28 protein-coding genes, 14 pseudogenes and 1 riboswitch are annotated in these 43378 nt (G+C 44.2%); of the genes and pseudogenes, 32 read left to right on the forward strand and 10 right to left on the reverse strand.

The annotated features are described in order from the left end of the window. Positions 1 to 162: 162 nt before the first annotated feature. The 4 genes from JCM21738_RS09275 to JCM21738_RS24745 form a co-directional block, all read right to left on the reverse strand. The gene (locus tag JCM21738_RS09275) at positions 163 to 1077 is read right to left on the reverse strand and encodes a nuclease-related domain-containing protein (RefSeq protein ID WP_023626360.1); all 915 of its coding nucleotides are present in this window, start codon (positions 1075 to 1077) and stop codon (positions 163 to 165) included. Between the two features lie 93 nt (positions 1078 to 1170). Then, positions 1171 to 2964, reverse strand: coding sequence for a CocE/NonD family hydrolase (locus tag JCM21738_RS09280; RefSeq protein WP_023626359.1), 1794 nt, complete (start codon positions 2962 to 2964; stop codon positions 1171 to 1173). A 135-nt stretch (positions 2965 to 3099) separates the two neighbouring features. Continuing rightward, the gene (locus JCM21738_RS09285; protein WP_023626358.1) at positions 3100 to 4164 is read right to left on the reverse strand and encodes a M14 family zinc carboxypeptidase; all 1065 of its coding nucleotides are present in this window, start codon (positions 4162 to 4164) and stop codon (positions 3100 to 3102) included. A gap of 357 nt (positions 4165 to 4521) precedes the next feature. Then, positions 4522 to 4695 carry a hypothetical protein gene (locus JCM21738_RS24745; protein ID WP_023626357.1) on the reverse strand — a complete coding sequence of 58 codons (174 nt, stop codon included), beginning with the start codon at positions 4693 to 4695 and terminating at the stop codon, positions 4522 to 4524. A 272-nt stretch (positions 4696 to 4967) separates the two neighbouring features. Here JCM21738_RS24745 and JCM21738_RS09290 point away from each other — a divergent pair. The 4 genes and pseudogenes from JCM21738_RS09290 (at position 4968) to JCM21738_RS09305 (ending at position 9003) form a co-directional block, all read left to right on the forward strand. Next, positions 4968 to 5167, forward strand: a pseudogene (locus JCM21738_RS09290) (cold-shock protein). Positions 5168 to 6007: 840 nt separating this feature from the next. Then, positions 6008 to 6802, forward strand: coding sequence for an ATP-binding protein (locus JCM21738_RS09295; protein ID WP_052019640.1), 795 nt, complete (start codon positions 6008 to 6010; stop codon positions 6800 to 6802). 293 nt (positions 6803 to 7095) lie between these two features. Continuing rightward, the gene (gene mtnK, locus JCM21738_RS09300) at positions 7096 to 8316 is read left to right on the forward strand and encodes an S-methyl-5-thioribose kinase (protein WP_023626354.1); all 1221 of its coding nucleotides are present in this window, start codon (positions 7096 to 7098) and stop codon (positions 8314 to 8316) included. Positions 8317 to 8362: 46 nt separating this feature from the next. Continuing rightward, positions 8363 to 9003 (forward strand): annotated as a pseudogene (locus JCM21738_RS09305) (L-fuculose-phosphate aldolase). Positions 9004 to 9388: 385 nt separating this feature from the next. On the opposite strand, the gene JCM21738_RS09310 reads toward JCM21738_RS09305, so the two are convergent. From JCM21738_RS09310 to JCM21738_RS27285, 3 genes are all read right to left on the reverse strand, one after another. Then, complete coding sequence (locus JCM21738_RS09310) at positions 9389 to 11152, reverse strand: mechanosensitive ion channel (protein WP_023626351.1); 1764 nt, start codon at positions 11150 to 11152, stop codon at positions 9389 to 9391. 453 nt (positions 11153 to 11605) lie between these two features. Next, positions 11606 to 12001: a YqaA family protein gene (locus JCM21738_RS09315; protein WP_369385696.1), complete on the reverse strand. Its 396-nt coding sequence runs from the start codon at positions 11999 to 12001 to the stop codon at positions 11606 to 11608. Continuing rightward, positions 11932 to 12183 carry a hypothetical protein gene (locus JCM21738_RS27285; protein ID WP_369385697.1) on the reverse strand — a complete coding sequence of 84 codons (252 nt, stop codon included), beginning with the start codon at positions 12181 to 12183 and terminating at the stop codon, positions 11932 to 11934. The genes JCM21738_RS09315 and JCM21738_RS27285 overlap by 70 nt, the downstream gene beginning before the upstream one ends. A 226-nt stretch (positions 12184 to 12409) precedes the next feature. On the opposite strand from JCM21738_RS27285, the gene JCM21738_RS09320 reads away from it, so the two are divergent. Next, a complete protein-coding gene (locus JCM21738_RS09320; RefSeq protein WP_023626349.1) occupies positions 12410 to 13264 on the forward strand; it encodes a sulfite exporter TauE/SafE family protein in 855 nt (284 codons plus the stop codon). A 41-nt stretch (positions 13265 to 13305) separates the two neighbouring features. Here the strand turns inward: JCM21738_RS09320 and JCM21738_RS09325 are convergent. Beyond that, a pseudogene (locus tag JCM21738_RS09325) lies at positions 13306 to 14490 on the reverse strand (FtsW/RodA/SpoVE family cell cycle protein). A gap of 235 nt (positions 14491 to 14725) precedes the next feature. Between JCM21738_RS09325 and JCM21738_RS09330 the strand changes: the two are divergent. The 5 genes and pseudogenes from JCM21738_RS09330 (at position 14726) to JCM21738_RS09350 (ending at position 19984) form a co-directional block, all read left to right on the forward strand. Then, positions 14726 to 15565 (forward strand): hypothetical protein, encoded by an 840-nt coding sequence (locus JCM21738_RS09330; protein WP_023626347.1) that lies wholly within the window; start codon positions 14726 to 14728, stop codon positions 15563 to 15565. A 257-nt stretch (positions 15566 to 15822) separates the two neighbouring features. Further along, positions 15823 to 16003: riboswitch (cobalamin riboswitch) on the forward strand. 172 nt (positions 16004 to 16175) lie between these two features. Continuing rightward, a pseudogene (locus JCM21738_RS09335) lies at positions 16176 to 17086 on the forward strand (ABC transporter substrate-binding protein); the annotation flags it as partial. Between the two features lie 46 nt (positions 17087 to 17132). After that, positions 17133 to 18112: pseudogene (locus JCM21738_RS09340) on the forward strand (FecCD family ABC transporter permease). Further along, positions 18109 to 19554, forward strand: a complete 1446-nt coding sequence (locus JCM21738_RS09345) for a heme ABC transporter ATP-binding protein (RefSeq protein ID WP_023626343.1) — start codon at positions 18109 to 18111, stop codon at positions 19552 to 19554. The pseudogene JCM21738_RS09340 and the gene JCM21738_RS09345 overlap by 4 nt, the downstream one beginning before the upstream one ends. A gap of 47 nt (positions 19555 to 19601) precedes the next feature. Further along, a pseudogene (locus JCM21738_RS09350) lies at positions 19602 to 19984 on the forward strand (VOC family protein). Between the two features lie 157 nt (positions 19985 to 20141). On the opposite strand, the gene JCM21738_RS09355 reads toward JCM21738_RS09350, so the two are convergent. Continuing rightward, the gene (locus JCM21738_RS09355; protein WP_023626341.1) at positions 20142 to 21419 is read right to left on the reverse strand and encodes an MFS transporter; all 1278 of its coding nucleotides are present in this window, start codon (positions 21417 to 21419) and stop codon (positions 20142 to 20144) included. Positions 21420 to 21687: 268 nt separating this feature from the next. Between JCM21738_RS09355 and JCM21738_RS09360 the strand changes: the two are divergent. From JCM21738_RS09360 to JCM21738_RS09400, 9 genes and pseudogenes are all read left to right on the forward strand, one after another. Further along, positions 21688 to 23159, forward strand: a pseudogene (locus JCM21738_RS09360) (SulP family inorganic anion transporter). A gap of 87 nt (positions 23160 to 23246) precedes the next feature. Then, positions 23247 to 23665: pseudogene (locus JCM21738_RS09365) on the forward strand (universal stress protein). A 564-nt stretch (positions 23666 to 24229) separates the two neighbouring features. Beyond that, positions 24230 to 25312 (forward strand): D-alanine--D-alanine ligase, encoded by a 1083-nt coding sequence (locus JCM21738_RS09370; RefSeq protein ID WP_023626338.1) that lies wholly within the window; start codon positions 24230 to 24232, stop codon positions 25310 to 25312. Positions 25313 to 25383: 71 nt separating this feature from the next. Then, positions 25384 to 26762 (forward strand): annotated as a pseudogene (locus JCM21738_RS09375) (UDP-N-acetylmuramoyl-tripeptide--D-alanyl-D-alanine ligase). Between the two features lie 410 nt (positions 26763 to 27172). Then, entirely contained in the window at positions 27173 to 27883 is a 711-nt protein-coding gene (locus tag JCM21738_RS09380; RefSeq protein WP_023626336.1) for an alpha/beta hydrolase, read from the forward strand. Positions 27884 to 28208: 325 nt separating this feature from the next. Further along, positions 28209 to 29689 (forward strand): annotated as a pseudogene (gene cshA, locus JCM21738_RS09385) (degradosome RNA helicase CshA). Positions 29690 to 30096: 407 nt separating this feature from the next. Beyond that, complete coding sequence (gene uvsE, locus JCM21738_RS09390) at positions 30097 to 31062, forward strand: UV DNA damage repair endonuclease UvsE (RefSeq protein ID WP_023626334.1); 966 nt, start codon at positions 30097 to 30099, stop codon at positions 31060 to 31062. A 101-nt stretch (positions 31063 to 31163) separates the two neighbouring features. Next, positions 31164 to 31646, forward strand: coding sequence for a PH domain-containing protein (locus tag JCM21738_RS09395; protein ID WP_023626333.1), 483 nt, complete (start codon positions 31164 to 31166; stop codon positions 31644 to 31646). 146 nt (positions 31647 to 31792) lie between these two features. Beyond that, positions 31793 to 33049 (forward strand): PH domain-containing protein, encoded by a 1257-nt coding sequence (locus JCM21738_RS09400; protein WP_369385698.1) that lies wholly within the window; start codon positions 31793 to 31795, stop codon positions 33047 to 33049. A 125-nt stretch (positions 33050 to 33174) separates the two neighbouring features. Here the strand turns inward: JCM21738_RS09400 and JCM21738_RS09405 are convergent, their stop codons facing one another. Further along, positions 33175 to 33732: a rhomboid family intramembrane serine protease gene (locus JCM21738_RS09405; RefSeq protein ID WP_035209258.1), complete on the reverse strand. Its 558-nt coding sequence runs from the start codon at positions 33730 to 33732 to the stop codon at positions 33175 to 33177. 158 nt (positions 33733 to 33890) lie between these two features. Between JCM21738_RS09405 and acpS the strand changes: the two genes are divergently transcribed. From acpS to JCM21738_RS09470, 13 genes and pseudogenes are all read left to right on the forward strand, one after another. Further along, complete coding sequence (acpS, locus tag JCM21738_RS09410) at positions 33891 to 34244, forward strand: holo-ACP synthase (protein ID WP_023626330.1); 354 nt, start codon at positions 33891 to 33893, stop codon at positions 34242 to 34244. 192 nt (positions 34245 to 34436) lie between these two features. Next, a pseudogene (locus JCM21738_RS09415) lies at positions 34437 to 35449 on the forward strand (LolA family protein). Between the two features lie 284 nt (positions 35450 to 35733). Then, the gene (alr, locus tag JCM21738_RS09420; RefSeq protein WP_023626328.1) at positions 35734 to 36891 is read left to right on the forward strand and encodes an alanine racemase; all 1158 of its coding nucleotides are present in this window, start codon (positions 35734 to 35736) and stop codon (positions 36889 to 36891) included. Between the two features lie 193 nt (positions 36892 to 37084). Beyond that, positions 37085 to 37366 carry a CopG family ribbon-helix-helix protein gene (locus JCM21738_RS09425; protein ID WP_031308192.1) on the forward strand — a complete coding sequence of 94 codons (282 nt, stop codon included), beginning with the start codon at positions 37085 to 37087 and terminating at the stop codon, positions 37364 to 37366. Positions 37367 to 37370: 4 nt separating this feature from the next. Next, positions 37371 to 37720: pseudogene (locus tag JCM21738_RS09430) on the forward strand (type II toxin-antitoxin system PemK/MazF family toxin). Between the two features lie 688 nt (positions 37721 to 38408). After that, positions 38409 to 39241 (forward strand): annotated as a pseudogene (gene rsbRA / locus JCM21738_RS09435) (RsbT co-antagonist protein RsbRA). Next, complete coding sequence (locus tag JCM21738_RS09440; protein WP_035209261.1) at positions 39238 to 39594, forward strand: STAS domain-containing protein; 357 nt, start codon at positions 39238 to 39240, stop codon at positions 39592 to 39594. Before rsbRA ends, JCM21738_RS09440 begins: the two are co-directional and overlap by 4 nt. 4 nt (positions 39595 to 39598) lie before the next feature. Continuing rightward, positions 39599 to 40000 carry an anti-sigma regulatory factor gene (locus JCM21738_RS09445; RefSeq protein ID WP_023626323.1) on the forward strand — a complete coding sequence of 134 codons (402 nt, stop codon included), beginning with the start codon at positions 39599 to 39601 and terminating at the stop codon, positions 39998 to 40000. An 11-nt stretch (positions 40001 to 40011) separates the two neighbouring features. Continuing rightward, positions 40012 to 41022 carry a PP2C family protein-serine/threonine phosphatase gene (locus tag JCM21738_RS09450; RefSeq protein ID WP_023626322.1) on the forward strand — a complete coding sequence of 337 codons (1011 nt, stop codon included), beginning with the start codon at positions 40012 to 40014 and terminating at the stop codon, positions 41020 to 41022. Positions 41023 to 41080: 58 nt separating this feature from the next. Then, the gene (locus JCM21738_RS09455; RefSeq protein WP_023626321.1) at positions 41081 to 41413 is read left to right on the forward strand and encodes an anti-sigma factor antagonist; all 333 of its coding nucleotides are present in this window, start codon (positions 41081 to 41083) and stop codon (positions 41411 to 41413) included. After that, a complete protein-coding gene (gene rsbW, locus JCM21738_RS09460; protein ID WP_023626320.1) occupies positions 41410 to 41883 on the forward strand; it encodes an anti-sigma B factor RsbW in 474 nt (157 codons plus the stop codon). The genes JCM21738_RS09455 and rsbW overlap by 4 nt, the downstream gene beginning before the upstream one ends. Beyond that, on the forward strand, positions 41861 to 42655 hold the full coding sequence (sigB, locus tag JCM21738_RS09465) for an RNA polymerase sigma factor SigB (RefSeq protein ID WP_023626319.1): 795 nt from the start codon (positions 41861 to 41863) through the stop codon (positions 42653 to 42655). Before rsbW ends, sigB begins: the two co-directional genes overlap by 23 nt. Further along, positions 42652 to 43250 (forward strand): annotated as a pseudogene (locus JCM21738_RS09470) (PP2C family serine/threonine-protein phosphatase). The gene sigB and the pseudogene JCM21738_RS09470 overlap by 4 nt, the downstream one beginning before the upstream one ends. Positions 43251 to 43378 lie beyond the last annotated feature (128 nt).

Genomic DNA, 43378 nt, shown 5'->3' on the forward strand with positions numbered 1-43378 from the left:
GCTTATAGAGAAAGTCTATAAGCCCAAAAAGATGCTGAAGCTGCTAAAAGGTCTTATAGAAAGAATCTATAAGCCCAAAAAGATGCCGAAGCCGCAAAAAGGGCTTATAGACAGAATGTTTAACATGAAAATGAGTTTACAGCCATCAGAATTCAACATGTCCTACTCAAAAAACTGATGCCTTCTTGTCCCAACTACAATAAAGTGATTTTTTAAGATATGTCTGATTGTCTTTCGTGACAGTAAACCATTGGACCAGATATAAATTTCGGTGCTCGTTAACTTCCTCTCCGGAAAAAGTAACTTAATTTCCTCGATACTTCGCATAACTGCGGCTTCAATCCCTTCATGTGTTCCACAGTGGCTGCATACGAATTCCTTTTTTTCAATTATATCTATAAGCTGATGGCATTCTTCACACATAAGCCCTTTCTTCAGTTTTTCATAATCATACTTTGGAGCTCGTTTATAAGGGGAGTCAGTTTGGTGCAATTGTAAAAGCTTCTCTGCAATTTTTCTGTGAAGGTTTGTCAATTTGGAATGTTTCTTGTTTAGATTTTTCATATAACGATTTAATTGGCTTGGAAAAATAATAGGTGCATCCTTAGGGGACTGATATAGAGTGAATTCAGGGTTGTTGAAGACGACGGAGGACTCAATCACAAGGCGAAAGCCTAAGCTTTCAAATAGTTGTCGAAGCAGGGAGATACTCCGTTTTAATTGGAGCAGGGGATCTTTGATTTCACTTCCGTTGATTTTTTTGAGGCGTTCACCTTCGTAGTAGTAGTCACCTTCATAGTACTTAATCTCGAAAACAAGGATTGCATCTTGAATAATGACAAGAGAATCAATCTGGAAGGTGGTGCCTCCTACTTCTAGGAGCAGGTCATTCAGTATCAGATGTTCGATTTCAAGGCTTTCCATCCAAATATCAAACTTGATTTCTCCTTCAAAACCTTTCCTGAGGCTAAAGTGACGTTGTTTCTCTTTCTCAGTGAATTCCATCCGAGGCGCTAGCCAATCTAACATTTTTAACTCATTTGATTTGACTCGTTTTTTTAATATCATACTCCACATCCTTTCTCCTCCATTTTTAAGCAAAAGAGAATAAATAGCCAGTGAACATTTTAAGGCAAAAAAGCTGCCGAAAACTAGGCAGGCTAATCCCAATTATTCTTCCACCACCGGCAGTACAATCGATGACGGATATTTTGAGTTCGTCAAAATTGTTGCAATCCCACCGAGCTGATCGAGCAGCTGCGGTGCTGGTGACATCGAGTGCGGGAAATCGCTTGGACCGATGGCAACGCGGAGTCTGTGACCTTCTTTGATGACGAAGTTGCTAGGGAAGATCTCGACATCCAGCTCCATCACTTCATATGGCTTGACTTCCTGGACCGTGGTCCTCGTAAATGGGTGCCATGGCTGGATGTTCTCTCCATCGAGGAAGCGGCTCTTGCTTTCGTCGACTGCCCGGTGAGAGGCGGCAAGCCAGCCGGCAGTAATTTCGCGGGAAGTCCCGTCTGGTGCGACATCGGTTACTCGCACAGACAATACAAGTTCACGAGCGGTTGTTTTAGCGAAAATCTTAGCGGCAATCGGCCCGGATACGCGAAGATCACCATTCACCGGTGCTGTCGTATAGGTGAGCTCGCCCAATTCTGTCAGGCGATTATCCTTCGAACATGGCAGGGCATCCGGAATTCCGGCCATCCACTGATTCGTGCTGCCTGAGCAGATGCCGTTCAGCGGCTGCTGGAGCATAGTGCGTGACGGCTCTAAAGAGGAAGGAGTCTCCTTCGTCAGCTGCTTACCGCTGCGCAGGTAAAACTTTTCAGCATTCACATTCATATGAGGCCATCCTGGCTGGACCTCGAAACGATCCTCTCCCAGCACATATTGAGTGACATCAGGTATTTTGTTGATGTTCGTGTTTATTCCCATCAAATATTGGTCAAACCATCGTAACGCAAGCTGATCAAGTGCAGGGACATTATCAGCAGGCAAGCCGCTGCCATAGTTTCCGTGCGTCCAGTTGCCCATCAGCAGCTTCGTTTTAACGCCATTCGCCTTTAATTTTTCATAAAGAAGCGGAGTGCCGCGCTGAAAAAGGTCATGAAGTCCGCCGGTGAAAAATGCGGGAACTTCAATTTGATCGGCAACCGCCAGTGGGGAGCGCAGCTGTGCGGCTGGTCCATCATAGGCGAAGTCGCCACCTGTAGTAATCGCAGAGCTCAGAGTGCTGACTGGAAAGCCGAGCAATTGTCCTGTATGGTTTAACAAAACGGTCGTGCCCATGATTGGTTCCGACAGAGTGTAGGAAGGCGGGAGCAGGCCGCTGCCTGTTACAAGTCCGAGCCAGAGCGGGATGAATCCTGTGTTCACCATTCCTCCAGACATGAGAATGTCGCGGTACATATCACCCATCGGCACGATTGGAAAAATGACTTCCAGTCCTTCTGGCTGCTGTGCTGCGGTTAATAGCTGGTTGATGGCCCGGTAGGAGGAGCCGTATAAACCAACCTTGCCATTGCTCCACGGCTGGCTTGCTGCCCATTCGACGAGCTCCTTGCCATCGCGCTGTTCTGCTTCGCCAAATGAATCCCATGCACCCTGTGAGGCGCCTGTCCCGCGGACATCGACTGCAACATGGGCGTAGCCGCGCTTAATAAAGTACTCATTAAGATTTTCAGTGCTTCTTACGTTCTTGTTATACGGTGTTTGTGTAAGGATGACAGGAAACGGTCCCTGGCCATCAGGCAGGTGCACATCGGCTGCTAAAATCACACCATCCCTCATTGTGATGAAAACATCTTTTTCCGTAGTAAAGTTTGAATACTGTTCTGGACGGTCATAGATCGTGTCTTCCCATTCATGACCTGAAGCGGAAGCCTGGTTAGAACCAAGCCCCGAGAACAGGCTGAAGATGAGAAAAAAAGCAAGTGAAATATTGAATGATTTCATCAGCAAGCCTCCTGTAAGGGTTTTTAATTTAATCTTACGAAAATCACCAGGACACTTATATACGATAAATGTCGGGTTCTCAGAATCACAAAATAAAACAGTGTGATCCGCCAGGGAATCACACTGCTGCAAGTCTTATTCGTCGGCTTCTTCGTTCTGTCTGTTCGTCTGGTAAGGAAGGGTATCCCAGAAGCTGGTATCCATTGTTTCAATAGAGTCATCAGCAATCGCTCTTACTGCAGCATCCAAAGTGGTGATGGTCTGCTTGATCAGGTAACCGTTGCTCTTCTGTCCAAGTGCATAGGATTCGATGAAATGGTCGGACATGCCGCGCATTTCGAATAATAAAGTTGAAATGTCATAGCGGACAGCAGCACCGTTACGGCCGATGTTCGCACCTTCACCGCCGCGGTATTTACCGATATGGCCCCATCCCTTTTCCTCAAGCGCATTGTATACAACTGCACCAAGCTTCTTGGAGCCTTCTAGTACCTCTGGCTTCACATCAGGATTCGTTGGGTAAAGAATCGATCCAGAAACCAGTTCACCTTCTGTTTCGCTCAGTGTGCCCTGATGGTGAAGGTCGATCATGTAATCGATATCATATTTAGCAAAAACATTCTCATGAAGCGCGCGTGCTTCTGGTTCCATATCGCTCGTTTCTTTTGCGTGCTCACGGTTCAAATCCACGTAGTTTGCATTATAGCGGGTAAGGTGGCGGTCGCCATCAGCGTGGTAATCTACAAGTGAAAAGTCGACATCGCCCATTGCTCCGTCCGCATTCAGCATCGGAATCACAAGGATGTTCACATTATCGAGGACTCCACTTGTTTTACCAGTGCCTAAGTGCTTGATGAATTCAAGCGCACCTTCAGTTGTCAGCTGTTCGTTTCCATGCTGCTGAGTCAGGAATAATATTGTTGGATTTTCCGGGTTGGAAATATACTTTGCCATGTGAATATCGCGGCCCTTGACGGTCTGGCCGATCACTTCCAGTTCCATTGCCTCCTGTTTGGCATCTTGAGTCTTCAGGTAATCTACTAAGCTTTGATATGTATGCAAAATCGATGTTTGTACGGATCCATTTCCGGCACTCGGTCCATTCCCTACTGCACCCGCAGGAAGGGCCACCGCAGTCACCGCGCCAAGAGCCATCATGCTTGATAAAGAAACGGATAGAACCTTCTTTTTCAAATTCATCGTCATTCCTCCTATAAACTAGATTCATTCTCAATGTTACTGAATTTTTAAAAAAATAATTAATAGAGTATGTTGCCTATTTTTCAGACAAATTTCGAGCTTCGAAATAAGTAAAAATGATAGAGTTTAAAAGTGTGAAAACGGGATTTGATAGGTAAAAAGTAATTAGTTAGGATGATTTTGCAGAAATCGCTGTAATAAGAGTAACTAGGACTGAGTAAGGAGACACAGTGACGGCAGCGTCTTAACTTTCAGATGGGAACGTTCAGCGATTATCGATTACAGCCTTTAGCCGCAAAAAGTAAAATAAAAACAAAAAAAGCGTGCTCAGCTGTGGCACGCTTTTTAGTGGGTTCATTAATTTCTCTCTAGTTCTTCCTCAAAGTAAAATGTGCTTGGGTATTCCTTCACAGTGTATGAATATCTTTTCATGTTTTTCACATATTGGGATTTCATGATTGTCACTGTTTCGCCGGTTTCCTTGATATTGACCGATTGACCTGTTTTATAAATGTTGCTTGCGCTTTTCAATTAGCCACGCCCTTTCATGTTCTTTTAATTATACCACATTTTCTGATTCACTTTTATTAATCCATTATGGTCTTTTGAAGGAATATTTATAAAACCCTGTTTTTGGAAAAAGCCCTTTGTGCTTGCACTAACCTTTCAATTCTGTTATTCTTAAGAAGAATTATTTTTGTTCGGTATGCAAGGAAAGAACATGCACTGCTTGATTCGCCTGGATATCACTGAGACAAGAATAGTAACAAATTGTGTGGATATCACACTAGGAGGCAACAAAAATGGAAAACGGTAAAGTAAAATGGTTTAACGCAGAAAAAGGTTTCGGATTCATCGAACGTGAAGGTGGAGAAGACGTATTTGTACACTTCTCAGCTATCCAAGCGAAGGCTTCAAGACTCTTGAAGAAGGCCAAGAAGTTTCTTTCGACGTTGAGCAAGGTGCTCGTGGACCACAAGCAGCTAACGTTACAAAATTATAATAACGGATTAGCCCATACAAACAAGCTCTGAGTCATCAGAGCTTGTTTTTTTATGTTCATCTAAATTTGAATAATAAAAAACCCCACTCCGATTGAGTGGGGTTTAATGCGGTAAAGCAATGGTTGTTCTTATTATAGCATAAGTTTTACAGACACTGTTAAAAAGTTTTTCGGATTACAAACTTTGTTGGTTACATCCACAACATATCGCCCCATATCGTTCCTCCTAAATACCTGTGATCAGGAAGCTATACTTCCAATACGACAGCAAACCTTTGGAATAGACAAAATTATGCAATTTTATTAAAAATATCTGAATTTTCCATTGAAGTATCCATAAGGTGAGTAGATAATAATTATGTAGGAATATATTCATAATCTGGAGTACCCTGGGGGATAAAATGGTAGAGTTTATAAAAGATTTGATCCTGCATTTTTCAATTATACTATCGCTCAGCTTCATGTATAACTTTCTATGGATGCAGAAGCGGTCGGTATATAAGAAACAAGTCTTTAAAATGGCCATTTTAGCGGCGCTAATGATGACAATGGCATTTCCTGTAAGATTCGATGGCGGCTTGGAATTCGACTTGAAACTGATTCCAGTCTTCATTGCCTTTTTTTATCTGAGCAGGCTGATAGCTTTTTGCTTGTGGCTGTCCTGTTGTTATTGCAGGGCTTCGTGGGGATTGACAAGCTCCCGGTCACGGCCGTCAATTATCTGGTCATATTGATTTTATTTTTTTCGATTGAAAATTATATAAGAATACAACTGTTAACAGGAAAATTGCACTCGGCCTTTTTGTATATGGCCTGATCACAACGACAAGGCTTGCGGCAATGATCAACGCCGGCAAAGCGGAGGATTATCTTTATTTGCTAGTATTTTCCCTTGTCTCTTTCGTTGCGCTATCGGTAACCATTTATATCATTGAAATGACCAACTTGCAGCTGAAGTTGATGCATGAGCTCCACAAAGCTGAGAAGTTTTCAGCAATCAGCCAGCTTGCAGCATCGGTTGCCCACGAAATCCGCAATCCGATGACAACGATCAGAGGCTTCATGCAGGTTCTCCAGGGAGAAAGGAATTTAAATGATAACCAGAATCTCTTCATCACAATATCCCTTCAGGAGCTAGACCGTACCCAGACAATCATTGATAATTTTCTCTCGCTGGCAAAACCAACTACAGGCACCATGGCAAAAATTGATTTGAGCGAACTTTTAAAGGAAACGATTGACTTCATGAGATCCTATTCGCATCTCGCCAATACGGAATTAGTAGAGGCGATTGACAAGAAACTTTGCATCAAAGGTGATGCCCATGAAGTCAGGCAGGTCTTCATCAATATATTGAAAAACGGCATTGAAGCTATGCCATCGGGCGGTAGTATCTACATCATCGCCAAGGTCGACAGGGACAATGTAAGGATTAAGTTCCGCGATGAAGGCGTCGGCATGAATAAAGAACAGCTCGACAGACTCGGTCATCCTTATTATTCTACGAAGGAAAAAGGCACAGGCCTCGGAATGATGATTTCCTTTGATATTATCCAAAGGATGAGAGGCAGAATCAATGTCGAAAGTCAAGAGGGAAAAGGCACGACATTTACGATTCTGCTGCCATGTGAGTAATAGGAGATATAACCGAAATTCGTCGAGTGGCTCTATCGGCCAAACAGAAGACGAAAGTGCGGGAAAGTGTCCGATAGAAGAACCCGCCGTACAAACGGAAGCCTGAAAACGAGATTGTAAATGAAAGAGATAGCAGATAACGGTCTTCTTTTTTATAGATAAAAGAATGATAGCCATTCGCCTCCGAATTTCTGGTTTGGAAGTATTTTTTACTGCGTCGAAATACAACTTTAAGTTATAATAATTTTTAAAAGATTTTTATAATTGTTTTTACGGGAAAGGGGAAGGTCGCCATGGCTGATTTTAATACTTATTTTTTGATGAACGCCGATGAGGTCATTTCATATGTGGAAAAAAAGACCGATTTTTTTGATAAAGATGCTGAATTGAGCTGTGCCGAAATTGGGGATGGCAATTTGAATTATGTTTTCCGGGTGATTGATGAGCAAACGGGAAGTTCATTGATTGTTAAACAGGCTGGTGATACAGCGAGGATTTCCGATGAGTTTAAGCTTTCTACAAACCGGATCAGGATTGAGTCCAATGTACTTAAGCTTGAGGGTGAGCTGGCGCCAGGTTTGGTCCCGGATGTATACCTGTTTGATGATGTGATGAATTGCTGCATGATGGAGGATCTATCTGATCACACAATCCTCCGTACTGCGCTTAATGAAGGCCGTATTTTTCCGAAGCTTGCGGATGACCTGACAACATTCCTGGTCAATACTCTCCTGCTCACTTCTGATGTGGTCATGGAGCATAAAGCGAAGAAGGCACTTGTCCAGGATTATATCAACCCTGAATTGTGCGAAATTTCCGAGGACTTAGTATACTCTGAACCTTTCACGGACCATAACAACCGAAATGACCTGTTCCCAGCTAACAAGGAATGGATAGAAGAAAATATATATGGTGATGACAAATTGCGCTTTGAAGCCGCGAAGCTGAAGTTTGCTTTCATGACCAATGCCCAGGCGCTTGTCCATGGTGATTTGCATTCAGGTTCTGTTTTTGTAAAAGAAGATTCGACAAAAGTGATCGATCCTGAATTCGCGTTTTATGGTCCGATGGGCTATGACGTTGGCAACGTGGTTGCGAACCTGATGTTCGCATGGTCACGCGCATATGTAACAAATGCTGATGAGAAATATGTTTCCTGGCTTGAGGAGATGATCAAAGATACTGTAAATCTTTTTGCGGAAAAATTCCTGGCAAGCTGGAACGAAAATGTCACTGATATCATGGCGAAGGAGCGGGGCTTCGACTGCTGGTATCTGGACTCTGTTCTTCAGGATACCGCCTCGGTAACCGGCATGGAAATGATTCGCCGTATTGCCGGCCTGGCGAAGGTCAAGGATTTGACAACAATTGCGGATGACGAGCAACGCGTTATGGCAGAGAGGATTTGCCTGTCAGCAGCGAAGCAGTTCATCTTGGAATCAGGCAGCTATAAAACGGGCGAACAATTTTTAAAAGTATTAAAGGATTCAGCTTCAAGCCATAATATGCGATAATAGGACGTTCCCTATCTAGATTTTTAGAGAAAGAGAGGCGCATCATATGTTGCTTCTGGAAGAACGGATGAAAGTCGTAGAATACGGCAAGAAAATCATTTCAAGCGGCCTAACTAAGGGGACGGGTGGAAATATCAGCATTTACAATCGAGAGAAGCAGCTGGTTGCCATCAGTCCGAGCGGGATCGATTATTTCGAGACGAAGCCTGAGGATGTTGTGATCATTAATTTGGATGGTGAAATTGTCGATGGCAGCAAGAAGCCGTCGAGCGAGCTTGACATGCATTTGATTTTTTACCAGCGCCGCGACGATCTAAACGCGCTTGTCCACACGCACTCGCCCTATGCAAAAACGATCGCGACACTTGGTTGGGACATTCCGCCGATCACTTATTTGGTGGCGTTTGCCGGTCCGAATGTAAGGTGCGCTCCCTATGCAACATTCGGGACGAAGGAGCTTGCAGAAAAGGCATTTGAAGGCATGGTGGATAGAAGAGCTGTGCTGTTGGCAAATCACGGTATGATTGCCGGAGCCCATAACATCGAAACAGCATTTATGGTCGCTGAGGAAATAGAGTTCAGCGCTCAGATTTACTACCAGGCGAAAGCGATTGGCGAGCTACAGAGCTTACTGAAGAAGAAATGGCTCGCTTGTCAAAGAAATTTGAAAGTTATGGCCAGAGATGACCCTCTATTAGGAGGGTTTTTCTTTTTTTGCGTACTTATATAGTAGATAGTATTAAACCAAACATATAAACCTATCGATTCAACCTTTCAGCTATATTTCATGAAAGTGAATCACAAAATCACTAGATTATGCTATGATTATTAAAAGAAAAAAATGGGCCTAATGGATAGTTTTACTAGAGGGGGACACGCTGGCTATGAGAGCAAGGACAAGGAAGAGTGAACCTTTTTCATTTGATAAACTGAAGGATTTTTTCACTACTGTGATTCTGCATCTTAGTTTTTATGCCTTCATCGTGTTTCTCGTGATTTTTTTCATTGATAATTTTAGTTAAATCCATACATAAAAACACAGCTGCCGTGATTGGCAGCTGTGTTTTGTTTCCTAAGGATTCATCGGGTTGTTATCGTTATTAGGGTCCATAGGGTTATTGTTTCTGTTCTGGTTCTGGTTGTTCAGGTTTGAGCCAGTTCCAGGGTCCTGGTTCGAATTGTTCAGGTTTGGCTGAGTTCCAGGATTTTGGTTTGGAATGTTCAAGTTTGGACCAGTTACAGGATTCTGGTTCAGGTTATTCAAATTTGGTGGTGCAGCAGGGTTCGGATTGACAGGGTTGTTCTTTTTCATTTTCTGCTGTTGAACCGCCGCTTGATCAATGCTGGTTTTTTCGATTTTTTCATTGAATTTGGTCAAGTATTTCGAAGCGAAGTTCTTGCCGCCGAGACCGAATGCCAAGCCGAATGCGAGCGCCAGTCCTCCAAGTGTCAGGATGAACGCTGCGTTCACGATTGCTGGTGCTACTCCAAGCTGGTCAAGGGCCATGAAGACAGCAATTGTGATGATCGCATACTTTGCGACCGTTGCCAGTACATTGGAAGAATCCCCTTGCAGTATGCTGCTGAGTACTTTCTTTGCAAGGCCGCCGAGCCATAGGCCGACACCAAGAATGACTATCGCCGCAATCACATGAGGCAGATAAGCAATCACGCCTCGCGCCAGGTCGACGAAGAAATCAAGATTTACGACGTTTAATGCTTCTGCCACAAATAGCAAGACAACGATGACTTGGACGATATAGCCGACAATTTCCGATAAGCTTAATGAGTTAGGACGTTTGGCAGCGCCGCCTACACTTACTCCTTTAAAATAAGAGTCAAAACCAATTCTTCTTAATAAATCAGTTGTGAATTTCTTCAGCCATTTACCAAGCCACAGTCCGATCATGACAAGAATGATGGCAACGATGATATTTGGAATCATCGTCAGGATGTCGTTCAGCATCGCAATGGCTGGTTCAGATATTCCTTCGACATCAAGGCGCTCAAGAGCAGCGATGACCGTCGGGATCAAAATCAATACGAAAGCAATCGTGCCGATCACTCGTGAAAGGCTTGTGCCTTCGAATAAGCGGGAAAGTCCGAAACGCTGGACTAATTTTTCAGTGCCGATACCTTGTAAGAAGTTCGTCAGGATATCGCGGACGATTTTAGCAACAAAGTACCCGACTAAAAGAATCAGCGCAGCTGCGAATAGTTTAGGAATGAAGGAAAGGATTCCCGCAATCATGTTTTCGAAAGGCTCCGAAACGCCGTGCAGGTTCAATGCGGACAATACAGCCGGCAATGCCATCAGCAAGACAAGATAGAAGACGATGTTAGCAACCTTATCCACTGCATTTGTAGTCTGCTTGTTGTCATCGGCAAGCTTATATTTGCTTAACTTTTCATGGACACCGAGCGTCTTGCCGCCTTTCTGGATCAGGAATTTCAAGCCTGAAGCGATCAGCCAGGCAAATAAGAGAATCAATCCTGCTTTCAAAATGTTAGGAATCGCTGCAGCAATCGTGGAGAACATTCCGATGAGCGGCTCCGTCAAAACATATAAATCCAAGATATTCAGGAACATGATGAAGACGAATACTAGAATTAAAATATAGACAATTTTGCTGATGATTTTCTCAGCTGAGTACTTCTTATTATTGACGTTTGAAAAAAGCTTGTTATCAAGACTTGTTTTCCGAAGTCCCTTGTAAACGGCTTTTTCTATTAACTTTGCGACAAGCCATCCGACAAGCAGGACTGCAAGCGCGATCAGCACATTTGGCAGTTTGCCAAGAATGCTGTCCCATCCATTGTGAAAATTATTATTCAAACTTCTCACTCCTTATTTTAATTGGTCTTTTGAGGCAAGCTGCGGACGCGTATGGATAAGAACAAGAACTACTGCAGCTTCAACCTGTGAAAAAAGTCCTAAGTTAGCTAGCTAGCAAGCATACTTTAATCTACCCAAATATTGTCTATGTAAACAAAGTGGGGAACATCGTCTTATGCGGATGAGGAGTTTAAAAACTATTGATATAAAGAGAAAGTAGAGGAGATGGTTGCTTAGATTTTCAGAGGATCTATAAACAATAAAAACCGGGCAATCAGCCCGGTTTTTCATCGCTGGATAAGATAGTATAAATTCATCCACTTAGATTAGTGTCTAGCTCCAGCGCCTAGCCCCTCGAGACGTTTCGGACCGCCCGATGAAGTCAAAGAGCGACTTCACCGGTAGGCCCTCCAACGCTTGTCGGGGCTGACCAAGCGCTTGCGCTTTTCTTAATTATGCTTTCTTCGATCTTTTTAAATAGGCGTAAATTAGGTATCCGAAAATCACGACGACACCTAAAATGATCGTGAGCATCGCGAAATTTTCTTCGATGAATGGCATTGCTTTATCACCTAGAGCAACGATGATCGCTGCTTCAAGGAAGAAGCGCAGGCCTCGTCCAATGATGGACCAAATGATAAGTGTTGGAATCTTCACATTGGAGATCCCGGAAAAAATCGTGAACACTTTGTATGGGATTGGAGTGAATCCAGCTATTAAAATCGCCATCGCGCCGTACTTTTCGAAGTACCCTTCTACTAGGGCGATTTTTTCTTCTTTTATAAAATAACGCAGGATTGGACGGCCAACTTTTTTACCGATGTACCAGCCCAGCAGTGCTCCGAGCACAGATCCGGCTGTTGTGATGAATGCGTACCACAATGCCCGGTCAGGTCCGCGATTCCCATTGGGATCATCAAGACGTCAGGCGGAATCGGGAAAAAGGAAGATTCCAGGAAAGACACGAAGAATAGTCCCCAGGAACCAAATTCAAGCAGCCATTCTTCAAACGCATGTATCCATTCAGACATGAAACAGTATCTCCTTTAAGTTGTTATAGGAAGGACGCAAAATGAGCCTAGTAAAAAGTATACCATTTTTACTTCCCCCAGAGCCAACTATTTCAGCAATGGGAGAATCTCGCATTCCACGATCTGACTATAAGCGGCCGCAGGTAAAAGAACAGTCAGCGTTTCTTTATTTCTTTGCTAAAAGTGGTACTCTATAAAGGAACTCGATTAAAAGAGGGAGTTGTCTATGGAATACACAATCTATTTGCTGCTCGGCGGCTTGATCAGTGTCCTCTCTGGATTTTTCGGGGTAGGCGGCGGCTTTATCCTGACGCCCATTTTACTGTTGATCGGCTTTTCACCGCTTGAGGCAATCACGACAAGTTTGTTTTTCACAGTGGGTACGTCCATTTCGGGAATTACAGCGCATATTCGCATGAAAAACATCCTCTGGAAGGAGGGCCTGGTCATGGGGTTGAGCGGAATTGCCGCAACGCAGCTGGCAAGGCCGCTTGTTTATGCACTTGAAGCGCGAGGGTGGGATGAAGTCGTCATTCCGTTCCTATATATTGTATTGCTTACTTATTTTGCGATTAAAATGATTCGTCAGGGCAGAAAGAAAGACGACGGGAACCCTGCACCAACTTCTTTTTCGAAAACAAAGCTATTGGCCGTTGGTTTCCTCGGTGGCTTCGTTTCGGCAACACTCGGGGTGGGCGGCGGTTTTATCATCGTTCCGCTTATCATTACAACGCTGGGCTTCGATTCGAGAAAGGCAGTCGGGACAAGCTTATTTACTGTACTGTTGATCGTCTCAATAGGGTTCATCTCCTATGCGATCAATACGGATATCAATTATTTCATAGGTCTGATGCTGATTGCCGGTACGCTATTCGGCTCCCAATTCGGCGCAAGAATGACTGGTTATTTTGAAAACAGGGAAATGAACGGAATGCTGGGCCTGCTTTATCTAGCGACCCTGGCAGGAGCTTTGCTGAAGTTGTTTGACCTGAATAAAATTGGCCTTTGGAACATGGGTGTATTCATCGTTTATTTTTTTGTAAAATCAATTCTTAAAACCAGGGTAATGAAAAAAGGCTGAGCTCAGCCTTTTTTCATTCTTACGATAATCGCTTACTAGCTTCATATATCAAAACTCCTGTCTTTCGAGGCAAACATATATGTTTTATGATGGAACCGGATACCGTAAATCAATCCCATTGCCAGCATATTGCCCATAAGCGAGCTGCCGCCGTAACTGATGAATGGCAGCGGGATGCCGGTAATCGGCAGCAGCTGGATCGTCATCCCGATATTCTGGAAGACGTGGAAGGTGATCATGCTGATGACGCCCGCGCTGATGTAGGTATTGAATGGATCATTTGTATCCAGTGCGGTTTTTGTTAGATGGTAGATTAACAGGAAGTACAGGCCGATGACAAAGCTGCCGCCCACAAAGCCAAATTCCTCGCCGATCACACTGAAAATGAAGTCTGTATGGCTTTCGTATATAGACTTCGCTCCTGTTCAAGCCTTTTCCGGCCAACATTCCGGAACCAATTGCGCTTAAGGATTTTAATAGGTGGTATCCATATTCGGGATAGCTCTCAGGGTCAAGCCACGCATAAATGCGCCCGAACTGATATGTTTTTACACCCAGGTATTCTTTTAGGATTTCCGGCTTCCAAATCACGAGATACAATATGCCTGCTCCTAGTGCCGCACCTCCGCCATAAAGCGGCAAGATGATTTTCCAGGTGACACCTGAAACAAGGATGATTCCGGAGAAAATCGCAAGCACGACGAGAGAGGTTCCCAGGTCAGGCTGCAGCATGATCATTCCAAGTGGCAAGGCGGTGATGAAGCCAAGCTTGATGAAAAGCAGGAAGTCAGATTGAAGTGTCTTTACCGTATGCTTTTTATGGTGGGAATAGATCGTGCTGCTAAGGGCAAGAATCAGAAAGACTTTCATGAATTCTGAAGGCTGGATGGAACCGAATGGCTCGATGAAAAACCAGCTTTTGGCACCATTTATTTCCTCGGCTATGCTGGCAGGAGCGAAAAACAAGAAGATGAGCAGGAAGACTCCGAAGCCGTACAAATACCAGCTGAGCTTGCGGTACTGTTCGCTGTCGAACATCATCACGACGCAATAATCCCCGACCCAACGACGTACCAAAAGATTTGTTTGTATAAAAAGTTCTGTCCAACATATTGTCCTGTTCTCTGGGCGCTGTAAATCGCAAAGCAGCTTGTCAGAAAGAACAGTAATAAAAGGAGCGTCAATGTCCAATCAAACCGGTCAAATTTTTTAATAGGCTTCTCCATTTGCTACACCCTGTCTCAATCCGTTTTCACAATTTTATGCTAGCAGAGTTAAATTATCCTTACAATCCCCGTTCAGGTAACATTTTCCTATGCAAATAATAGACGAATGAAAAGGGAGAATAGTTTCTTCTGTAATAGGGATTCTTTTAACGTGTTAGTACGATAATAATTATGTTTTTGAAGAGTCAGAATAAGATATTTTCATGTGTTTTTGATAAAATGGAAGGAGTGTTATTTGTACGGAGTCAGAGTGTCGCTGGCAATCAAGCAGCTGAGAATTTTCCGGGAGGTTGTGACTTTGAAAAAAAAACATCCTTATAGCAGGGATTTACTATATGTTCATTTGAACGAGCGAGACCAGTACGTGCTCTCGCATGGTATGGAATTCCATGAATTTGCGCGGGTCTTGTCTGATTCGCTTAACCATCTGCTGCTGTTGAAGCATCGCTATGAGGATGGTGAGTTCAATAGACATACATTATTTGAATATGTACCTGAAGACAGCGTCGAGAAACTGGTCGCCGCAAATGTCCATGAATACGGGGATTTTTGCTGGATCGATTTTGAGGAAGTTGAAGCACTAAATGTGCTGACGGCACAGGAGATTGCCGAACTTCTTTATCTAGGCCATATTAAGCACCATTTGAAGCAGCCATTTTATAACCAGCTCGATAATCGCTTTGTTTATCTTTCCCATGAGGATGGCTGGTTCAACAAAATATATTACCGCAACTTCAATGATTTTTACCGTATGCTCGGAACGGTACTTTCTGGCAAGCTAGGGGAAATGAAACCAGAAAAAACACTGCTGGGAATCAGGAAAAAGAAGTCCTATCCAGCTGTCAGCAAGGAGATTCTGAAATCGTTGACGCCTGCATTAAAAGAAGGGGCGGTTTTTTCGCTGAAAAACATCCAGCAAAACCGCAATAGAATTGAAATGCCGTTTTGGATCATCGGAGATTTTGCCAACATGGATGACATGCATGATGAATATAAAGAAGCAAGCCGCAGCAATCCGGATGGCAGGCTTGTCTTTGATAAAAAAGTGAAAGAATGGAGTCTGCTTGCCCAATAAAGCTGTTTGTAAAGATTGTTGTTAAAATCCTAAAGCCGATTTTAACGTGATAAAATTCATTTTGTAAGTCGGTACTAAGTTTGCAAGCTCTTTTCTCATAAAAAGCGTTAATTTTGTAAAGAAACTTAGGTTATACAATCCTATTTTGTAGTCAATAGCAACAAAATTTGAGAAAAGAGCCCCCCAATAAAGTCGAAAAAACAAAATTTTTGGAGCAATTTTTGGCAAAACGTGTATAATTGGATTTAGCGGAAAATTACATATCGAAATGAACAGGTGTCTTTTTAAACAAGACTTAATAGGGAAGTTGGTGAAAATCCAACGCGGTCCCGCCACTGTAAATGGGAGCAAGCTGCAACGGCCACTGTACAAATGTATGGGAAGGCGCAGCGAGCAATGACCATGAGCCAGGAGACCTGCCTGTCCATTGCACCAACAAACCTACGAGGATAGGGAGGTGCCGACAGGCTCTATGTCTTTTATGTTTAAAAAACATTTGCTTACTCGGACATCTCCCCTTCAGGTGGAGATGTTTTTATTTTTCACGAAAAAAATTGGAGGAAGCAAATGAAAAAAATATTATTATTGATGATGCAGCTGCCATGATCCTGGTTGCTGTGGTACTGAAGCACAGCCTGAAAAGAATGAAGCAAACAAACCGCGCAGGAGCAAAAGGCGGGTTTCCCGGTCACTGTAAAAGATGCGATTGGTGAAGAAATTGTCATTGAAGAAAAGCCTGAAAAAATCATTTCCCTGATTCCGAGCAACACGGAGATCGTTTACGCGCTCGACAGCGGTGATGCAATTGTCGGTGTCACGGATTTTGACAATTATCCAGAGGAAGCCATGTCGAAGGAAAAAATCGGCGGCATAGAATTCAATATTGAAAAAATGATTTCACTGAAACCAGACCTTGTACTTGCGCCCGGATCAACTGCGGACACTGTAAAAGAAGGTCTTCAGCAATTGAAGGACGCAGGAATTACTGTTGTTGTTGTAAACGATGCGCAGTCATTTGAAGAGGTGTATCAATCGATTGAGATGATTGGCCAGGCAATTGGCGAGCCGGAAAAGGCGGATGAGCTTGTAGATTCAATGAAAAACAGTTTTGCAGAACTGAAGAAGAAAGCGGAGGCAATTAAACCAGAAGAGCAGAAGTCAGTATTTGTCGAGGTCTCTCCTGCGCCGGAAATCTACACAGCCGGCAAAAATACTTTCATTAATGAAATGCTTGAGTTGATTGGGGCAAAGAATGCAGCTGGAGATATGGATGGCTGGCCGAAGGTTGACCCTGAGGCAATCGTCGAGCGTAATCCCGAGGTTATTGTGACAACCTATGGTTACTACACAGAAAAGCCAATTGAACAGGTTCTTGCCCGATCTGGCTGGAATAATGTAAAAGCAGTCAAGGACCAGCAGGTATTCGATCTTCACTCTGATCTTGTTACCCGCTCAGGCCCAAGGCTGGCTGAAGGGGCAGAGGAGCTTGCAAAAGCCATTTATCCGGACGTTTTTAAATAATAAAGGATTGGCATATATCATTTCGACAGCATTTTTGATCATTTCGATGCTGTTGGGCATATCGATCGGAACGGTTTCCATCCCTGTACCCGCTATTATTGAAATTATTGGTGCTGAGATTTTCCGCTTTCAGGGAGAGGGAATCGATTCGATGCATGAAAGCATTGTTATGGATATCAGGCTGCCGCGCGTTTTGCTGGCAGGCCTCGTCGGCGCGTCCCTGGCAATTGCCGGTGCGGCGTTCCAGGGACTGCTCCGTAACCCGCTGGCAGATCCATATACACTGGGAATTTCCTCAGGGGCCTCAATCGGTGCGGTCATCACGTTGTTTTTTGGAATCTCATTGCCGTTAGTTGGGGCATTCACGTTGCCGGTGCTGAGCATTCTGTTCGCATTTGCAACCGTGTTGTTTGTGCTGTTTTTTGCCCGGAGAGTCGACAGGCTGCTCAGGTTGAGACGATTATATTGACTGGAATCATTTTAAGTTCCTTTCTTGGATCATTCATTTCTTTGATGATCGCCCTATCTGGCGAGGAGCTGCGGCAAATCATCGGCTGGCTGCTTGGCAGCGTTTCGATGCGCGGCTGGGAATACATTAAAATTATTTTTCCTTTCTTTATTATTGGTTTGGTGATCCTGCTTGCAAATACCAGGGAGTTAAATGCAATGTCCTTCGGTGAGGAACGGGCACAGCACCTTGGTGTAAATGTCGAGCGCCGCAAGCTGCTGATTCTATTGTCTGGTTCTCTTTTAACAGGCTCAGCAGTTGCGGTATCAGGGACGATCGGCTTTGTCGGTCTCGTCATCCCGCATCTGACAAGGACTGTCTGGGGACCGGATCATCGTCATTTGCTGCCGCTATCCATTTTGATCGGCAGCGGCTTTCTGATTCTTGCCGACCTTGTATCGAGGATAATCATCGCACCATCAGAATTACCAATCGGTGTGATCACAGCCTTGATCGGAGCTCCGGTTTTTGCGTTGATTTTGATGAGAAATCGTAAGGAAAGAAGTGCTGGCCGATGATTGCAGTGGAGAATTTGACAGGCGGATATGCAGGCGGCGAGGTGTTGAAGGAGATTTCCTTTGAGGTTGGCAAAGGGGAGTTGTTTGGAATCCTTGGCCCCAATGGCAGCGGAAAAACAACGCTTTTAAAAATGATCAGCGGAGCCCTTGAATTCAGCTTAGGTTCCATCGACGTGGATGGGCGTCCGTTGACACATTACACGCCAAAGCAGCTTGCAAGGATGATGGCCGTCCTGCCCCAGCACGGTGAACAGAACTTTCCGTATTCGGTAAAAGAAACCGTTTCGCTCGGGCGCTATGCGCACCAGAAAGGCTGGTTCAATAGCTGGCGTGAAGAGGATGAACAGATTGTCCAGAAGGTGATGAAACAGACAGGGATAAATCGCCTTCAGGATAAATCGATCGTGGAATTGTCCGGCGGTGAAAAGCAACGGGTATTTCTCGCACAGGCGCTGGCTCAGCAGCCGAGGATCCTCCTGCTTGATGAGCCGACAAACCACCTCGACCTCAGCTTCCAAAAGGAACTGCTCGACTTGCTGAAAAAGTGGGCGGCGGAAGAGGAATTGACGGTAGTCTCGATTTTTCATGACTTGAATCTGGCTTCATTATATTGTGACAGGCTGCTGTTGATGGAAAATGGTGAAGTTTTAATAGTTGACACCCCTGCAGAGGTTTTAAAGGAAGAAACAATTAAAAGAGTCTATAAAACCCAGATTAAAAACCATCCGCACCCGGAAATTGCCAAGCCGCAATTGCTGCTGGTTCCCGAAGAGGATGGAGGTCATGAGGTTGATTTTAAAATAGACGCCAGGTTTCTTGATGTAGGACAGGACAGGATTGTCCTGAACTCACCGGTGAAATTGAGGACGATGTCATCCGGAATTACCGGTGCCGGGATCGGCTGGCACAGTTCATTCGTACACCGGATTGTCCCGATGGAATATGACTGCAGCGATCATAAGGCGGAAATGGCTAAGTATTTGCAGGTGAACGGTTTTCTGCCAAGCGAGACGGTGGGGATGATGACGGCTGTACCCGCAGAGACAGCATCATACCAACTGTTTGAGGCTGACGGCCTTTCCATTTTCATCATTGTCTCTGCCGGGAATACTCAGCGTGACAGACCGCGGAATATCAATACATGGCTGTTCATTAATGGCAGGATTTCCGAGGAGGCCTTTATCCAGAGTGCAATGACTGCGGCGGAAGCGAAGATAAGCGTGTTGAATGAGCTTGAGGGAAGCGGAGCTGGCATTACTGGCCAGTCAGCTGGCATCTCGACAGACAGCATGTGCATCGCCGCAACCAAGCAGGGGGAGTCGATTGCCTATGCAGGGACTGCTACCCCGCTCGGGAAGCTGATCAGCGAAGGGATTTATACTTGCACGAAGGAAGCGATATTGAAGTACAGAGCCAGTAAACCCGCGTTTGGATATAAATGAAGGAAACTCGACAGTCCATCTCGAAATATCTTTAAGAGGTGATGATGATGGATTTAAAAATGGGTTATGTTATTTTATACGTTTCCGATTTGGAAAAAACAAAGCATTTTACGGTGAATTGCTTGGCCTGAAACTTCACAATGAATTTGGGACCTATATCGAGTACGAAACCGGGAGCACAGTGCTGTCGATGAATACAAGAGAAAGCGGCCGCGAAATCACAAACCTGCCGATTCCAGATGGAGCCAGGAATGAACAAACCTTTGAGCTCGGATTCGTAACAGAAGATGTTGCGGGCACAGTGGAAAAGCAGAGGTCAGCAGGAGTCCCGATCCTGCTCGAGCCAACTGAAAAACCATGGGGCCAGGTCGTTGCCTATGCAGCCGATCCAGGTGGTCACTATATCGAAATTTGCACCTCTATTGGGTAAAACAAAGTCCTGCAGCTTATTGAACTGCAGGACTTTGTCTGTACATGGATGGAATTATATGTGCTTAAAATGTTTTACATAGAAAGATTCTATAAGCCCAAAATGAGTTGGAATCCGCAAAAAGGTCACATAGCTAATATGAGCCAATCCTCAAATCCTAATGAACTTCCTTCAAGGGTTTTTTAGCAAGTAGTGATGCTGCTATGCCTAAAAGAGGCAGTATAATCGAAATCAGCAAAATTTCCTCATAGCCTCTGAAATAATCGTAGGCTAGTCCGAATGGCAAGGGCCCCAACGCTGAACCGAGCACGGTGACGGTCATTGCAGAACCTTTGATACTGCCAAGGGATTTGCGTCCGAAAAAGCTCGGCCAGACATAGTTCAGTGTAATTCGCTCGAATCCCCCGCTGACTCCCCATAATACCCCGAAAGCGATTGCGATGGCGGTTTTATCAGCTGCCAGCAAAACGAGGATGAAAATGATCTCTCCTGCAAAAATGCCTGCAAGTACATACTGCACTTTTACCCGGTCGAGAAGAGGGCCAGCTATCAATGTGACCGGAAAACCAATTAAAGCCATTAAGCTTAATACAAGAGCGGCTATTACCGGTGAGATCCCATTCGTCTTAAGGATGGAGATTAGGTGAAACGTCAGTCCAGTGTTGATGAGAGACGGAATACCCACGCAAAAAAGCAAAAGCCAGTATGCGCGTGTTTTGGCCGCTTCCTGGACCGTCCAGTTCACCTCTTCAAAAGGCTTGATTGTTCTGGTAGGGTCAGCAGGATCATTTATCCAATCAGGCTTGATTCCATCTGGATGTTCGCCGATATCCTCAGGCTTGTTTCTGATCAAAAAATAGGCCAATGGCACGAAGACCACAAGAAGCAGGATTCCCCAAACCTTCCATGAAAAGCTCCAGCCCCAGTTGGCAACAAGCCAGGCATTCAATGGGGGAAATACAGCAGAGCTGGCAAAGCCGCCGATTGCCATAAAGCTCATTGCTTTTCCGCGTTTCGTGATGAACCACTGAGGGACTAAGGTATTTGGGATCAACGTCATCGAACCCTGACCGAGAATCCTGAGCAGGAAAAAGCCGATGAACAGCATTGCGGTGTTAACGACCATGCTGTTCCAGAAGCTGGCCAGTGCCAGCCCGATGCCCACAATAACTGACATTTTTCTTTGTCCCCATTTATCAACAAAGCGGCCGACAAAAAACATACAGACTCCGGCAGCAAGTGTCGCAAGTGAGTAAACCGCTGATACATGCGAGCGGCTCCAGCCGAAATCTTTTATGTATGAGTCAATAAAGACGGATACTGAGTATGTTTGTCCTGGACCTGAAAAAAACACGCCAAGACCGGCAATAAATACAATAACCCAGCCGTAATAAAAATTTGTTTTGAATGGTGCTGATAGTCCTGATGTCTTCATGTCAAAACCTCCCAGACCATCATATCAAAATTTTGCAGTAAAAAGCTTGCAGGAAGAAAAGGTGGAAATACATTTTTACATTTCAAGGTTTTTTACTATATATATGTGAAAAATAGAGATATTAGTCAGTTTTAGAAGAAACGAGGAAGTTATAACGCTTACAATGGCAGTTGCTCGATTTTGTAAATGTGGTATGATAAATCCTGTTTGTTACGGACCTGGCTTGCTTGAAAGTAGGAAGCCTTAGAATATATTAAGGGGTGTTTATTTGAATATTAATTCAATCAAAGAACAATGGTTTGGCAACATTAAAGGAGATGTCCTTGCAGGGATCGTCGTTGCACTTGCACTGATTCCTGAAGCGATCGCCTTTTCGATCATTTCTGGTGTCGACCCAATGGTGGGACTTTACGCCTCATTCGCTATTTCTGTGACAATCGCGATTGTCGGCGGCCGTCCTGGCATGATTTCAGGAGCGACTGGTGCGATGGCGCTGTTGATGATAACGCTTGTTGCAGATCATGGTTTACAATATTTATTGGCAGCTACGATTTTGACAGGAGTCTTGCAGATTTTGTTCGGTGTGTTTAAACTATCAGGGTTCATGAAGTTCATTCCGCGTTCTGTTATGATCGGCTTCGTTAACGCACTAGCCATTTTGATTTTTATGGCTCAGCTTGAGCAGTTCGTAGGCGCTACATGGATCATGTACGCAATGGTAGCAGGTGCGCTGGCAATCATTTATCTTTTGCCTCGTGTAACAAAAGCAGTACCTTCACCGCTCGTTGCAATCATTGTAATTACATTAGTTGCAATCTTGACCAACAGTGGTGTTAAGACAGTTGGCGATATGGGTTCACTTACATCTGCATTGCCGGTATTTCTGTTACCTGATATCCCATTTAACCTGGAAACATTGAAAATTATTTTCCCATACTCGTTGGCTTTAGCTGTTGTCGGCCTGCTTGAATCTTTGCTGACTGCCCAAATCGTCGATGATATGACTGATTCTAATAGTGATAAAAATAAAGAAAGCCGCGGCCAGGGGATTGCAAACGTGGTTGCTGGATGTTTCGGCGGCATGGCTGGCTGTGCAATGATTGGCCAATCAGTAATTAACGTTAAATCTGGCGGTCGAGGAAGATTGTCTTCTTTAGTGTCAGGTGTGTTCTTGATATTCCTGATTTTAGCGTTAGGGAACGTTGTTGTTAAAATTCCAATGGCAGCCCTTGTTGGCGTCATGTTCATGGTGGCAATTGGAACGTTTGACTGGTCTTCAATTAAAGGTATGGCAAAGACTCCTGTTACGGATTCAATCGTAATGGTTGTCACTGCAGTTACTACAGTCGTTACACATGACCTTTCTAAAGGTGTTTTCGCTGGTATCATCTTAAGTGCAATTTTCTTCGTGGCGAAATTTCAAAGGTGAAGGTGACATCAACATTTGACGTCGCAGTAGATCGCCGAACATATTTTGTAACCGGACAGGTATTCTTCGCGTCTGTTACTGACTTGATTGAAGCATTCGATTTGAAAGAATCAGCAAAAGAAGTCGTAATCGACCTGACACATGCCCACGTATGGGATGATTCAGCCGTTGCGGCAATCGATAAGATTGTCATTAAATTGAGGGAGAATGGCACAGTGGTCCGCTTGCATGGCTTAAATGCTCCGAGCTCTCATTTGATTGATAAGCTAGCTGTTCATAAACAGGAAGGTGCTAAGCTGTCCGGACACTAAAATGTAATAATTTGTTTCATAAAGCACGTTGACTAATCAGCGTGCCTTCTTTATATATAAAATAAACAATAAAACAGGGGGAGAAGTATGTTCAATAGAATCTTGCTTGCTTCTGATGGTTCCGAACACTCAGTAAGAGCAGCGAAAAAAGCAGTAGAATTAGCGAAACTCAGCGGCGATAGTGAAATAACAGTAGTTTATGTTGTCGATGGACAGACATCCAAGGAAGATGTCCTTCACAATACAGACCGAACAGTGGTCGAGGAGAAAAGGAAAATCAGGCTCCAACCGGTTACAAACATGCTAGAAGAGGCGAGCTTGAATTTCGGGTATGAAAGGTTGCTAGGTGAACCAGGATCGGCAATTGTCGACTATGCCAACAAAAATCAATTTGATATCGTCGTCCTTGGAAGTCGCGGTTTGAACGGCCTGCAGGAAATGGTTCTTGCAGCGTCAGCCACAAAGTTGCTAAGCGAGTAAAAGCACCAGTTCTAATTGTAAAATAAGATAGCTAACTATATAAGTCATATAATCAGCAGTCAGATCATTTTAATGATTTGACTGTTTGTTTTTTTTTTTCGCTGAATAAGATTATTTCGGAGAGGCTTTATTATTTGCCTTAAATATTGTTTGTTGATGAAAATTCAGCAGATTTATAGGTTCACATAGCAAAATATAAATTTTTATAGCGAAAATACTAATTTAATAGCGAATTGGAAATTAACTTCGTTTATTCCAGTTTAAATAGTAAAACGAATCCGGGAACGCAGTCCGGTATTTTAATTTATATAGATAATGAATGATTTTAACAGATTCACCTATTCACAGAATCATAAATTTATTCATATGGTAATTTAGGTGCTGAAATTGGGTTGACCGCCTATAAAAGGCTTTTGAAATGGTAACTTATTCTGTGAATGTTAACATTTAACTCTACAGAGGTTTCATGCTTAAAAAACAGGAAATAGTATAGCTTGAGAGTTATTATTAAAAATTGATAACAATTCCGTAATTTAAAAATAAAGTGGTAAAATAGGAAGCGGATTGAATTTTATTGGAGGTCTATTTTTATGAAGACAAGAATTGGGCTGCTGTACGGCGGCAAATCAGCTGAACATAAAGTATCGATGCAGACAGCTTTGGCTGTGACGAAGGCATTGGATTTTGAAAAATTCGAGATTTATCCTATATACATAACGGAGGAAGGAGAGTGGGTCAAGGGTCCTCAGCTTGGCGCTCCTGCAGAGAATGTAAAGGCGCTTGAGTTTTCCGACAACTCGATCCTGCCGACTCCTTCATTTACACCGGCATTATTCCAGGTGGGCGGTGCAGAATCCGGCCAGACTCTTGATGTCATCTTCCCGTTGCTTCACGGACCTAATGGTGAAGATGGAACGGTTCAAGGCTTGCTTGAGTTATTGAACCTGCCATACGTTGGCAATGGTGTCCTTGCTTCCGCTGCAGGCATGGATAAAATCGTCATGAAAAATGTTTTTGCACAGGCGGGACTTCCTCAGGTGGACTATGTGTCCGCTCTAAGAAGCGAATGGGAAAAGGACAGTGAAAAAGTATATATCCAAGTTGAAGAAAGACTGGGATATCCTTGCTTTGTAAAGCCTGCAAACCTTGGGTCCAGTGTAGGGATCAGCAAGGCTTCCAACAAGCGGGAGCTTGAAGAAGCGTTCAAAGAGGCCTTTCAATTCGACCGTAAAATCATCATCGAGCAGGGTGTCGCCGCACGTGAGATTGAAATCGGCGTGCTGGGCAACGATGAACCAGAGTGCTCGGTAGTTGGGGAGATTGTCCCTAAGAAGGATTTCTATGATTACAAAGCGAAGTATGAAGATGGCGATACAGCGATGATTATCCCGGCTGAAATCCCAGATCAGCAATACGCAGACATAAAGGATATGGCGGTAAAAGCGTTCAAGGCACTGGATTGTTCAGGTCTCGTCCGCGCAGACTTCTTCCTCACAAAAGATGGCCAGCTGCTAATAAACGAAGTCAACACAATGCCTGGTTTCACTCCATTCAGCATGTTCCCGCTATTGTGGAAGCATACGGGCATCGAATATCCACAGTTGATTGAGAAGCTTGTGAACCTTGGAATCGAACGTCATACTGAAAAACAGAAGATCAAATATACTTTTTAACTAATAGATCATCCAGGGAGACACGGCAGCCATAGGCATGGCCGTGTCCCTTTATTTCGGGAGGAAAAAGCATGATTCAAAAACCATTATCAGAAATAGCCCAAATGGCAGGTGCGTTAAATGATGTAAGCAAATTTGCTGATGTAATCATCAAGGGCGTTTCAATCGACACTCGTAAAATAGAAGCGGGAAATCTGTTTGTCCCTTTTAAAGGTGCAAGGACAGATGGACATAACTTTGTCGCTGATGTCATCCAGAATGGCGGAGCTTCAGCGGCATTATGGCAACAAGATGTACCAAACCCTCCGGAAGATTTGCCGATCATCATCGTGGAAGACACAACAACTGCGTTGCAGGAACTGGCAAGAAGCTACCGCAATTCGCTGGATATTAAGGTTGTCGGCATTACCGGCAGCAACGGAAAAACAACGACGAAGGATATGACAGCAAATCTGCTGGCGCAAAAATATAAGGTGCAAAAAACCGAAGGAAACTTCAATAACCATCTAGGCCTTCCGCTGACGCTTCTTCGCTTGCGTGAAGATACAGAGGTTGCCGTGCTTGAAATGGGCATGAGCAGCAAAGGCGAGATTGAATTTTTAACAAAAATGGGGCGACCGGATGCAGTGATCATTACGAATATCGGTGAATCCCACCTGCTTGACCTCGGTTCGAGGGAAGCAATTGCCGATGCGAAGCTTGAAATCATCGACGGCCTTCAGGAGAATGGGCGGATCATATTCCATGGAGACGAGCCGCTATTACAAGAACGACTGAAGGATTATACAGGGAATGGTGAGCTCAAAACGTTCGGGGCGAGCAGGATAATGACTTCTATCCGGTCAGCATCGAGCCGATTGAAAATGGCAGCAAATTCAAGACGAACGTCGGGGATGAAACTTTTTATCTGCCGGTACTCGGAAACCATAATATCCTGAATGCACTGGCGGCGATGCTTGCGGCGGAGTTCCTGGGCGTTCCTTTTGAAAATATGAATGACGGTTTTGCGAGCTTGAAGCTGACGAATATGAGGATGGAGCTTTCTGAAGGTGCTCAAGGTGAAAAGATCATCAATGATGCCTACAATGCGAGTCCGACATCCATGAAGGCAGCAATCGACCTCGTTGCCGAACTTTCAGGTTATAATCGGAAAATCCTCGTACTCGGTGACATGCTTGAGCTTGGGCCCATGGAGGAAGAGTACCATTACAAGGTAGGTTCTTCCGTCGATGCCGGGAAGATTGATTATGTATTCACCTATGGCAAGCTCAGCGAATCAATTGCCAAAGGTGCAAAAGAAGTCCTTGGCAACGACAGGGCGTTTTCCTTCCAGGATAAACAGCAGCTGAGCAATGAATTAAAAAAATATGTAACAGGCGAAACCCTCGTACTCGTAAAAGGTTCACGTGGAATGGCGCTCGAAGAAATCGTCCACGCCTTGCAGAAATAAAAGTCCGCAACAAGATGCCCTGCAAGCAAGGGCATTTTGTTGTTTTGGGGTGTGGTGGCAAACTACATGTAGTATTCATTATCCAGCTCCAGCGCCTAGCCCCTCGAGTCGCTTGTCTAGTGTCGTCTCCTAGAAACTTCGAAACTTCAACTCCGCCGGCAGAAGCAAAGAGCGCTTCTTTGTCGGAGTCTCCAGTTTCTGCGTTTCTGAACAGTCGGCTATACATTTCAATTTCGGTCCGCCCAATGAAGTCAAAGAGCGACTTCGCTGGTCGGCTCTCCAGCGCTTGTCGGGGCTGAACGAGGATCTTCCGCTTTTTGCTTACAAAAGACTAAATCCAGGAAAAATCGGGTTAAATGTTTTAAAATGGGGAAAGATTAAATACGAGAAAAACTAATGGGTGATTGGTTATGATAGGTTGTCTGTTAATACATGGTTTTACCGGTTCACCGTTCGAAGTGGAACCACTTGCCCAGTCGTTGAAGAAGAGGACTGATTGGAAAATAGTAGTTCCTACCCTGCCTGGCCATGGTGATGAGCTCAGATTGAAGGGAATCAAACATAATGAATGGCTTCGCCATGCCGAGAATGAATTGAAGGCGCTATTGAAAGAATGTGATACCGTGTATGTCGTCGGATTTTCGATGGGCGGGCTGATTGCCAGCTATCTCGCCTCGAATTATCGAGTTGATAAGCTTGTCCTGCTCAGTGCGGCTGCTTATTATGTGAATCCTAAACAGCTTGCTTCTGACATTAAGGAAATGATGAGGGACACGGTGAAAGGAAAATTAACAGAAAATGAGTTATTCAAGCGTTACACAAGAAAAATTAAAGAAACACCCATGACCGCTACCTTGCAGTTTCGCAGGCTTGTGAGCAAAATCAAGCCTATTCTCAATGACGTGAAGGTGCCTACATTGATCGCGCAAGGCGAAAGTGACGGCATCGTCCCCCCGAAAAGCGCCCATTACTTATATGAAAATATTGGCGCTAAAGAAAAAAGGCTGATTTTTTATAAGAACTCCAAACATCTGATCTGTCATTGTGATGAAAAAGAACACTTATTTAACGAGATATACGACTTTTTAATCTCCAAACCGAGAGGAGAAGTCAGAAGCTGAAGCAATTCCTCAAAAATTGCTTTTCCTTCTTAAAGATGGTATCATGAATATTGAGTGTCTAACTGAGAAAATCCTTTAAGCGGACATACTCCCGTGTTGGAGAATGTCTTTTTTTGCTAATATTTCAGGTTCTGTGCTTCAGCGTGTTGTCATTGCTGATTCAGCCCTGCTTAAAACACAAGGTGCTAACACCTATTTTGCCGTAAAGGTACGATAAACTAACCAGAATCAGAAATGGTTTGGATCCTTAAACAGCCACTTAAAAAACGAAGCATCGGAAGATCCGGTGCGGGATAAATGTGAACAAAAAGGAGAATGAGCAAAGTTGACAATGTTTCAAGACATGGGCATTAGCCCCGCAACATTAAAAGCTGTAAAGAATATGGGATTCGAGGAAGCAACTCCAATTCAAGCAGAGACGATTCCAATCAGCCTTCAGAATAAAGACGTGATTGGCCAGGCGCAGACAGGTACTGGTAAGACTGCTGCTTTCGGTATTCCTCTAGTGGAAAAAATCAAGAAAGAAAATCATAACATCCAGGGAATCATCATCGCGCCAACTCGTGAATTGGCAATCCAGGTTTCCGAGGAATTATACAAAATCGGTGCTGGCAAGAGAGTGGGCGTTCTTGCAATTTACGGTGGCCAGGATATCAACCGTCAGATCCGTGCATTGAAAAAAGGGCCTCACATCATCGTCGGAACGCCAGGACGACTTCTTGACCACATCAACAGAAAGACAATTCATCTTGACAGTGTTGAAACAGTCATCCTTGACGAAGCAGATGAAATGCTGAACATGGGCTTCATCGAAGATATCGAATCAATCCTTGCCAAAATTCCTAGCGAACGCCAGACACTATTGTTCTCGCAACAATGCCGGGACCAATCCGCAAGATCGCTGAGCGCTTCATGAAGGACCCTGAGGTCGTCCGTGTCAAAGCGAAGGAAATGACAGTTCCTTTGATTGAGCAATACTATGTGGAAGTACAGGAGAAGAACAAGTTCGATGTTCTTACACGTCTTCTTGATATCCAATCTCCGGAATTGGCAATCATCTTCGGACGCACGAAGCGCCGTGTTGATGAGCTTGCTGAAGCGTTGAACCTGCGCGGCTACACAGCTGAAGGAATCCACGGTGACCTTACGCAGGCGAAGCGTATGTCAGTTCTTAGAAAGTTCAAGGAAGGTTCAATCGACGTGCTTGTTGCGACAGACGTGGCAGCTCGTGGACTTGATATTTCCGGTGTAACACACGTTTATAACTTCGATATCCCTCAAGACCCTGAAAGCTATGTGCACCGTATCGGACGTACTGGCCGTGCAGGTAAAGAGGGTATGGCAATCACGTTTGTCACACAGAGAGAGACTTCTTACCTTCATGTAGTGGAAAAAACGACTAAACGCCGCATGGATAAAATGACTGCTCCAACTTTGGACCAAGCGCTTGAAGGCCAGCAAAGAGCAGTTGTTGACAAGATTACATCAACAATCGAGTCAAACAATCTTCAATACTACCGCCAGGCTGCAGATGAGCTATTAAAAAATCATGATGCTCAAACAGTTGTTGCTTCCGTATTGAAAATGCTGACTAAAGAGCCTGATACAACTCCTGTTAAGCTTACTGAGGAAAAGCCTCTTCCAAACAGAAACAAGAAGCCTCAAGGAGACCGCAAAAGATACGATAACAGAGGCAGCGATGGACGCAATAAAAGGCCTTACAAGCCACGCTCTGGAACGAAACGCACAGGCAGTGGCGGCGGTAGCAGAGAAGGCGGCAGCTACAAATCAAGATCATCACGCTAAAATAAACATCAAAACCCCGGTTTTTTACTAAACCGGGTTTTTTTATGGTTTTTTTACAAAAAGCTTAACTTCTCTCATACATTTTGAGCATTTAAATAAGTCATTTTCATCTAATATCGAATATTTAGCTACTTCGCATCAACAAATGCTAGATACCAGCTGTTATTTGGGATAATTCGATCACATTTCGAAATAATTCGACCACATTTTCGAATAATTCGACCACATTTTCGAATAATTCGACCACATTTCGAAATAATTCGACTACCTTTCGAAATAATTCGACCACATGTCAGTATATCGACCACATTTCAGGTATATCCACCCACTCCCTCTGAGCATTAATTTTACAATTCTCGACCTATCCAACTTGGGCATACTACAAATAAAAACGGGGGGTGGCTGAAATGACGATCGTCAAACTAGGATATGTGGCGATGAGCGAGGAACTGATGAATGCTTCGCCGTCACAGACGATGACTTTCAAGCAATTCCAGGGAATCAAAGACAGAGACGCGGCCATCAATAAGCTGGAGAGAATCGCGATCTCCAACCTTGAAAACTGCCTTCGCCTATTAAGGCACAGCAAAGCGAACGAGATTCACTTTTTCCGGCTGAGCTCGAGGCTGATTCCTCTTGCCAACCATGAGGAACTTTCAGACTGGAAGTATATGCGCGCGTTAAAAGAACCATTAAAGGATATAGCGGTATTTTTACAGGAAAATCCGATGCGTGTTGATTTTCATCCGGATCATTTTGTTCTGCTGAATACGTTGAAAACTGAGACGTTGAACAACTCAATTAAGACGCTTGCGATGCATCATGCACTATTGAAGGGGATGGAAATCGACCCCGAGCATCGTTGTGTTCTCCATGTTGGCGGCGTTTATGAAAACCGGGAAAAAGCGCTTGAGCAATTCATCCATAATTGGGGACTGGTATCAACAAGGCTGCAAGACATGATCCTGCTCGAAAATGATGATACTTCGTTCACGCTCCACGATACGCTTTACCTTTGTGAAAAGCTTGCTATCCCGCTGGTGTTCGATTATCATCATCACCTGGCCCATCATGAGGACATAAACTGGCAGGAACAATGGGGGCGGATCGTCGAGACATGGGAACACTCGAAGCTGCCAGTGAAAATGCATATTTCAAGTCCTCGCTCGGAAAAAGAGTTTCGGGCGCACGCTGAATATGTGGATGCTGACATGTTCATGGATTTCCTTAACGGCATGAAAGGCTCTGTCCCGGAAATTCACTGCATGATCGAAGCGAAAAAGAAAGATCTTGCTCTGTTCAAACTTGCTGAGGATCTAAAGCAAATGCCGGAAGTTGAAGTCATTGACGGCAGCAGCTTCATGTTAAAATAATACGGGATCTCTCATTTTCCACCCAATATAGTGCCATACAGATGTGTTGTTGTTGTATACTTAGGAAGGTGCTATTAATTGGAAAAATGGGAGGAGACTTTATGACGATTTCTGAGCCGCAAAAGCGGATTTCCGAGCAGGCATTGACTGTATGGAAAATTGCCGCAACCCTTCACTCCCTGGTGGTATGGGTATTAGCGGGCGGTCTGATCGCCATTACGCTTATTTTTAATTTTCCTAAATGGATTATTGCTGCAGCCATAGCTGTAGCGATTGTATATAGTTATTTGTTTATCATATTATTGCCGATCTTGCGCTGGAAACGCTGGCGCTATGAAGTGAGGGAGCAGGAAATTGAGCTTCAGTACGGTGTATTTATCATAAAAAGGACGCTTATTCCGATGATCCGTGTCCAGCATGTTGATACCCAGCAAGGTCCTTTGCTGCGGAAATACCGTTTATCGACGGTGACGGTTTCGACAGCTGCGACCATCCATGAAATACCTGCGCTTGATATGGAGGAAGCTGAAAATTTAAGAATTTCCATTTCAAGATTGGCAAGGGTGGCGGATGAAGATGTCTGATCCGAAAAGGCTGCATCCGATTGCCGCTGTCGTCAATGCGCTGCGCCAGCTGAAGGAAATGATCATCTTTCCTCATTTTCGTCGTTTTCGGCAGCAGGGGAACGGATTGGGATCTGTTTTACTTTTTTGGTTCAATTGGTGTTGTCGTGCTGGTTCTAGTTTATGGCGTTTTGTCGTGGTACAGATTTACATATCGCATCGAGCAAGGTGAACTGCGAATTGAATACGGATTGATTGTCAGGAAAAAACGATTTATTCCGTTCGACCGGATCCAAAGCCTTGACCTGTCAGAAGGAATTTTACAGCGGCTGTTCGGCCTTGTGAAGGTGAAGGTGGAAACAGCCGGCTCCGGCGGGATGGGGCTGCAGGATGGAGAGGCGGTCCTCACGGCGATCACAAAACAGGATGCACAAGCAATCCATGACTATTTGGTATCCATCAAAAAGTCGGGGCAGATACTGCAAGGAGAAGAAGAGCCGCAATCAGCTGATGACCTACTATATAAAATGTCGGTTTCAGAGTTATTGATGCTCTCGACTACATCAGGCGGAGTCGGTGTTGTCATTTCCGCGGTGTTTGCGTTCGTCTTCCAATTTGAAGAATTCATTCCTTACGAGCAGATTTTTGATGAAGTCGAGCACTTTGTCCAAAGCGGTGTTGTTTTTGTCAGTGTCGTGGTTTTTCTCGGTTTCCTGCTTGCGTGGATGCTCGCTCTGTTTGGCACGATGCTGAAATACGCTAATTTCACCGTAAGAAAAGTGGATAATGATCTTGTCATAACACGTGGTTTGCTGGAAAAGCGCCAGTTTACGATTCCGCTTAACCGGATCCAGGCTGTCCGCATCAGCGAGAATCTCATCAGGCAGCCGCTAGGCTATGCTTCGGCATATGTAGAAAGTGCAGGAGGCTCGGCGCTTGACCAGGAAAGTTCCAAGGTGCTTATCCTGCCAATCGTAAAAAAAAGAAAAATCCCCGGCCTGCTGGAACCGCATTTGACGGAGTATCACTTCCGGGTCAACATATCACCCGCATCAAAACGGGCATGCAGCAGATATTTATTGAAAGGCTGGCTGTTCATGCTGCCAGCCATTATCGCAGCCATCTGGTTTTTGAAGCCATGGGGCTATGGCGCGCTGATCCTGCTTCCGGTCTCGGCGTTATGGTCTTACCTTAATTATAAAGACGCAGGCTGGAGCCTCGATCAGGGAATGCTGACCTTTCGATACCGCAATGTTGTCAAGAACACAGTCTATATGAGGAAAAATAAAGTCCAGTCCTTCAGCGTCAAAGAAAGCTTTTTCAGCGGAAAAAGAAACTGGCCACCGTCGAGGCAATTGTCAAGTCTGGACATGGCGGCGCTGGCGGCAAAGTCATTGACCTTGAGAAAAAGCATGTCGATATGATTTATCAATGGTACTCGCATGAAACAGTTGAGTAAGAAAATCATTCAATCATTATCTCTAAAATAAAAAAGCGCCCCTGAGGCGCTTTTTAAAATAGTATTACCTTCGATAAATCGCGGCACCCGTCAGGAAGCTGCAAGCATGCCAAAAATATGGGCGGTAATATTGATGTTCGACTGGACGAATGTCATGATCACGGCAATGATGGCGATCGTCATGATTGTCTGGGAGTTTTCACGCGACATCATGGCTTTTCGGAACATAATGATAGAAATATAGAAACCGAACAACCCGAAGATCGCTCCGCTTGAGCCGACATGTGTGTATGTGAGCGGCTTGAGGATCAGCGTAGCGATGTTTGCGGCGATGCCTGTAAAAAGATAAAGCAGGATGAACTTTGTTTTGCCAAGCAGCTGTTCGAGTGCCGGGGCGAACAGGACGAGTGAAAAGCTGTTGAACAGCATATGCCCAAACCCCGCATGCATGAAAATTGGTGTGACAAGCCGCCAGTACTCCCCGTTCACAACATACAGGTTCACACCTGCTAAAAGTCCAAACAGGTATTTATTCGGGAAAATTGGCAATGCCGTCAGCGAGTATAATAAGATATGGATGGTAATGATGATTGAAATAACCGGGTAAAGCCTAATGAAGTCACGCAAGCTTTCGGTTCTTGTAAACATGGAAACCTCCTCAGTCCTCATTATTTTGCGGATCGGATATTTGTAAATACAGAGTTCACTACGGGTAAAAGTCCTGATTTTAAGAATAGCCCTAATCGGCGAAAGTTGTACACTATTTTCTATGCAGAGGTCGTCTTTTTTAGAAGGGAGGTGGAAAAATGATCATCGGAACGGGAATTGATATCGTGGAAATTGGCCGGATCCGTAAGCTTGTAGAATCGCAGCCACGTTTTCCTGAGCGAGTTTTAACGGAAAAAGAAAGGGAAGTCTACAGACAATATAATGAACGGAGAGGAATTGAATTCCTTGCAGGTCGCTGGGCGGCGAAGGAAGCCTTTTCAAAAGCGAAGGGGACTGGCATCGGCAAAGAATTGTCCTTCATGGATATTGAAGTCGATACCGACCCGCATGGACGACCCATCGTCACAAAGCCTTATGTGGAGGGAGTCCATCTCTCTATTTCTCACAGTGAGCAATACGCTATTGCGCATGTGGTAATCGAAAAAATTTAAAATGCTTGTCGGGTCCCGGGGGCATATTTGCCCAAGCTGTCTCATATATTCATAATGCAGTAAGGGGGACAAGACTAGGGCGGCGAGAACATGGCTGCACGAAGACTACTCAAGCAATTTTGCAGCCAGTGTCTTATTCCTGTCCTTTCTTTCCCTTTACACGTTTAAATGAGACTAAAAGGGGTTGGAAGAATGAAGAAAAGGTTATTGCTGCTTCTCGCCGGGCTCATGGTTATATTTGCTCTGGCTGCCTGCGGTACAAAATCACAGGAATCTGTGGTTAAGGAGTTGGATGGAACGCTCGAAGAACTGAAGAGCTACAAGGCTAAGGCAAAGATGACATTGCAAATGGGTACCGAGCCGCAAGTGTACGATGTGGAGATTTGGCATAAAGATCCGTCATTTTACCGTGTGAACCTAAAGAATGCCCAGAAGGACCAGAGCCAGATGATCCTCAGGAATGAAGAAGGAGTATTTGTTTTGACGCCTGCCCTTAACAAAAGCTTCAAATTCCAGAGCGAATGGCCGAAGAACAGCAGCCAGGCGTACCTTTACGAATCTTTAATCATGGATATTCTCGAGGATAAGCAAGCGAAATTCTCGGCGACGAAGGAACATTATGTGTTCGAAACGAAAACAAGATATCAGAACAACAAAATGCTTCCGATCCAGGAAATCAAGCTGAACAAAAAAAACCTGGCACCAGTCAGCGTCAAGGTGATGGACCCTGACCGGAACTCATTGGTTACAGTGGAGTTTTCCAATGTGAAATTCGACGCAAGCTTTGACAAAGATGCGTTTGATATGAAGAAAAACATGACAGGTGCACAGCTTGATGTGCCGGTTATGGCAGAAGGTGAAGACAAGGAATTCACAGTGAAATATCCAGTCGCTGAAATCCCTGGCGTGACATTAATAGATGAAAAAGAAATCACGACAGAGAACGGAAAGCGCGTGGTGCTCACATATGACGGCGAAAAATCATTCACGCTGATCCAGGAAAAAGCAGACGCAATGCCTGCAATGTCCTCTGCGATCAATATGACTGGAAAGCCTGTCGACCTTGGATTCACCATCGGTGCCATGAACGAAACCTCGGTGTCATGGACCACCTTGGAGTCGATTATATGCTGGCTTCAACAGACCTATCACCAGAAGAATTGGAAATGGTCGCTAAATCGGTTCTGGCTGATATGGAAAAATAAGATTCCGAATGCAGGCTCAGTGTAACCTGGGCCTGTTTTTTATGGGTTAAGGAAAAAACCAAACTTTAAGGAAAAAAATCTGATTTTAAGGAATATAATCCGTTTTTAAGGAATATATCTATTTATTTCGGAATAAAGAGAGTGTTGCAGTCCAACCCACGTTCCTCCTCCACGAACTTCCTGCTCGAAAAATCCGTATATATTATTCATTTGACAATGCGTTCTTTCGGTTTGATAATAAAACAATATAAATAACGTTCGGATTGAAGGAAGTGAAGTTTTCGTTGGATGAGCAAGGATTTTTTTACCGTGATACATGGGCAGAAGTTGACCTGGACCGTGTCAGGATGAATGTAAAAGGAATCAAGAGCCATCTGCCTGAAGATGTTGAGTTTATTGCAGTAGTGAAGGCGAATGCCTATGGACACGGGGATTCGCAAGTGGCAGAGGCGGCGTTGGAAGCGGGAGCATCCATGCTTGCGGTGGCGTTCATGGATGAGGCGCTAGCGTTAAGAAAAAAACGGATTACTGCTCCGATTCTTGTACTTGGTGCAAGCAGACCAGAGGATGTGAATATCGCCGCTGAAGAAGGAATCATTCTGACCGTTTTTCAGGAGGAATGGCTGGCAAAAGCGCAGGATGTATTGAAAAAGAATACAACCCTTATGCTTCATATAAAAATTGATACAGGAATGGGCCGGATCGGAATTCGGTCAATTGAGGAATTAAAGGCAGTAGAAAGGCTGATTGAAGAAGATGAGAGATTACAGCTTCACGGGATCTACACCCACTACGCAACAGCGGATGAACTGGATGATACGTATTTTAACAAGCAGCTCGCCTTGTTCAGGAAAATGCTAAGTTCTATGGAAAAGCAGCCCCTGGTCGTACACAGCAGCAATAGTGCCGCAGCTTTGATGCACGCAGATGCACAGTTCAACGCTGTAAGAGTAGGGATTGCAATGTACGGGCTCGCGCCATCAATGGAAATACAACCTGAGTTACCGGTGGACTTGCAGGAGGCATTCACGCTTTATTCGAGGCTCGTTCATGTGAAGAAACTGGATAAGGGTGAAAAGGTCAGCTACGGTGCGACCTATGAAGCGCCAGAAGAAATTTGGGTAGGGACGCTTCCGATTGGGTATGCTGATGGATGGATACGCAGACTGCAGGGCCAGGAGGTGCTGGTCGATGGCAAAAGATCCCCCATCATAGGACGGATTTGCATGGACCAATGCATGGTGAAGCTTCCGAATGAAGTTCCAGTCGGGACAATCGCTACCCTGATTGGCAGCCAGGGAAAAGAGGCGATCTCAATCAATGAGATTGCCAGCAAGCTAGAAACAATAAATTATGAAGTCCCATGCATCATCTCTTCCAGAGTCCCGCGTCTGTACAGGCAGGACGGCAAAGTAGTCGATTTAAACAATTCACTTTTATAAGAGACAACCAATAATTAACAAACCTGTTCAATTTGGCTAAAACCCTGAATAATTCACTATTTTTTTGGCGGATAATACAGAAGAATTGCGGATTTACCTTTGCATCTTGCATAAATAGTGATAAGATTAGAAATGGTAGAGAGATAACGAACTTAATAATGGTATGTAGTGATGATGGTGGAGGTGTATGTTTGTGTCTGAATCCAGCGCAACAACGGAGATTTTGGTAAAGTTACCACAGCATCTTTTAAGTGAACTAGATGGATTTGTTAAGCAAGAGAACGTAAACCGCAGCGAATTTATTTATCAGGCAACAAAAATGTTCTTGCGTGAGAAGAAAAAAAGACAAATTCGTGAATCCATGAGACGTGGCTATATGGAAATGGCCAAAATTAATCTGACCATTGCATCTGAAGCATTTCAAGCAGAATACGAGGCAGAACACACAGTTGAACGTCTAGTCAGCGGAGGATAATCCTTTGATTGTCAAACGTGGTGACGTCTATTTTGCGGACTATCCCCAGTTGTTGGTTCGGAGCAAGGCGGAGTGCGCCCTGTTCCGGTCATCCAAAACAACATCGGGAATCGGTTTAGTCCCACAGTCATTATCGCAGCGATCACAGCACAGATCCAAAAAGCCAAGCTTCCCACTCATGTAGAAATTGATGCGAAGCGGTACGGTTTTGAACGAGATTCGGTCATCTTATTGGAGCAAATACGCACAATTGACAAACAGCGCCTAACCGATAAAATTACCCATCTCGATGACGAAATGATGGAAAAAGTGGATGAAGCCCTTCAGGTAAGTTTAGGTCTTATCGAATTCTAAATGAACAGCACGCTCTTTAAAGAGCGTTTTTTTGTAACCGAACACCCGGCCTGCCAGCAGGCCTTATACATAACCATAAAATAAAAACGGATGTTTTCCTGTGTGGAGAGGCAAGCTTAGCGGCTTGTCTCTTTTTTAGTTGGGCCTGGAAGTTTGGGCTGGTTTTGGAAGTAGGGGGCGCGGTCGCAACCAAGGGTCCCGGACTGGTTTGGACGGCAAAGATGTTATGAATCGTCCGGAATTAAGACAGGTTTGGCAATGAAAGCGGAAAAGCTGTCAAGAAAAGCTTGGAATTAAGACAGGTTTGGCAGTGAAAGTGGAAAAGCTGTCAAGAAAAGTCCGGAATCGTGACAGGTCAGGAGCATCAAGCAAAAAGCTGTCAAGAAAAGAACCTGTAATCCGCCTGTAAACAAGGTAATCTGCAACCCGAATTTCCAAAACCTGCACGATAATTTATTGCAATAAAATTGAATCCAAGAAAAATAGGAATAATAAAAATATCCGTCATGCAATATCCGTTGAATCCTGCCGACAAGTTGATTTTATTTGACGAAATAAAACTGTTATCATTAAATGGAGATATATAATCGGGATTTTATGAATATTTATTTACAGTTTTAAAATTGGTTTACAAGTGGACGGAATAGGGTAATGTAAAATTTTGTTGTGATAGAATGGGGAGGATGGAATGAATAAAATAATTTCTAATTATATCCAGGCCCATAAACAGGAGATCCTGGATCAATGGATAGATAGGACAAAAGAAGAAGCGGATGAACGGGTAATCCGCCTTGTTTCGGATCGAGTTTTTCAATCTACGAGCAAGGAATTCGTTGATTTGATCATTTCGAATTTCAAAGGCACAAGCGAAGAGTATAATGAAAGGCTGACTGATTTCGCTGAAAAAGTTGTCAGGCTTGGCTGGCCGTTGACCTTCGTCACGAAAGGCCTTCATACCTTTAACTTGATTGTTTTTGAAGGCATGCAGAAAGAAGGAGTCGTGACGCAGGAGAATCAGATGGAGATCGTATACGAGTTTGACCGCTGGGCAACTCCGATGAATAATGAAATTGTCAGCGTATATTCATCCACATGGGAAAGAACCGTTTCCCTCCAGAGAATTGCCTTACAGGAGCTTTCGGCACCGCTCATTCCAGTGTTTGAGGGAATTACAGTAATGCCATTAGTCGGTACGATTGATACCGAGCGTGCAAAGCAAATCATGGAAAATCTGCTTAAGGGTGCGGTGAAACACCGTTCTGAGGTAGTCCTGATCGATATAACAGGAGTACCCGTCGTGGATACTATGGTAGCCCATCATATCATCCAGCAGCTGATGCCGTCCGGCTCATCGGTGCCAAATGCATGCTTGTAGGTATTCGTCCTGAAATTGCACAGACCATCGTTAACCTGGGCATCGACTTGAATCAGTTTACAACAAAGAATACCCTGAAAAAAGGAATCGAAGCAGCTCTTGAGCTGACAAATAAAAAAATCGTGTCACTGGAGGGAGCAAAGTGAGAATACCTATTCTAAAGCTAGATGATTGTCTGTTAGTCTCCATACAATGGGAGCTTGATGACCAGACGGCTCTTAAATTCCAAGAGGACTTGCTCCACAAAATTCATGAGACAAGTGCCAATGGAGTTGTCATTGATCTAACCTCAATTGACTTCATAGACTCATTTATCGCCAAGGTCCTTGGGGATGTCATCAATATGTCCAAGCTTATGGGTGCGATTGTAGTCATTACCGGAATCCAGCCTGCTGTTGCCATAACGCTAATTGAATTAGGGATCGGCCTTGATGATGTCCTAACTGCATTAGATTTAGAAAAAGGTTTGGAGAAATTACAACAGGAATTGGGGGAATAGGTGAATGGACATCCAATCCTGCGTTACGATCATTAACGAATGGGACATCGTCGCAGCACGACAGCTTGGCCGGAATGTTGCGAAAGAGCTTGGTTTTGGAATAGTTGACCAGGCGCGAATCACCACCGCCATCAGTGAATTGGCCAGAAATATCTACTTGTACGCCGGCAAAGGGCAGATTTGCATCGATAAATTATATGACGGCGGTAAAGCGGGATTGCGAATCAACGCTGTGGACAGCGGTCCAGGTATAAAAGAAATACGCCAAGTCATGGAAGATGGCTTTTCAACATCAGGAGGACTAGGAGCAGGCCTTCCTGGGGTAAAGCGTCTTATGGATGAATTCGACATAGACTCAGTACCCGGACAAGGAACACAGATCAGAGCGACTAAATGGCTCCGTTAGGGGGAAAAAGTATGGATTTCCGAGAAATGATGGAATCAAAGTATCGGGATATTCTTGACAATTATATAAAAGAGCAATCAGAACAAGCACTGTATGCTGGGCAGAAATTCAGCCGCAAGTCGATTGAACACAAGATCGCGCCGGAAGAAATCATCAGCGTGCATAAAAGCTTGCTTCTTGAGATGTATCCTGAACTTCCGGAAGATATTATACATTCCTTTGACATCCTCCTTGAGGTGATGATTGGCTATGGCATTGCTTATCGAGAGCACCAAAGCTTAAGGCATCAGCAAGAGGAGTTAAGGTCAGAAATGGAGATTGCCGCCAATGTTCAGCAAACCTTGCTTGGTACAAAAATCCCGGCTGTGCCTGGAATTGATATCGGGGCGATAAGTGTTCCGGCTAAACATATGAATGGTGATTACTTCCATTTTGTGCAGGATGAGAACAATAATATAAGCGTAGCAATTGCTGATGTCATTGGAAAAGGGATTCCGGCAGCACTTTGTATGTCCATGATCAAGTATGCGATGGACAGCCTGCCAGAAAACCGTCTCGGTCCGAGCAGCATCTTGGAAAACCTGAACAGAGTCGTTGAGCAGAATGTAGACCCAAGCATGTTCATCACGATGTTTTACGGAATGTTCAATCCTTCCAACAATATCTTCTATTATGCATCCGCAGGGCATGAACCTGGCTTCTATTACGATTCCAAGAAGAAAGAATTCTCGGAGTTGGTCGCAAGAGGCTTACTATTGGGAGTGGACAAGCGGACGAAGTATACCCAGTATGAAAAAGAAATACTTCCTGGGGATATGGTAATCCTGATGTCGGACGGAGTAACAGAATGCAGGACGGAAGAAGGTTTCGTCGAAAAGGAAACATTAATTGGATATATAAATAAATATATTCACTTAAATGCTCAGGAAATTGTCAATAATATCTTTAGGGAACTTGAAAAACTTCAGCACTTCCAGTTGCGTGATGATTTTACCTTAATCATTTTAAAAAGAGATGTTTAGTAGGGTTCCAAACCGGGTAAATCAAAAGAGCAATTGAATTGTAAAGGGTGGGTCATTTATGAATATTTCGATAGATGTGAAAGAAACAGAATCAAAGTTAGCAGTTAAGGTAAGCGGCGAAATTGACGCATATACAGCTCCACAGCTTCGTGAAAAGCTTTTTCCTTTGTCCGAAAAAGAAGGCATAAATATGGTTGTTGACCTTTCGGAGGTTAATTATATGGATAGTACAGGGCTTGGAGTATTTGTAGGAGTGTTCAAGAACGTCCGTGCACATGAAGGTGAATTTAAAATCGTTGGGGTGTCCGAACGTTTGCAGAGACTTTTCGAAATCACTGGCTTGACCGATATTATCGATATAAACAGCCAGATTGAGGGTGGAGTGCAATGAACCAGTCATTTGACTATATTGAAATGAAAATCCCGGCTAAACCGGAGTTCGTGGGTGTCATTCGTTTGACCCTGTCTGGTATTGCAAGCCGCATGGGTTTTTCCTACGACGATATTGAGGATTTGAAAATTGCTACCAGTGAAGCTTGTACGAATGCTGTACAGCATGCATATAAAAATAATGAGAACGGCGAAGTCATCATCGGTTTCGGATTGTATGAAGACAAGCTAGAAGTTATGGTTGCAGATAATGGCCAGAGCTTTGATTTCCATTCAGCACGCCAGGGACTTGGCCCTTATGATCAGAATAGTTCTATAGAATTCCTTCGTGAGGGAGGCTTGGGACTGTATCTGATCGAAACCTTGATGGACGAGGTTAGAATCCATCACAAAGAGGGCGTCACGGTCTTTATGACCAAGTACCGAGAAGGAGAGCAGGTGGAGAGAGATGCAGAGACAATCTCAACCTAAGCAGAGGCCAAAAGAAGAGATTAATGAATTAATTAAAGCCTACCAGCTGTATGAGGATGCAGACGCCCAAAATGAGCTGGTTCTTCATTATCAAAACCTTGTCGAAACAATCGCCAGAAAGTATTCCAAAGGAAGATCATTCCACGAGGATATCTTCCAGGTTGGGATGATTGGTCTTTTAGGCGCAATCCGACGCTATGATGAAACATTTGGCAAAAGCTTTGAGGCGTTTGCCGTGCCGACTATCATTGGTGAAATCAAAAGATTCTTAAGAGATAAAACGTGGAGCGTCCATGTACCGCGCAGGATAAAGGAGCTTGGTCCAAAAATCAAGACGACTGTCGAAGATTTGACCACCTACCTGCACCGCTCACCACGAGTAGATGAAATCGCGGAAGCACTCGAGGTTTCTGAAGAAGAAGTATTGGAAGCTATGGAGATGGGTAAAAGCTACCAGGCATTATCCGTTGACCATTCTATTGAAGCCGATTCTGATGGAGGAACAGTAACTCTGTTGGATATCGTCGGAAACATTGATGAAGGCTATGAAAAAATCAATCAAAGAATGGTGCTCGAAAAAGTACTGCATGTACTAAGCGAACGCGAAAAGTTAATTATCCAATATACCTACCTTGACAACCTCAGCCAGAAAGAGGCTGGTGACAAGCTTGGTATTTCACAGATGCATGTATCACGTCTTCAAAGAAGGGCAATCAAAAAGCTTCAAGAAGCAATCCATGCGGAAAACAATAACTCGGAGTACATCACATGATCCAACAGTTCAAAGACAAAATAGAACTTTATGCTTACCAGACAATCAAAGAAGGTAAAATAGAGTGCGGTGACAGCTATTACTATACGGCTACTGATGATTATTTTGTCTGTGTACTTGCTGATGGATTAGGGTCAGGGCAATATGCCCATGAAGCTTCTGCGGCTGTCGTTTCAGTAGTAGAGCAACACCATCGCGAAGACGTAGATACGCTCATGAAATATTGCAACAATATATTGGTGCAAAAAAGAGGGGCCGCTGTCTCGATCTTCAAAGTCTACTTCGAAACCCGCGAATTTGTTTACAGCTGTGTCGGAAATATCCGCTTCTTCCTCTATACCTCAAATGGCAAGCTGACATACCCATTGCCGGTAACAGGCTATCTGTCAGGGAAGCGCAGGTATTTCATACCCAGAGATTCGTTTATGAGCCAGAGTCAAAATTCCTGATTTACTCAGACGGTTTTGACAATATCCACGGCGCTAAAACGATATTGAAAGGGTATCGATCAGTTGGTGCCATCGCAGAGCAAATTAAAAGCGAATATGCAAACTCAATGGATGATGCAACTTTTATTGTGGGAAGTCTACTTTAGCCGGTGGGCTTCTTTTTGTTTTATTTTTACTTTATAAGAAGTATAAACTTTTTACACTTTGATTAGTGTCTAGCTTCAGCGCCTAGCCCCTCGAGACGCTTCGGTCCGCCCAATGAAGTCAAAGAGCG

Source organism: Mesobacillus boroniphilus JCM 21738 (genome assembly GCF_000517385.1).
In the GTDB taxonomy this organism is placed as follows: domain Bacteria; phylum Bacillota; class Bacilli; order Bacillales; family Cytobacillaceae; genus Mesobacillus; species Mesobacillus boroniphilus.

What these genes read in the sequence shown, in the direction of transcription:
- JCM21738_RS09275 (WP_023626360.1), bottom strand. Translation starts at nt 1,077, where the DNA reads ATGTGGAGTATGATATTAAAAAAACGAGTCAAATCAAATGAGTTAAAA.
- JCM21738_RS09280 (WP_023626359.1), bottom strand. Translation starts at nt 2,964, where the DNA reads ATGAAATCATTCAATATTTCACTTGCTTTTTTTCTCATCTTCAGCCTG.
- JCM21738_RS09285 (WP_023626358.1), bottom strand. Translation starts at nt 4,164, where the DNA reads ATGAATTTGAAAAAGAAGGTTCTATCCGTTTCTTTATCAAGCATGATG.
- JCM21738_RS09295 (WP_052019640.1), top strand. Translation starts at nt 6,008, where the DNA reads ATGATCAACGCCGGCAAAGCGGAGGATTATCTTTATTTGCTAGTATTT.
- mtnK (WP_023626354.1), top strand. Translation starts at nt 7,096, where the DNA reads ATGGCTGATTTTAATACTTATTTTTTGATGAACGCCGATGAGGTCATT.
- JCM21738_RS27285 (WP_369385697.1), bottom strand. Translation starts at nt 12,183, where the DNA reads ATGTCTGAATGGATACATGCGTTTGAAGAATGGCTGCTTGAATTTGGT.
- JCM21738_RS09320 (WP_023626349.1), top strand. Translation starts at nt 12,410, where the DNA reads ATGGAATACACAATCTATTTGCTGCTCGGCGGCTTGATCAGTGTCCTC.
- JCM21738_RS09345 (WP_023626343.1), top strand. Translation starts at nt 18,109, where the DNA reads ATGATTGCAGTGGAGAATTTGACAGGCGGATATGCAGGCGGCGAGGTG.
- JCM21738_RS09355 (WP_023626341.1), bottom strand. Translation starts at nt 21,419, where the DNA reads ATGAAGACATCAGGACTATCAGCACCATTCAAAACAAATTTTTATTAC.
- JCM21738_RS09370 (WP_023626338.1), top strand. Translation starts at nt 24,230, where the DNA reads ATGAAGACAAGAATTGGGCTGCTGTACGGCGGCAAATCAGCTGAACAT.
- JCM21738_RS09380 (WP_023626336.1), top strand. Translation starts at nt 27,173, where the DNA reads ATGATAGGTTGTCTGTTAATACATGGTTTTACCGGTTCACCGTTCGAA.
- uvsE (WP_023626334.1), top strand. Translation starts at nt 30,097, where the DNA reads ATGACGATCGTCAAACTAGGATATGTGGCGATGAGCGAGGAACTGATG.
- JCM21738_RS09395 (WP_023626333.1), top strand. Translation starts at nt 31,164, where the DNA reads ATGACGATTTCTGAGCCGCAAAAGCGGATTTCCGAGCAGGCATTGACT.
- JCM21738_RS09405 (WP_035209258.1), bottom strand. Translation starts at nt 33,732, where the DNA reads ATGTTTACAAGAACCGAAAGCTTGCGTGACTTCATTAGGCTTTACCCG.
- acpS (WP_023626330.1), top strand. Translation starts at nt 33,891, where the DNA reads ATGATCATCGGAACGGGAATTGATATCGTGGAAATTGGCCGGATCCGT.
- JCM21738_RS09445 (WP_023626323.1), top strand. Translation starts at nt 39,599, where the DNA reads ATGGACATCCAATCCTGCGTTACGATCATTAACGAATGGGACATCGTC.
- JCM21738_RS09450 (WP_023626322.1), top strand. Translation starts at nt 40,012, where the DNA reads ATGGATTTCCGAGAAATGATGGAATCAAAGTATCGGGATATTCTTGAC.
- JCM21738_RS09455 (WP_023626321.1), top strand. Translation starts at nt 41,081, where the DNA reads ATGAATATTTCGATAGATGTGAAAGAAACAGAATCAAAGTTAGCAGTT.
- rsbW (WP_023626320.1), top strand. Translation starts at nt 41,410, where the DNA reads ATGAACCAGTCATTTGACTATATTGAAATGAAAATCCCGGCTAAACCG.
- sigB (WP_023626319.1), top strand. Translation starts at nt 41,861, where the DNA reads ATGCAGAGACAATCTCAACCTAAGCAGAGGCCAAAAGAAGAGATTAAT.